Source organism: Planctomycetaceae bacterium (genome assembly GCA_041398825.1).
In the GTDB taxonomy this organism is placed as follows: Bacteria; Planctomycetota; Planctomycetia; order Planctomycetales; family Planctomycetaceae; genus F1-80-MAGs062.
Window position 1 is genome coordinate 115,343 of the sequence record JAWKTX010000008.1, and the last position, 57,671, is coordinate 173,013.

The window sequence follows — 57,671 nt, forward strand, 5'->3', positions numbered from 1 at the left end:
TTTCGAGTGTCGATTCTTCGTTTGTCTGCTATCCTGCCCAGACACAAGTGTTCTTCCCTCAGATGGCACTTGACTTAGAGATTCATTTTTCAACAACGGCCGGAGTTCTTTTTCAATGTTCAAACGAATTCTGAACTTCTCTTCTCTCGTCACAGCAATACTGCTCAATGCCGGGATTACCCGTGCGCATGAAGGTCATGGACCGGTTCCGGATCAGGGCGACTCTGTTATCCACTATGTCGCGAGCCCTTACCACGCCGGAACTGCTGTGCTGATCTGTGTTGTATTGCTGAGCATCGCCGTGTGGATTCGAAAGGGCTTCATTCAGCGACTCCGAAAAGCAGAAGCGAAGAAGTAAGCGACAAGCCTTAACGAACGCTGCGCGCTGATTCCGTCGGGCTTACACTATAGGGGCTTCGTCACAAGAGAAGCCGCCTTCAGAGAGCGGTGCCTGACGACGACTGTGATTGATCGGGATCGTTCAAAGATTTGAGGACGACAAGTGACAAACCACGGAGACCGAATCATGAAGTGCCTCAACCTTTGCGCAATTCAGATTGTTGTCATCGCGGGTGCGTCCTGCCGATTGATCCAGGCCGATCAGCCCGTCGAATTCAATCGCGATATCCGCCCCATTCTGGCGGCCAACTGTTTTGAATGTCATGGCTTTGATGCAAAGCATCGACAGGCCGATCTGCGACTGGATTCTGCTGAAGGCGCCTATTCCACTGTCAGTGGATCCCCGGCAATTACGCCTGGCAATCTGCAGGCAAGCGAACTCTGGCTAAGAGTTACCAGCAGCGACAGTGACCTTCAGATGCCGCCGCCTGATTCGAAGAAACAGCTGAAGCCGGAGGAAACAGAGTTGCTGCGTCGCTGGATTTTAGAAGGGGCGACGTACCAGAAGCACTGGGCGTTCGAAGTCCCTGTCGCCGTCGAACCACCCAAGTCGGATGATCCGCTCTGGAACCAATCACCCATTGATGCCTTCCTCATTCGGAAGATGCGAGACAACGGCCTGAAGCCACAGGCCCTCGCAGACAAGCCAACTCTGATCCGACGCGTTGCGTTCACGCTGACGGGTTTGCCTCCAACGGTCGCCGAAGTGAACACGTTTCTGGCAGACACGTCCGCAGATGCCTACGAACAAATGGTCAACCGTTATCTGGCTTCCTCACGCTACGGGGAAGAGATGGCGAGGCACTGGCTGGATGTTGCCAGATACGCAGATACACACGGGCTCCATCTGGACAATGAACGTGAAATGTGGTCCTACCGTGACTGGGTGATCCGAGCATTCAATCAGAATCTCCCGTTCGATGATTTCACAACATGGCAGATTGCAGGAGACCTGATTCCGGATGCCACTACCGAACAACTGGTCGCGACCGGATTCAACCGATGCAATGTTACGACAAGTGAAGGCGGATCGATTGCAGACGAATGGTTGTATCGGTACGCGGTCGATCGCGCCAGTACGACGATGCAAACATGGATGGGCCTGACAGCTGGATGCGCGGTGTGCCACGATCACAAATATGATCCGATCACAACGCGTGACTTTTATTCGATGTACGCGTTTTACTATTCGTCCAGTGACCCTGCGATGGATGGCAACGTCCGAAACACACGACCTTTCATTAGCGTACCCACGGACGCCCAGTCGGCGGCTCTTGCGGAAGCCCGGAAAAATGAAGCCGGCTTGCGCGAGCAGCTCACGGAAGCCCTGAATGCGATTGAATATACCGACCCGGCAACAGACTCCAGCGGTGCAAACCAGGAACTGTTCAAGACAACCGACATCATCTTCGACGATGTTTTTTGCCCGGGCACGAAGGAACGCAACACCTCTCGGGATGCTGCGAAATGGATTTACGCTCCCTCATTTGGAGCCAAATCCGGAACTCGCATTCTGGAACTGGGCTTCGGCTCGAAATATGACCTCACGCTTGAATTCACAACGACCCCCGTCACCCTGCCGTCAGAAGGTCAGTTGGAATTCTGGCTGCGTGTGGACGGCTATGAACGACCGGAGACGATTTCTGTTCGTATTGATGATGGTGCCGGAAACAAACAGATCGTCTGGGGCAACGCAGAACCTGTGGGTGTTAAGTCCGGGATTCAAAATATGGGTCCGGTCCCAGATGCCAACATCTGGACTCACGTCAGCGTCGCACTGGAAGAGCTTGGATGCCGGCAAGGGGGGAGAATCAAGAGTCTCGTGTTCAGCCACAGCGGCGGAAGAATCTGGATTGACAGCCTGAAGATTTCCGGGATGCGGGCCCCCAAAGACGACCCAATGCGTTCGCTTCTGGCGTGGTGGAAGACCTGTAAAGACGTGACTCCGGATGGAGTCCCCTCGGCTCTTGCGGCGATTCTGAAGGCCGGGCCAAAAGACGATCTCACAAAAGAACAAAGACAGCAATTGCTGGACTATTTTCAACAGAGTATTCAGCGACCGACGGCGGCTGCGGCAGATCTGCAGAAAAAATGGCGAGATGCTGTCGCGCAAATTACCATCATCAGGGATCAGATCCCCGGGACGATGGTGTTCGGTGAACTGGAGAAACCTCGCGATGCGTTTGTGATGCAACGCGGTCAGTACGACAAACCGGGCGAAAAAGTAGAGCCAGCCGTACCCGTGGCGTTTGCTTCGCTGAAACTGCAAAACGGACAGCCGTTGCCGGCGGGTCAGCGTGCGAACCGCCTTGACCTGGCAAGATGGTTTCTGGATGAAGAGAACCCACTCACGTCTCGGGTTACAGTCAATCGCTTCTGGCAGCAGGTCTTTGGTATCGGTCTTGTTCGTACCAGCGATGACTTTGGTTCACGCGGAGACTTGCCCAGCCATCCGGAACTCCTCGACTGGCTGGCCGTTGATTTCCGTCAGAGCAACTGGGATGTGAAGCGTCTCATGAAAAATCTTGTGATGACGGCGGCGTTCCGTCAGCAGTCCGTGATTGCTCCGGACGTCTATGAGGTGGATCCCGGGAATCGACTGCTGGCCCACGGCGCTCGCCTGCGACTGGATGCTGAGCAACTTCGCGATAATGCATTATTTGTCAGTGGACTGATCGATCTGACGATGGGTGGTCAGGGTGTGAAGCCGTATCAGCCACCCGGAATCTGGGAACCCGTCGGCTATCAGAACAGTAACACCCGCTTCTATATTCAGGACCATTCGTCAGCTCTCTATCGACGAAGTGTTTACTGTTTTTTGAAGCGTACTGCTCCGCCACCATTCATGAGCAACTTTGATGGTCCGAATCGAGAACAATTCTGTTCGCGCCGCGAACGTAGCAACACGCCGTTGCAGGCTCTGCAACTCATGAATGATGTTCAGCACTTCGAAGCCGCTCGAGCACTGGCTGAACGCGTGATTGAGGAGGGTGGTCGGACGCCGGAAAGTCGAATGAACTGGCTCTTTCAGACCGTGCTTTCCCGACATCCTGAGCAGGACGAAATGAAACTGTTGACGGAGTCTTACTCGTTACAGTATTCACTGTTCGAGTCCACTCCGGCCGCGGCGGAACAGGCAATTCACGTGGGTGAATCCACTCCAAAAGGCGTAGCCAGTCCGGAGGAAACGGCCGCATGGACGATCATTGCCAACCTGGTACTGAATCTTGACGAAACGATTATGCGAAACTGACGGTGGCATACACGACCGTGTAGTTCACTTGCTCACGTCCGTGGAGAATGTTCGGTCTACGGACAAATCTGAATCCTCATATTGAAATCGTCGAACAGGCGTTCGGCAACACCCTGCAGACGCAGGATCTGTTTTCGAACGAAATCAGTGTGCGAATCCGGCAGAACAAATGATCCGGACGACATCCCGGCCGCGGTAAAAGTTTCTTCCAGACTGCACAGTTCGCTTTCAGGGCGACGCGCTGCTTCACGCGCATATTCCTGAATCTGGCGGTTGCGATCATGTGGCTGCATGCGACGCATTTCCCGATCCAGATCTTCCTTTGTCACTCCGGCCTGAAGCACGCGGATTTTCCAGGAGATCCATTCTTCAACGCGGTCTGTATTATCATCTTCCAGTTGCACGTGTGCACCGCGTGCCTTCAGGGGCACAGCGGGAAAGACATGAAATTCAAGCAGGGTGCTTGCCATTTCTGGATCCGTGGCACGCCCCAGAAGACGTTTTCTGGGCCGGTACGCGCCGGATAATTCGAACCGGAGTCCCCGACCGCCCAGGTCTTTATTGAATCGAGTGAGTTCACACAGAAAAACACCCAACTGCTGTGAAGTTGCCTGAGAAGGTACCACGAGCAAACGCAGTGGTGCGATGCCGCTCTTTCTGACGGTCTCTTCGATCGACGCGCGTTTTCGTGCGACTGAATCTTCCGGCATGGGTGAAGATCCCGCCAGTTTTCGTAGTCGTTCAATTTCATCACGCTGAGTACTGAGTTCAGTGGATTCGCGGCGGTACTGGCGACGCCAGGCTGCCTTTTCGTGCTCGAATTCCTCAATTTCCTTCGCCAGCTGATCCAGCTGCCCGGCCAGAAACTGTTCGGCCTGTTTGCCGATCCGATCAAGACTGTGTGCCAGCTCCAGCAACTGCTGTCGAGTCGATGAACTGGTGACAGAACTCGCTTCGTAGGTTGCACCTGACATTAGGCAACTCCTGTTTCTATGCTAATCACTTCGTGATCCCCGGCTGATTCGACATCATCAACCGCTGCTACGAATGATCCGTCAACCGGATTCGGTGGCGGCGAAAATATCTTCGACCTGCGCAGGTCAACTTCCGTGTAGGGCCGTTCAATGAAAGGCAGACCCGCCAGCGAAGAAGCGATGGGCACAGAACTGCCCGCTGGCCGAATCAGCAGGATGTCAATTCCTGATTCCTTTAGTGATGTAATATCTACGCGAGGAGGGACGTTCAGTTCGTCATCACCCCTTAACGCAATCATTGCAATTTGGGGGGATTTTCTTTTGAGCAGCAGCTGAAAACTCAATTCATCACGAACGACATGTCCGGTCAACATGCCATCGCTTTCCACGATCAACCCTCGGACTACAGCAGCAGATGCCGTATCGGGTTCGAATGCTACCAGCATTCGTGCATCAGCCTGTTCAACACTAACTCGAACACTGTCGACCCATTCCGCAAGCAGTAGTCCTTCGAGGATGCGTCGTGTTTCGCCCAGTTCCAGTCCAAGCTTGTCCGCCAGTTCGGATGTACCGCGTGGTGTTGCGTCCAGAATCGAGAGCAATTGAATCTGCTTCGGTGACAGACCGGTCCGGTCCATGTTCTGTCCTCGCAGATTGCGGCGTGTCCAGTTCTTTTCTCCATTGGTGGCGGTCGCCTTCGAGCCAACGCAACCCTCGACCAGGAGGCCAACCAGACTGTAATCGACGGGTACCTTTGTCATCAGATCCGGCTGTTTTCGTTGCGGCAGAAAACTAAAAGCCTTCTGCGGATTCAGAAAACACCATCGTGTGAGTACTGCAGCCTGGTGCCGCAGCAGTTTTCGCAGAGTCCGCACGTCCAGCATGTTTTTGTCGAGCAATTCAGTAAGCCCGGCTGCCTGTGTCGAATTGCCTGTTGCCATTGTAAACTGCAACAGTGGCGCCAGTTCCCGAAGTGCCTCGGGAAGCTCAGCAGAAATCAAAGCCGCATCAAACGAAGCTGACACCACGCCCTGAATACGACCTTCCTTGATAAAAAAGCAGACTCGATTGCGATCACTTTCAACTTCCAGCATGCCATCCTTCTGACCGTTGGTCAGAAAATCGATGACTTCACGCAGACTAAGAAACTGCAGATCTCCGCTGAACGCTGCTTGTTCAACAGCCTCGACCGTCTCGGGAACCGCAGTCCCGTTCAGTTGAGAGGAAAGGATCAGCGCACCGGTTTCCAGAGCGTTGGCCACGGCCATCTTCAGGAGATCGGGTTTGTACGGCTTTGGTAATGAATCCACAACATTGGGCACGTCCATGTATTCGACATAAGCCTGCTTCCGCAGCGTCGAAGACACAAGGAACGGAATTGCTCGGCATTCCTCGTACGAGAGGATCCGGCGGCAGACTTCGATACCCGTTGTTCCCGGCAGCTGGTGGTCAAGCAGAATGAGGTTGGGAGATGTTTCGCGAGCCAGCTTGACCCCCTCGTCTCCTGTGGAAGCCATAACAACGCGGTAGCCCTCCTGACTCAAATGGCTGTCAACCATTTTTCGTATCGTGGCACTGTCATCAATAACCAGAATTGTTGGGGTTGTCATATGAACTATCCCTTAGCGACTGCGCACATCTTGATGATGGACGAAATTGTTTCATCTGTGACCGGCTTGCTCAGCACGGCCGTTGGATTAAGTTTGCTGATTTCTTCGGGCATGGATTCGTCATCCCGGCTCGACAGGACAAGGGCTGGCAACTGATTCAGTCTGGGATGCCGCCGAATCTCCTGCAGCAGCTCGACGCCGTTCATACCAGGCATATCAATATCTGTGACGATCGCCATAACGCTGTGTGACTTCAGAAGCCTGAGCGCTTCGAGCCCGTTTTCTGCCTCGAGTGTCTTCAATCCCGCGCTGCTGAGTTTCTTTGACAGGGAACGGCGGATGACGACAGAATCGTCAACGAGAAGAACTTTTTTCTGGCCCGAACGGCATGATTCTGCATCAAACTTCTGACGATCGTGCATTGCGACTTTGGCGATGCGCTTCGCCCGTGCGTCCTGGTCTGATTCTCCCGACGAGGCGTTTGACAGTTCAGATACTGTTGCCCGATGCAGCTCGATCAATTGATTCACGTCCAGCAGCAGGACAATCTCCGCACGCCCCGACAGTGTGACACCATCGAAGAGCCCATTCTTTTGCAGCAGCGACGGCAGTGACCGAACCACGACTTCTTCGACACCCACAATCGCGTCAACGCTCACAACAAGTCCGTCAGGAAACTGCGTCGATCTCAGGCGGACAAGACAGCTTCGGCTGGAATCTTCACCAGACAGCTTCAGCAATTCTCCCAGTGCAACCGGAACACACGATTCTTCTGCGACAGGCATCTGTCCCATCGAGTTCCGAGAATCCGAGGTTCCGCTGATTGCATGCATTGGAAGAGCGAACAGCTGTCCGGCAACTCGAACCACCATCGCATGTTCGACAGCAGACCGAAGAGGGATCTGCAATCGGAAGGTCGTTCCATTCCCTGCTGTGGATTCAACATCTATCCGACCTCGTAGCCGCCGGATCCAGTTGTCGACCACATCCATGCCAACGCCGCGACCGGCGATTTCACTGACAGACGATCGGGTCGAAAAGCCCGGATGAAAAATCAACTGGCGAATTTTCGAAATATCGGCGTGTTCGCCGGGTGCGAGTAAGCCCAGTTGTCGCCCGCGAGATTCGATTGCATCATCATTCAGCCCGCATCCATCGTCACGAACTTCGATACAAAGAACGGATGCGTCAGCAGTTGCCGATAACGTAATGCACCCTGTCGGGGACTTTCCTGCCGCCACTCGCTCATCCGGCGTTTGAATGCCATGACTGACGCCGTTGCGAACCAGGTGAAGAAGCGGTTCGAAAAGTCGTTGCTGGATTTCCCGCTCCGCCCGTGCGCCATGCCCCTCAACTCGAACCTCAACCTGCTTTCCTTCTGCCCGGGCGGCATCACGTATGGAACGCTGCAGTCGCTGGAATAAACCACCCACCGGCACTCGACGCAGTTCCATCAGTTGTTGCCGAAACTGTCCGATCAGATGTGAGACGGCAGAGTTATCTCGCGCCAGGGGATCGAAGGCTTCGTGTAAAGAACGGCTGAGTTCAGTCGTATCACGAGAGATTTCGTGCAACGAACGGACCAGTAATCGTGTCTGTGCCGCTTGCTTGCGAGCGGCGATTCCGGACATACCAACGGTGCTGTTGGTAATCCCGGACGGTTCGCCCTCATCAGCAACGCCTGCCTGAGGCAGATCGACGCTGGCGGTCAGGGATCGGGATCGTACGGCACACAAATTGAGTTCATGATGGACCTGTCGCAATGCTTCTATGTGAGAATCCCGGTGGTTGCGCAACATCACCAGTTCGGCCAGCAGATCCATGAGTCGCTCAAGCTGACGAGCTTCGACTCGGACGAATGCTTCACCATCAGTATTCGCAGAACTGGTGGTTATTTCTCGTCGAACGGTTGCAGGCACTTCTGCCCGTTTCTCCACATCCCGCGATGAATTCGGAAGCTCTGACGGACCAGACGCCCTGGGAACATCATTCTTTACGCACGGAGCCGTCGTTTGCGAACCCGCAGCAATATCTCCATCCGAAATGCCAATTCGTCGGAGTTGTTCTCTGACAACATCCACGCATTCCAGCAGGTGATCAACGCTGATTTGCTCACCGCTGCCTGATTCAATCCAGCTCTCGACTTCGTGCAGATAATGCGCGAGGTTCGACAGGCCGACGGTTCCTGAGGCCCCTTTCAGAGTATGAAGCTGACGGCAAAAATGGCGAAGGGCATCATCCAGTGGTTCGTTGGCGTCGATCCGCAGAACGGCACCTTCCATTTCACTTAAGCACAATTGAGCGTCGTCGGCGAATGCCGCCGCCATCTCGGGATCATCGATCGAATCGCCGGTTTCTGGTGCCGCCGGAGGATTCCCTGCGGATGCTTTGTACGTCTGTCTCTGGACAGAAGCTGGAGTCACCGCAGAATCAATCTCGATATCAAGATCATTCAGAGTCGCCAGAATTCTGCTCATATCCAGGACCGGAGTCTCAGGTTCCGATGAATTCATTGGGGTGTCCCCGCATAATGATTCATCTCCCACAGAGTCTGCGGGCTCACTCACTTCATGATCGCTGATCTGCCTTCCCGGTGTGTAGCGTTCATCCGCTTCAAGCAAAGCGAGGCATTCTCCCCAGCGCTCATCTGCTTGTTGAGTGATTCCAAATCCTTCCCTGTCAAAGGTCGCTTCATCTGCGATCACAGGCAACACCGTGTCACGACAGAATTCTGCAATTTCCCGAGCTCTGTTGGCATGACCTTCAGCTGACTCCATAAGCTCAGCGACCGAAAGCAAGTCGGCCATCAATGCAGCTGCAGTGAGACGTTCTGCATTTCCGTGCATGGCAGCAAGATCTGCCATCTGAACGAATTCGCTTCGCAGCTCTGAAATGGTCGTCACGGAGAAGTTGGCTTTATCAGACATCACTGGGCGAACTCCCCGGCTGCGACTGCATCCAGAAGATCTGCTGGGCCTGGCGAGTCATCGGATCGCAAACGTCGAATGCCTCGCCGGAGCGATGACGAACGAAGATTGGCGGCGTCTCCTTCGACGAATTGACTAATTGGCGAAAGACCTTCCTCTAGTCCCTCTGCCGATTCCACCAGATCTGTTGCCTTGTTTCGAATCGAATCACTTCGCTCTCCGACTCGACGAGCAATCGAAGAAACCTGCTGCATCGCTCGGACAAGTTCGTGCGTGCGTTGAAGCTGGTCTGTTGTTGCATCTGTAATATGCTTCGATCGATCAGCGGCAGAGGAGGCGACTTTCCGGATTTCTTCCAGCATGCGTCCGGCGGCGGAGACGCGTTGAATTTCCTGCTGGACCTGCTGCTGCTCTTCGCTCATAGCGGACATCGTGTCCTGGGTTTCGCTTTGAATGGCCGCTACCAGCGCCGCGATCTCGCGCGATGCTGTCGCGGTCCGTTCGGCCAGACGACGAACCTCTTCGGCAACGATTGAAAATCCACGGCCCTCCTGACCGGCTCTTACCGCTTCAATCGAAGCGTTTAAGGCCACCATGTCAGTTCTTGCCGACAAATCGCCCATCGTTTCCACGATACTGCTGATTTGTTCCGACTGCTGACGAAGCCCCGTAACCTTCTTTTCGCTGAATGCCACAGTTGTACGGATCTCTTCCATCCCGTGGATCAACTGCTGTATGACCTCCAGTCCCTGCTGAACGCGAGCCCCGACATCTCTGGACGCCTGCGTGGCAACATCGGCATTGCTCCCGATTTCGTCAATTCGAACGGAGAGATCGGCAACCGCCTGGATGGCAGAATCAATTGTGCGAGTTTGCTCCTGTGAGCCTGCCTGTGTGTCTCTCGCGTTACGTGCAATTTCATTGCAGAGCGCGAGTATGGTTCCGATATCACGTGCAGAGGACCGCGACAGCTTGCTGATTGCCTCAATCAGTTCATGGCGATCCGGTGAATTCATCCCATTCGGTGACTGTGCTGCGGGCGAATGACCAAGACAAGTCAGCAACGAATCGACGTCCTGCAGAATTGTACGCTGATGACGCAGCGAGGTCCGCAGGCGATGGACTGTTGCATCAATTTCATTCAAACCGGTTGAGAGAAAGTCGCTGTGGATATCAGACAACGATTTCTCTGCGTCTTTCAGTCCTCGTAACAGCCACCAGTATGCGGCAGCGGCCGGGCCAAGAATTGCAACGACAAGAAGTGTCATGAATGCAATTCTGCTGACACCATCGACCTGAAATCCACAGGCAGCGCAATAACCGGCAACTACCGCAGTCATCAGGTGTGTCGCACATAGGCGAAGTCGGTAACTCATGTTGCTATTCCGTACGATGGAAATGAAACCATATCTTCTGGACGTCAATCAACCTCTGACCGAGTTCTTCAGCCAGCCTCCGCGTACCCCTCAGCCAGCCTGCGCAAGCGTCGATGATCCAGAATCTGTATGACTGCGTCGTCATGAATGCCCCATCCGACAACCAGGCTGCTGTGATCTTCCTCAAAACTTTCCGGAGCATCAGAAACCTCCAGACGCTGCAGGGCGATGACCTCGTCAACGAGTACACCCCACGGACCATCCGTGTCTTCAAGGATCAGCAAAACTTGTTCGTCCTGCATGTCTGATTCGTTCAGCATGCGTTTCAGATTGACAACGGGCACGAACTCACTGCGAACGTGGCACAATCCGGCAAACGCGAGAGGCGAGTGGGGTACACATACCAGTTGCGGCCGTGGCATGACCTCGCGAACATCAGCTGCAGGAAATGCCTGCCATGTGAGTCCGGTGCGGAAAATGCAGTACGAAATGTTTTCTGCCAGCAGAGCGCTGGAAGAACTATGAAGACCTACGGTCATCGTGCTACCTCCGGGATGCCTTGGCAGACTTCAAACGGTTCTCGAGCTGATCGGCCAGTTCTGACAGGCGATCCGTCCCTTCGTTCTGTTCCTTTGATTGCTTGTCCTTGCCACGACGAGCATGGAAAGCCACTCGGAAATAGTCTTCTGTTGACTCCTCCGAAATCTGCACGCCGATGGAATGCACATCGATAGGTTCAGAGTCATCCAGGAAGTCAGAGTCATTCGCGACTTCCACCAACTCAGAGGCAGCGACGACATTCATGGTCTCGTTGCCCGCCCGAACTTCATCAGTTGATGCGGTTTCGTAGTGCCGCGTCTGTGGCTTCTCCCTCAGTTCCGAAACCACGTCCGCAAAAACTTCGTCGTGCAGTTGGGCTCGTGACGATCGTTCTGTCTTTTCCTGTGCTGCGTCGTTTGACGGCACCACTTCGTCATCTTCATTCCACGACAGCTCTTCCAAACGAAGAATCAGGGTGCGCAGCCGCGACCAATCCTCCTCAAAGAAGGATTCCACCTGTTGTTTCCATTCGACGACACGATTCGTCGCATCAGTCCGAGGAAGATCGTTTTGCTTTGTTGAATTCGTCATAGCCGCGCAGTAACCCTGCCTCTAACCTGTTCTACGGGAAAGAGTTGTGACTCCGGACAACGCTGAATTAATTGGTGCCGCCGGAAACGACAACCGAGACATTTGGCCCGTCTCGCCCAAAGAAATGAGCTGATTCATCAACAAGCATAGGTCGACGAATGCAACTTCGTGGGGGGAAATGGGGGAGGATTCAAAAGACCAACATCCCCGCGTTGCCAAAACGCAACATGCCGGTGTCATGGTTTCGCAACGACAGGCTCACCGACACAGAGAATCCTCACACTCCGACGAACGCTTACAACTACGCGCCGGAGGGAGGGCGAACCAGTGAAAGTAGCTGCGGCACGCTGCCAATGCGGCGAAGCAGGGCCAGTGCAGCGACTCAGGCAGCAGACTATTTCTCGCGAAAGTTCGCAGCGCGAGGTTCGTTCGATACAGGCAGGTCGATACCGGATGGTGGCAGCATCAGTCGGGTCGCGGCGGGAACCTTGACGTTGGGCACAATCCGAAGGCTGGCATCGGCCACAGCATCGGACTGGGGCGACGAATGCAGCGTTGAAAGTTCCTGACGCACTTCAGCCAGCCTCTGCTGGGCCATGATCATGGTTGGATCGTGCGAGAGCGCTTTCATGAAGTCCTTTTCGCACTGGCGGAGCATTGCTTCGTACCGCAGGACGCCCATCGTGTAGTCAGCAGTTGCCGCTCCGGCGGTAGCACGCAGATACTGGTCTGCCGCCAAAATATCACCCGAACGAGCGATCGCTTCTGCAAGTCGCAAATGAAGCTCGCGATTGGATGGGTCTGTCGTTGAGGCGGCGGCGAGAATTGCTGCGGCACTCTTCCATTCGCCCCGATCCGAAAACGTCTCGGAAAGTCGAATTGCAAGATCTGGCTGACGCGACGCCAGTTCCTGCATCAGAAGGAAAGACCGGGAAGAGTCGGTCGATGATTTAGCGAAAAGATCCTCCTTCAATTCCGCATTCTGACCAGCCGTCGGATCGTTCGTACTGAGAGCAACCTGCATCTGCATGGCTTCCGGCAGTCTTCTCGCTCCCGCTCCGTCAACGACCACACAATTTGGAAGGTCCGCTCGTAGCCGTCTTACACCTGCCGCCGTAATTCTGGTATCGATGATGCTAAGGCCCTTCAGAGTCCTGGCACGCGTCAAATACGGTACGCAGTCATCCGAAACAGACGTCGAATTCAATGCCAGGAATTTAAGAGATTCCAGTTTCAGCAGTTGAACGACGCACTCATCGTTGGTTTCGGTCTTTGAAAGATCCAGTAGCTGAAGGTTTGGCAATTCATCCAGCAGAGAAATGCCCCTGGCAGTGATTGATGTGCCTTTTAGTTTCAGCGATTCGATCGTTGCTAATTTGCAGACTTCTCGCAATCCCGCATCAGTGATTCTCGTTCCGGTCAGATCAAGATTCTTCAGCCCGGTAAGCAATCCAATGCCCGACAGCTGACGGTCGTCGACTTCGGACAATGACAGGTCCACAACTTCGGGCGACCCCTGTTTGTTGAGTTGAACAACGGCCTTCAACTCTCGCAGATGCTCGACGTATTCCACCTCGGATCGGAACGTCTGGTTACCTTCGTTTGCCGATTCGAATGGGATCAGGAGCTGAGCATCCGGCGAAGTGTCTGCAGATTCAGCGGAACTGCTGAAAGGAGCCGGTGGGGGATCGACCTCGTACGGCGAAGTGGGCGGCGCGAGCTGGGGTTCTGCTTTTTCGTTCAGCAGGCTTGTTGCACCCAGCTCGGGGAGTTGCGTTTCGGGATTGGATTCCGTAACAGAGACGGCCTGACTCACAGGAACCGCGACGTGTTGGTGTGCCCGAATTCGTGATGAAGAGGTTGACCGACAACCTGCGACGATCGTCAGAAAACAAACCAACAGCACAGTAAACTGAAGCCGGGGGCAGCAAGTCTGTTTTGGAATTGGAATGAGAGATTGATCCATCCGTGAAGACCTTTTTTGCCTTCCACATCCTTCGTGGAAAGAATTCGCCAATCTGGTTTGGGTCCACTCTAGATTCGACGGATTGTTGCGTGGAAATAGAATTAACAGCTGTTGGCGTGAAAGGAATGGCAACAACTGTGCCCAGTCGTTCCGAAAGGTCCGGTCTCGACGTTCGTGGCGTTTGATGGACTTGTTTCGTCGGTATGGCTCGAGACAGAAGACAACATGGGGATTCCGTCCAACCTGACGGGATAAGCCGAACAATCAGAACGATCGTTGGCATCCATGTATTCGATTTGATCCCGATGGAAGCTGAATTGATTCGTCGCTGCGGATCACATCTGCTGTTTTGCAACAGATGATCAAATGACGGCAAATCGGCGGGCTATCTTCTGACGGAGGGGTCTGGTTGAGTTCATGATCCCGCGCATTCCATCCTTCCTCAGAAACCAGGCATGCAGAATGTATTCGCTGCTGCTACTTCTTCAATCCGCTCTCATCGGTGCCTCAGATTCCAACGATCTGCAGGTAACTCTGCACATCCGGGAGAATACCAAAGCCGGCAGCATGATTGGTTTTCCCGCAACGGCCGAGAAACATGGGGAGAAATACGCCGACTATCGGATTATCGAAGGCAACCAACTGGGACTCTTTCAGATTGACGCAGCCTCCGGCGCCATTTCAGTCGCACAGGAAGGACTCGATTTTGAGTCGACGCCACACTGGCGACTTGTTGTGACCGCATCCCCCATTCCGACGTCTGGAACAAAAGAGAACACCCCGCCTTCCCTGGAAGAACAATTCATCGCATCCGTCGGTGAATCAGTTCCGACCGAACGACTGGCTGTTCAGCTTGGACAGCGCATCAGGTCCGTCGTTGACATTCGGGTCGACGACGAAAACGAACGGCCTGAGATCGCCGACCAGTATTTCCGTGTCCCGGAAGGCAGCTTCGCTGGTACTGTGGTCGGGCTGATTCAGGCCAGGGATACAGATACCCGTGACACACTGAATCTTCGACTGCTGAAAACTCCCGTCGTCTGGCCGTTTGAACTCGGTGAATCCGGTAAGCTCTTCATTTCCAATCCTTCCCAGCTGGATTTCGAATCCCAGTCAACTTTTCGATGTCAGGTCGAGGCCCGCGATTCTGCCGGGCTATCGGCGTTGGCATGGCTGACGATCGATGTTACTGACATTAATGAAGCACCTTTGGCTTCATCCAGCAGCACATTACTGGTCGACACTTCGAATGCTGGAGTGCGACCATGGTCGCATCGCCTTTCAGTGATGGATAATGACTGCGACGACACCATTACCTATGAATTGATTCACGATCCAACCGCAGGTGGATTTGAACTCGACTCCGAAACTGGTGAGCTGACATTGATCGATACCAACGCCCTGACGGCATTCAGCAGCACAGCCTGCGAACTGCAGATTCGCGCCATGGACGCCAGTGGCGCGCAGGTTCGTTTTCTTCAGTCGGTTTCATGGAATTCGCCGACAAATTCGACCGTGCCAATCTCAGCCCCGGCAGAATCGTCGCTTTCCATCACACCGACGAGGCTCTTGACCCTGGCTTTGTTCGCAGTATTGACGACCGTTGCATCCTTCATCTTTCTCGTCTTCATGCTCTCCGGCGATCGAAAGGGAGGGCCATCGCCGCTCGTACGCTGGTTCACTGGCAGGAGAAAAGCGTCTGGTATTCCGGATTCATCGAGTGCAGAAGAACTCGTTGCCGTCGTGGCAGGGATGGATTCCTGCGAGGACGAATCGCAGATTCTTTTACAGGTCCAGGCACTTCAAAACGAACTCCGGAACGCAAGAACCGACGCCGCCAAAGAGCGGGAACAAAGGGATCGAGAAATATTTAAGCTGCTGCACCAAATGGACTGCCTGCACCGAGAGAATGAACGTCTTGCAGAAGAACTGCGGCTGTCGCAGATTCGCCTGGATGAGTCCTGGCCCGAGAATGAGGCAATCGGCGAACTCAAGGCGCAGATTCAACAGCGCAATGAACTGATTGCTGCATTGCGGCGAAAGCTGGACGAGATTTCAAATACTGAACTCGGTGAAGAGAGGGCACGATTAGTTAGTGAGTCCTGTGATCTGGCGGAACCATGGGAGCGTGATCCTGACTCCGATCAAATTGTTGTGGAAGAAATCCCGCAGCTTGACCTGTCAGATGAAGATACCGTGATGGCCAGATTCTGTGATCAGATCGCAGCCATCACGTGCGTTGATCTGAATTCAGACACAAATTCGGATGGAGTTGTTCAGGGTCGGCAGAAAATCAGGACCCGGGAACCGGATCTTGACCAGCCAATTTCTTCATTCGTTGCAGAAGAACCGGACGTCCCGGAGGACACCTTCACTTCGATGAATCTCACCGACACCTCCGCAACTGCTGTCGCAACACCGCCCGCCCTGAAGCCTCCACAAAAGAAACCGCGGCCGATAGATAACGACAGTTATGTCGAACGGGTCCTTGCGAAATACCCCCGTCGCCCCGTCGACGCTGTCACGCACAGCGGCAGTGGAGATGCTCTGACGAATGCCAGATCGCATGCCGATGCAGATCTCGCAATTCTGCGGCAGGCTGCTCTGGAGGCTTCAAGGAATGGAAAGTCGCTGCGAGCAATCTGGCTGGGAAAACGTGCGATGTTTATCCGGAACGCGATCATGCTTGTCACCATGACGTGTCTGGTTGGATCGACATTCGCTCGACTTGCTCAGGTAACTTCAGATCTCTGGGCGATTACCGCAAGTGGACTCATTCTCATCGCATCGATCGTGGAATACGCCGTCTCCACTGTCATGAATCGCCGAAGCAGCGCGAACTGAGAATTGGGCTGACAACGGCATCAGCCCGTGAAACCCATGTCGAGGAGCTGTCACCGAACTCCGCCAGAAGGCGAAGTTCAGGATGCCAGCTCACCCGGCCCGCAGGTCCATCGTGACCGCCGCTCAGGTTCCGCTGATGCTGACGGAGATTGGCAATCATTGATCGACGTCGAATGCGCTTGGGGCCGCCGATTTCTGTACCAGTCACTGGCGGCATTTCAGGTATGGGTCTGCCCGCAGGCTTTGGACTGGATGGCAGCGTTTTCGATATCCAATGCGACCGCTGAACTGTATCCATTGAAGTCTGCGTCTTTGATCACGATCATCCGGTGGGAGTTTTGGAACGCATCGAGTCCCGCATGCGCATCGATCGCACATGTCACTTGGGCAGGATATTCAAATTAATTTCAGGTAACGCTATGAAAAGAATTGTACTCTTCCGACTGCGAACCCTCGTCATTACCTCAGTCCTTCTCACCTTAATTGGTGCCACAACTGATTTCGCCCGGGCAGAAGAAGATGGAAAGTTGCGAATCATCTGCTTTGGAGCCCACCCTGATGACGCAGAGTACAAGAGCGGTGGAACGGCAGCTCTGTGGGCTTCGATGGGACACCATGTCAAACTGGTCTCTGTGACAAACGGCGATATCGGACACTGGCAGATGGCAGGTGGGCCACTGGCCAAAAGGCGAACAGCCGAATCAGCTGAGGTTGCAAAACGCCTGGGTGTTACTTCTCAGGTCCTGGACATCCATGACGGCGAACTACTACCAACACTCGAAAACCGGCGGCTGATTACCCGATTAATCCGGGAGTGGAACGCGGACATCGTCATCGCGCATCGCCCATGGGATTATCACCCCGATCATCGATACGTCGGCGTGCTCGTACAGGACGCCGCTTATATGGTGACGGTGCCGTTCTTCTGTCCGGACGTCCCGCCGCTGAAGAAGAATCCCGTATTTCTCTACAGCAGTGACCGCTTTCAAAAGCCCTACTCTTTCGAAGCTGACATCGCCGTTTCACTGGATGAAGTATTCGAAAAGAAGGTCGACGCATTGATGGCACTGGAATCACAGACCTTCGAAGGTGGTGCTTTAGGATCAGAAGAATCGACTGCGAATACACCGCCTGCCTCGCAGCCGGAATTGCGCCGGGCATGGCTGCGAGAGCGATGGGACCGAAGACAGTCAGATGAAGCAAATCGGTTCCGCGAGGCCCTGCTGAAATGGTACGGCGACGAGAAAGGTTCAACGATCAAATACGCGGAAGCATTTGAGATCTGTGAATACGGCCGGCAACCCAGCTCGGCGGAGATCAAGCAGTTGTTTCCATTCCTGCCCCAGTAACCTTGTCACCTCCGGATCGGGACTTCAGGAAGTTTCCGCTTGTGCTGCAAATCAAACAATCCAGGCGTCGCGGCAGATTTGGCTGCGATCACCCGTGAACCGGATGACGGCTGAACGTTAGTTCGATTCACCCAGCGCAGACACTGCCTGTGGTTCGTCCTGGCGTATGTCCAGAGCACGGAATGCATGCTCGACAACCCTGCGGTCGTACTCCTGCGGCTGGACGGATCTGGCCATGTTGTGTTTCGCCTTTTCGACGGTCCACAATTCGCTGTGCTCTCCAACGGTCGAGTGCAACGCCGCTGCAACCTCTTGTGTGACGTACGAGTCACGCTGCCCCGAGATCAGCAGCACAGGGGTTTCAGAGAGTCCGCTCGCTTCATCTTCGAGATGAAGGTAGCGACAGTGACGCCTCTTTTGACTGACCTGTATCCCCTGACGAAGGGCGATTCGGATGTGCCACCAGGGCAACAAAGCGTAAAGCCAGCCGGGGATCACTAACCGCACGAAGCGATTAACAAAGTGGTGCATCATCGGCAGTGTACCGAACGCGCTGTCGGCGATCACTGCACGAATTCTCGGGTAGCGACTACCAGCAATCAACGCGGCAACACCACCTCGGCTCACGCCGAACGCGAGCAGTGGCATCGTGCTGAATTCCGGATCTGATTCGATGAATTCAAGAACTGCTTCCACGTCCTGCATTTCGTAATCAGTGATCCAGTGAATCGGGCTGTAAGCCGGATCACAGTCACTCTCACCCTGATTGCGAAAGTCAAAGCCAAGCACAGCAAAACCATTCTGGAGCAGCCCTTCGCAATAGCGTGAAGCCATCCAGTGATTGCCGTTTAGTTCCGGAAAGAAAATGACCAGACCGTGAGGCGCATGATCCTGAGGCCAGAGCAGGCTACCGGACAGAGTTAAGCCGCTGGCGGAATGAATGCTCAGCCTTCGAGCGTTTGGGTTTTCAGCCGCGGTGGTGACATTGAATGGCGGAACGTTCTCGAACATGTCCGCGATCCGAAACTTTGCGTACTTGCGCAGCAGGAAGTCCAGAAGAATGACAACGGCAGCGGATATCAACAGTATCCAGATCAACGGAACACTCCGCCAGAATCTTACCGAATTTGCTCAGGTCCCCACGTGAGAACCGGTTACCCGGGAACATTCCCCGGAAGGCATGTACCGATTCTTCATCGACACGAAGCCACCCGACCGAGGAACAATCTCAAGGACAGAATAGTCAGGATGGGCAATTCTTGCCGCTAACCTTCAAATCCAGCAATAATCAGTGAGACGTTTTGACCGCCGAAACCAAAACTGTTCGACAGAGCCGCTTTAATCCGCACGTCCCGTGCGAAATTCGGTATGTAGTCGAGATCACAATCCGGATCAGGAGTGGAATAGTTGGTTGTAGGGGGCAAGACACCATCTCGGATAGCCAGCAGGCACGTTATCGCCTCAACGCTGCCTGCCGCCGCAATCAAATGGCCCATCATGCTCTTAATACTCGAAATTGGGGTTTTCCAGGCATGGTCGCCGAGCCCCCCCTTAATTGCCATCGTTTCGACCTGGTCGTTGACTTTTGTGCTTGTCCCGTGAGCATTCACATAACCGATTTCTTCAGGATTAATCTCCGCATCGGCCAGCGCCATCCGAATGCAGCTAATGGCACCGCGACCTTCAGGATGAATGTCGGTAATACGGTACGCATCAGCAGAAGAGCCGTAACCGCGAATTTCGCCGTAGATCCGTGCGCCGCGTTTCTTCGCATGTTCGAGTTCTTCCAGAATCAGCATTCCGGATCCCTCCCCGAGTACAAATCCATCCCTGGTATAGTCAAATGGTCTGGACGCTGTTTCTGGCGAATCATTTCGCTCCGACAGAGCGGTCAGAAGATTGAAACCAGTCAAACCGAATGGGTGAATCATGCTGTGGGCTCCCCCCGACAACATCACATCAGCATCATTCCGCCGGATAATTTCCGTTGCCTCGCCGATGGCCTGACTGGACGCAGCGCATGCCGTCAGACAATTGAGGTTGGGTCCCTGGGCGTTGAACAGGCTGGACAGGTGGGCCGAAGGCATGTTGGGCTCCAGCTCCAGCTCAAACCGAGGGTTCATGGTTCGCATGAAGTCTGCTGTGAATTGTTGAGGATCAACAACTCCATCTTTCTGCGAATCGGCCACGAGACTCAGGAACTGAAGGAAGTCCTGCTGCCCCTCACCAGCGCCAAGATAAATACCGAAACGAGCAGGGTCCAGATTCTGGCAATCCTGAATTCCCGAGTCGTTTACAGCCTGAGTTGCCGCGCCAATGGCAAACCGAATATTCCGACCACAGTCCACAAACCGTCCGGGGTCGTCAACAATTGAGTCAAAGTCGAATCCGCGAACCTCCGCGGCGAATTTTGTGGGGAAGTGCGACGCATCAAAGTGGGTAATCTTGCCAACGCCGTTCTTCGATTCCCGCAACGACCGCCACATCTCGTCCACTGTGTTCCCAACCGGGGTCACACATCCGATACCGGTGACAACAACTCGACGTTTCATTCGAAGTTCTCCGCAGCGGCTTCACGCTGCCTTTGTTTGAAGTTGGCCCCAGGCGATATCCATGAATCCCAACGCGATCAAATCGTCTACAACCTAATCTGCTTTGCCAACAGTCAGGATATCAAGGAGGTTCATACGGAAGACGAAATTCTTCTGATCAATTCGACTCAGCTGCGGATCATCGGACGACAAATGCACGAAGACGATTTCGCCTTCTGCAATCAGGCGATCAGAAACGGTGGCAGTGACGGTAACGCTGCCGCCTTCGACTCTTGCATCCTGCAAATGAGCCTCGTAGATCAACTGATCGCCCGGACTGGCCCAGCTGTGGAACGTCATCCTGGGAACTTTCGCCAGAATAACATTGTGTTCGAACTGAAAATGCTCACCGAGCAGAATTCCGCCTGTTTGCGCCATTCCCTCAATCATCAGCGACGCTGGCATGACAGGGAACCCCGGAAAGTGGTCGTGCATGTGCTCTTCGGAAAGAGAGATATTCTTGACCGATCGCGCACGCTTGCCGGATTCGAATTCGATGAATCGATCTACCCAATACCACCGCATGAAGAACTCCCCGCCGACGGCTTGACACTGGTTTGCCAAGGGACCCTGACGGAACAGCTTCGGATCGAATTGCTCCGTTTGAAAAGAAGAAAGCCGCCAACCCGGAAGCAGGACGGCCCTTCGCAACCCGGGACTCGGGCCGATCGGAAGGATACCGATCGGCCTGCGTCGCGTTCACAGCCTAGGACAAACGTGCCGCGACAAATTTGCACATCATGTCGACGGTAAACAGATCCTGAATCTTTGCAACCTGTGGATCGGCAGCGAATGCGTCCACGTCTGCATGAGGCATTTTTTCTCGCAACGCAGCGATACCTTCCGGAGTGACTTTGCCGTCCAGAATGAAGCCTGAGTCGGCAGATGCCAGATTTTCGGGGAACAATTCACCCCGCGGAATCTTGATATCGAATGTCTTCTCGAGGCGGAAGACGATATCAAGGAAGTCGATCGATTCTGCTCCAAGGTCTCCGATGAGCGTCGCACCAGCGGTGACTTCGTCGTCGTCAACTCCCAGAGCATCGACCAGTGTTTCCCGGACCTTGTCAAAGATTTCGTCAGCAGAAGGCATTGAGTAAATTCTCCATCGACCAATCCGTCTTGGGATTGATTCCGGCGGTCACCAGAAACCCAGCAGTACTGATTCGGACTGGCGACCGTCCCCGATTCAGCGACCCATTTATTTTGTCGGAAGCAACCATTTTCCCCAATGGCTATTCCCGAATCATCCACATTGTTGCCAGAGACCGGGATCAGGTCCAGCGGTCTCGATCCCTCCACACGAATATCTCGTGAAGAGAGACCGATTCAAAAGCCGGCGGGAAATCTGTGCGGACCTGAAAGGCTGGCCCGAAAACGATCAAATTCCCCCCAAAGTCAGCCCGCCATCGACTTTCAGGATTTGCCCCGTCACGTACGATGATTCATCAGCCGCAAAGAAAAGGACGGCATTGGAAATGTCGTCCGGCAATCCCAGTCGGCGTACGGGAATCTTCTTCTTTATTTCCGCACCGGCAGCGTTCACCACCGCTTCGGTCATGTCCGTCTCAATAAACCCGGGCGCGACCGCGTTTGCAGTGACCCCACGTCTGGCAAGCTCAGTTGCAATGCAGCGGGTGAAACCCTCAACACCTCCCTTGCTGGCAGCATAGTTCGCCTGACCCGGGTTTGAGACGTCAGCCGCGACACTGGACATATTAATAATACGGCCGTACCTCTGAGACATCATTTGACGTGTCGCTGCCTGACAGAAGTTAAAAACGCTGGTCAGGTTCGTATCGATCACATCCTGCCATTGCTGCGCATCCATTGTGGCCAACAGTCCATCACGAATGATACCTGCGTTGTTGACAAGAATTTCAAGCTTTCCCCACTTTTCGATGATATCCGCAACGACCTTGTCAGCCGCTTCCTTCGATCGAACGTCCGCCTGAATCGCCCATGCCTCGTGCCCCTTCCCGGCCAGACCCTGAACGACCTCTTCCGCAGCGGCAGAATTGGAATTGTATACGAACGCTACCTTCGCACCGTTCTCAGCCAGCTTTTCGACAATTGCTCGCCCAATTCCGCGGCTTCCACCTGTCACAAGCGCAATTCTGCCCTGAATACTCATCAATAAAAGTCCTTGCAAAAACTACTCTGAAAAACCCTGAAGCTGTGCGTAGAGATCGCGCATTGCGGCCAGCACCCGACGGTCGTTATCAACCAACTGCGGATTACGATCTGCGAGGTTTGCCTTGGAAAGCGTGATTCTCGCACTGACAGCAGAGTTGCCATTGACGGTCCCACTGGCCATGAACTCGGCCTTTTCCCCGTCGTTCTTCCTGAAAGTCGCCGAAACCTCAAGGGTTTGACCGGGCTTCAGAAAATTGTTGAATTTGACTGCTCTCGCCTGTTGAAGCAGAAGAACACTGTGCGAAAAATCGTCCGTGACTCGGGTCAGCCAGGCGCACGACTGAACCAGGGCTTCCACCATCATCACGCCCGGCAGGATAGAGAAACCCGGAAAGTGATCCTGAAGATACTCTTCCGCAAGCGAAACGTTCTTTAGAGTGCTGATCGATTCACCAGCCTTGAGTTCTCGGATTCGGTCGACGAGGCAAAATCGCATGGAGCAGTGGCCAATTCAGGGCTCGGTTGGACGCAGGGAAGACATTCTCGTCGGTGGTTTGCGGCACCAACCTGAGGATTTCGGGGATTTCTCATGGTATTCGTCGCGGCAGATGGTACCGCTGAGCCCCGATTTCCACAAACACCCCAGAATCTCAACTGTTCAGAAGAGTCAAATTGTCGGACAAGAATCGTGATTTCCCATATTCCGAACAACAATCGCCCTGCTGGAATCTCCCACCGGATCGAATAAAATCCCGCAGGTTGCATATTTTCTGCAATCGAGCCTGGTTTTGCATAGCCCCGCTGCGCTCAATTACTAAGAACGCCTTTCTTCGGCAAATTCCAACCAGGCGCACTATCGCCCCCAAACGCATCTTATTATCGGAACTGTTTATTTTTTCCAGTTTATGTTTCCATCCGGCAACGCACCTGGTTAGTTTCTGCGCATAATTGAGGCACCTTGGGTAATGTGCGAGGGATCTATCCTTTGCACGATGGCTGAGAACAACTTGTAAGTGGCTGAGGCGTGTCAGCTGCAGAATCCAGTGTAAGGATCTTGGGTTTACTGGAGGAGTTTAAAGGTATGCGTTTGTTTTTGTCACTCGCAGCAGCTGTTCTGATGACAGCTTCTGCACAGGCTGGTAGCTGTTGCGGCAGCAAAGTCAGCTCATGTTGCTCTGCCCCTTGTGCATCAAGCTGCAGCCCATGTGGCGCCAGCTCGTGTGGTTCAAGCTGCGGATCAGCAAGCGCTTGCGGTGCTGTATCATCATGTGGTGCTGCACCTGCATGCGGCACGTGGGAAACAGTTGAGCGAACTGTCATGGTTCCTCAAACCGTTACCGAAACACGAACTGTCACTGTCAATGTTCCTGTCACGGAAGAGCGACAGGGCACACGAACCGTTTGCAAGACGGTTTACGACGAAGTTGCTCAGAACTACACCGTTAAGGTGCCAGTTCAGGAGCAGAAGACCGGCACTCGAACTGTTTGCAAGACTGTTTGGGAAGACCAGACATCTGAGTACACAGTGATGGTTCCACACACTGAAGAGCGAAGCGGCACACGAACTGTCTGCAAGACCGTTTGTGAAGACGTTGAGCAGTCTTACACAGTGATGGTTCCACACACTGAAGAGCGAAGCGGCACACGAACTGTTTGCAAGACTGTTTGGGAAGACCAGACATCTGAGTACACGGTCATGGTTCCTCACACTGAAGCCCGCACTGGCACACGAACTGTTTGCCACACTGTTCCTGTCACCAAGACTCGAACAGTCTGTCAGGATCAGGGTCACTGGGAAGAGCGAGTTGTTTCTTCAGGCTGCAACAGCTGTGGTTCAGCTCCAGCTTGTGGTTCATGCGGTGGCTGTGCTCCAGCTCACAGCTGTGGTGGATGTGCTTCTGCATGTGCATCAGCTTGTGGTGGCTGTGGCGTAGCAAGTGCTTGCGGTGCTGTTGCTTCCAGCTGCGGTGGATGTGCTCACACCACCCGCGTTTGGGTTCCAAACATGGTTGAGTCTCAGGTTGAGTACACTGCTTACGAAACTCAGCAGGCTCAGGAAGAGTACACCTACAACGTAACTGTCTGCAAGCCAGAAACTCGTACCCGTACAGTGAAGGTTGCTCGTCAGGTTTCTGAGCAGGTTCCTTACACCTACAACGTAACCGTCTGCAAGCCAGAAACTCGTACATGCACAGTGAAGGTTGCTCGCCAGGTTTCTGAGCAGCAGGAATACACCTACACCGTTTGTAACTACGTTGATGAGCAGCGTACACGAACAGTGAAGGTTGCTCGTCAGGTAACTGAAGAAGTTCCTTACACCTACCACGTCACCGTCTGCAAGCAGGAACAACGCGAAGTTCAGGTTCAGGTTTGCCGAATGGTTGAGCAGGTTGTTTCACAGCAGGTTTACCACCCAGCAGCTCCAGCTTGCGGTGGTTGCTCTGCAGCTCCAGCCTGTGGTGGTTGCTCAGCAGCTCCAGCTTGTGGCAGCTGCCACTAGTCACAGAGTGCAGTGACGGGCATTGACCGCCACTGACACACAGGTCGAAAATGTGAAGCCCTCTGGAATTTCAATTCCAGAGGGCTTTCTTCGTTTGAACAATTCCGAATCCGCGGTCAACATGGTGCGTCATGAAACACGACTCCGCCCCTACGAAAGTACTGAAGGTTGCTCTATGCTGAATCTAATCGGAACAGGGACAGCGAGAACATGCAACGGAGCCACGCGGCGCGACTTCCTTCAGGTCGGCACCCTTGGAGCTGCCGGGTTATCTCTCGCCAGCTACCTGCAGGCCAGGGAAAAGGGCCTCGTCGCGTCTGGTAACGATGAAAAATCATGCATCATGATTTTTAATCTGGGCGCCCCCAGCCAGCTGGACACGTTTGACATGAAGCCGGATGCACCCGCCGAGGTTCGTGGTCCCTTCAGACCAATTGCGACCTCCGCCCCGGATATTCAGCTGTCGGAAATACTGCCCCGGCACGCTGAAATTGCCCACCATATTTCGCTGGTCCGAAGCTGCCACCATACCGGCGCGGCTGTGCATGATGCGGGATGGCAGATGATGCAAACCGGACGCCAGTTTACAGGAGGAGTGAATACACCACATGCAGGTGCTGTTGCCAGCTATCTGAAAGGTCGTCGTTCGGACCTGCCGCCGTTTGTTGTGCTTCCGGAAACCATGGGACGTGGCGGTGGAAACCTTCCCAATGGGCAGGCAGGCGGATTTCTGGGGAAAGCCCATGATCCATTCGCACTCATGGCGGATCCATCGCAGCCTGATTTTCAGGTTCCGGATCTTCTGCCACCCCAGACGATCGGAGAAGTACGGACGGCTCGCCGGCGCCGACTGCGCGATGTCGTGGATGAGACAGTGAGAGACTTCGAGGCGACGGAGAACGCGCAACTGCTGGACGGTAATTTTGACGCGGCGTACCGCTTGATGACCAGCACTCAGGCTCGTGAAGCTTTTGATCTGTCTCAGGAGCCCGCCAGCGTGCGAGACCGTTATGGAATGAATCGCTTTGGCCAGTGCTGCCTGCTGGCTCGGCGACTCATTGAATCCGGTGTGCGATTTGTCACCGTCAACACCTTCCTCACGGTCTTCGATGAGATCACCTGGGATATCCATGGTTCAAAGCCGTTCACCTCGATTGAAGGAATGAGAGACATTGTGGCTCCGATGTACGATCAGGGCTACTCAGCGTTGATCGAGGATCTTTACCAGCGAGGAATGCTGGACAATACGATGGTCTGCAACCTTGCCGAATTTGGCCGAACGCCAAAAGTAAATCCTGCTGGCGGTCGAGACCACTGGCCTCAGTGTTTCACAGTTTACTTTGCCGGCGGTGGCGTTAAGGGCGGACAGGTCGTTGGGGCAAGCGATCCGATCGGTGGTGTCCCCGCGGATCGGCCAGTGCTGCCGGGCGATGCGGTTGCAACAATTTTTCACAGTCTCGGCCTGGACCTGAATGCGCATCTACCGGGACCTGCTGGCCGACCATTTCCACTCGTCGACATTGGCCGCCGCGAGATTCACGAACTGTTTTGACGAAGCGCATTCAACCCCGTCCAGTGATTCGCAGACCTTTCAGTGAATGGTGGTCTGCTCTGGATTCAGAACCGGCGACGTCAGGTTTCATTCATGAATATTACCTTCTGCTCCACCATCCCAATCCTTCGCATCTTTGATGTGGAGAAAGCGAAGAGTTTCTACGTTGACTTTCTGGGGTTTCGGGTGGACTGGGAGCATCGGCACAATGAGAGATCACCGGGTTATATTCAGATTTCACGGGATGGACTTCTGCTCCACTTAACTGAGCACCACGGAGACTGCACACCGGGCTCAAAAGTCTTTGTCTGGATGCAGGGGATCGATGCATTCCACGAAAATATCACTTCGCGCGGCTACGAATACATGCGGCCAGCTCTGGAACCAACTTCTTACGGGTCAAGATGCGTCGAAGTGACGGATCCATTTGGAAACCGAATCAGCTTCAATGAAAAGACACCCATTGAGGACTCGTCGTCAGCAGGATGACGGGAAACATTGCCAACTGGTGTGCACGGCACATACGGGGTGCACGGCGCATACCGGGTGCACATGACAGCTGATTGCGCATGAAAAAACCGACGGGGACGTCGGTTCCGTGAATCACATCGCCCTGCACCAGGTGTCTGCAGAAAGAAATGCAGGGACTTTGTAAGTGGTGAAGCGGAGAGAGAGGGATTCGAACCCTCGGACCCCATTTCTGGAGTCACATCATTAGCAATGATGCGCATTCGGCCACTCTGCCATCTCTCCGTCGCGGAACGAGGTCTCGGGACCGTAGTTCGGCAGACACACTATAATCGGTTTACACAATCAGGCAAGTTCAGCTGAGATCCGGATTTCCGTCGAATTGAACATTCTCGCGTTTTCGCATGTCAAAAACAGGACCCGGCTGGAATTAACCGGCTTTCGGCGTATTTTCATGTGCGAACACGACACCTCCTGCGTTGCTCCGAGTTTCTTCAACTGTTGCACGAAACTCAGGCGCCGAAGCCAGGAATCAGGTGCTCCTGACGAACAGGCGATTAAGCGACAAAGCAAACGCCCCCCAAACTTTCCCGAACAAATCGCACGCCTCAGATTGACCATTCCATGACAGCAAACTTTACCCCCCAATCAAACGTTCGCCACCCTGCGTCTATGGCATGTCGCCCCGCATACGGACGGATCTCTCAAGCCTGCTACGCGACAAGCTGGGTAGCCGCTGCAATCTTGTTGTTCGGGCACGTTTGTGCCCCTACTTGTGTGGCAGCGGAACCAGCCGTCGCACAGGATGAAGAAGGCTTTACATTGCTTCAGGAAGGGACCCGCCCACTGGCGACAATCACCTTTGCAAGTGTTGAACGTCTGCTAACCGAAGGGGAGTACATCTTTGATGCCGCGGGGCAACCCGATGCGTTTGCAACAATCGCAAAAGGCGCCAACGAGTTTCTTGATCAACTGCCCGGACTCGACAAATCCAAACCTGCAGGATTGATGATTTACCTGCCTGCCATTATCCCCCCCATTCCCGAGGTCTTCTTGTTCCTGCCGACTGCCGACTTCGAGGACGTGACCCGATTTACAGAAAAAGTCCTTGAGCGTGCTCCTGTGGTGGGGGGAAAGCAGGCTGAAGAAGGACGTTACGAAGTTGTCGGACCACGCCGAACGTGGTATGTCAAGATGCAGGGGAATTATGCCATTATCCCGGTGGGCCCCAATGCAACTCCTGAAATGCTGGACCGCGAAATTCCAGCTCCCGACGCTCTGCTTGCGACTCAGGCCCAGCTTTATGATGTGTCCATCACACTGGACCTCGCTTCCATCCCACCTTTGACCCGCACCCTGCTCACAACTGTACTTACAGCGGGGATTTCCTCGCAAATGCAGCAACGCGATGAAGAACCGGACAGTGCTTATCAAATCCGACGAGCAGAAGGTGATCGAGCACTGGCTGCATTGCAGCAGATACTGGATGAATGCGACCGCATGATCTTCGCATTGAACGTCGATGCTGAAGAACACGCTGTGAACATGGATATGGTCATTGATGCGAAGAAGGGTACGAAGTTCTTTGACGAAATCCTTGAGTCAACCACAAAGCCCAGCTACTTCATTCCGCTGCTGGATGATTCGGCGGCGGCCTCGTTTTCGATGTCGTCGATCATCAACGAACGGGACCGCAACGCCTACATCAGGATGCTGGAGGGTGTTAAAGGTGAGGTAGTCCGAGTGATCTCTGAAAACGATCTCGGACCGGTCCCCGATGAAAATGGTCCGATCGGGCAGGCACTGAGCGGGCTGCAGGCGACGCTTGACGCCGCCCATATCGATGCCTTCGGACAGTTTTATTCCGATTCTGAAGACAAGCTGGCGATTGTCGGAGCGTTGAGGCTTGAGCAGGGTGACGCCATTGCACTCGGATTAACCGACTTGCTCGGACGACTGCAGGATGTTGCTGAAGTCACTGAGAAATTCGAAATCACCTCGGCATACGGTCAGCATCAGGGCATCGTTTTTCACCGACTCGTTCCAAAGCAGATTCCTCCGATGTTATCGGAACTGTTTGGCAGGAACCCAGGATTAACTTTCGGCGCGGGGGACAGAACACTTTGGCTGGCTCTTGGTGGTGAACCATCATACGACACAGTCACGGGGGTCATGGATCAGCTTCAGCACGCCCTTGAAAATCCTCAGGACCGTACTTCCCCGGCAAACTTCCGGGTGATCGTGAACGTCAATCAGTTGATTGAAATGCAGAAACGTGTCGCCGGAGCGATGTCGAGTGACAACGGAACAACAGATGACACACCGGACCAGGTTGTCGAGACGAGCCGCGAAGACAAGCCCGTCCTGACGAACCCGAGTAATACCTCCGGTGAGACACCGGCCCGAAGCAGGAGCAACAGCCGCCGAAGCCAGCGACGGGCAATCGCGGGAAGGATTTTCACAGAAACGATGGCTGAAGGTGACGACCGAATTGAAATTGATTTTCAGCCAACAGATTCCGGCGGCCGGATGCGAATTCGTCTCGAGGAAGGCTTCGTGCGAGTCTTCGGGCGTTTGATCGCGAATGCCGTCAATCCACAGGAATGATCTCCTGCAAATGACTTGCGTTTCCCGGTCCGCTATTGAATGCCCATCAGGACATGACGAGCGGAGATGGCCATTTCCCGAGCGGCTTGCGCTGATTCGGCTGTGACGGTCAAATGGCCCATCTTGCGACCTGTGCGCGTTTCGGCTTTGCCATACATGTGCACATGAACTCCCGGTCGATGAAGAAGAGAGTTCCAGCGATCGGGTGTTGCCGTCATCAGGTGATCGCCCAGCAGATTGATCATCGCCGCAGGTTGGGCCTGAAAGACGTTCCCCGAAGGCATTCCGCAAATTGCGCGTACCTGTTGTTCAAACTGGCATGAACAACAGGCATCAATTGTCAGGTGCCCGCTGTTGTGCGGACGGGGAGCAATTTCATTGACCAGAAGCCGACCTTCTGCCGTCACAAAGAACTCCACACATAAGACGCCCACCGCATCAAAATGTTCCAGTACTGCCCTGGCAATCTCGGCAGCTTCCTTTGTCGTCGATTCATTTAACAGTTCGGATGGACTAACTGAGACATCAAGGATGTGATTGACGTGTTGGTTCACTGACGGCTGAAAACAGGTGACGTCCCCATTGGTGAATCGTGCGGCAACGATTGAAATTTCATGTGAAAAACGAATCTCCTCCTCCAGAATGGCTTCATCCGTCTTCAGCGTCTGCCACGCTTCTGCCGCGTCATCCGGGCACTCAATACGCACCTGGCCCTTGCCATCATATCCCATCCGAGTTGTCTTCAGAATTCCTCGCCCATCGAACGCCGGCAGGACGGAAGCCAGCTCGGTTTCACTGCGAATGGGGGCAAAGTTTGCGGTTGGTATCCCTATTGATCGCAATGCGGTCTTTTCGGAAATGCGATGCTGTGAAGCTTTCAGCAGATCCACCCCCGGACGCACAGGTACCAGGGGCATCAGGAATTCCACCGTTTCGACTGGTATGTTTTCCTGTTCGTAACTGATGACATCTACCAGTTCAGCAAATTCTTTCAGTCGTTCAAAATCTGTAAACGAAGCGTCCCAGGATCGATCGCACACCTGACCTGCAGGAGAGTCCGATGGATCTCCGAACATCAGGACTCGGTAACCCATGCGTCTCGCGGCAATCGCAAACATTCGGCCCAACTGGCCACCACCCAGCATTCCCAGTGTCGCGCCTGGGGCAATGTGTTTAACGGAATGCTTGTTTGAATTTGTCACCATGATCTTAACTGTCTGCCAAATGGATAATTAAAGCGAACCGGGCAACGCTGTCGGCCGTCACGACTTCAGATCATCAAGCGAAAGCACCGAATCATCCATCACTGATGCCGTCTGCTGCTCCTGAAAACTGAGCAGCTGTTGCCGAATACGCTCGTCGTGCAGGCTGAGAATTCGCACGGCCAGCAGTCCTGCGTTCTTAGCCCCGGCTGTTCCGATCGCCATCGTTCCCACCGGAATTCCACCAGGCATCTGCACAATGGAAAGCAACGAATCCATCCCATTCAAAGCCTTGCTTTGAATCGGAACGCCAAGAACCGGCAGGATGGTTTGTGAGGCTATCATCCCTGGCAAGTGTGCGGCGCCGCCAGCCCCTGCAATGATCAGATGCAGTCCTCTTCGCTGAGCGGATTCGGCATACTCCGCCATCCACTGGGGAGTGCGATGTGCCGAAACGACACGAGCTTCGTACCGGATACAAAACTGTTCAAGGATTTCAGCTGCAGCAGCCATCGTCGGCCAGTCGGACCGACTGCCCATGACAACCCCGACTCGAATTACTTCGTTCGACATGATTCGCCCGGATACAGAAACAGAATGCTGTCATTCAACCAGTAACAGCCGCAAGGGACCGTCTGGATCCCATGGAACTTACCAGAAACACCCGGTCCTCGCAGTTGCCAACAATCGCTTTCTCACCAGCAATTCTCTCGTTCAGACCGTTCCGATTGGCATTGAACATCCCGCTGAAAGAAGAACCAGCCGCGCCAGCAGGGGATCGCTGGCAGATGGAAACCTGTGAAGAGGTCCCCTGCAAACGCATTCGGTAACCTGCACACGGTTCTTTCGGAGCTGCTCACAAGACCGAGGAAAGCCGGACCTCTTACCACTGAGGGGCAATTGTCAGCCGGGCAAATCTTCCAGCCATTTCCTTCGTGTCACCGGCGATCAATTCAATAGAGGCTGGACTCCCGGAACGGACAATGATCGGGTTGTTGCGTCCGGTGGAACTCCAAACGCTGTCGTTCGGCTGGCTTGAAAACCAGACAGCCGTCATGACTGTCGAGGTCAGCAGAAGATGTGAAGTCACGGCATTTGCCTGGGCATCCTCACTGTTTCTGGTCACGGTCTCTGAGCCTTGTCGGGAAGGAAGTTCAGCGAAGACTGTGACGCTGATCTTCGCGGGGACCGTCATCCGAAATGACTGCCGGGACTGCTGCTTTTGCTGTGCCGGCAACACCTGATGAAATGTACTGAACGCGATGATCAGGAGAAGCACCAGGCGGGGATACATTGGCAAAGCCATTCACGAAGCTCAAGCTGCATCCGTCGAACCCATCGACGGTCCGGAGCATTCCATGGCAAAGGTCGCGCCAAACTTCGCCAACGGACAGGTCCCCCCAGTCGCCAGGAGCACCGCAACTTCACTGCCTGTTTCGCGAATGGCGAAAAATGCAGGTTCTTCCCCATCAGCAATTTGACCTACTCAATTTCAGGGATAGGTTTCCATTGGCTTCTGCATCAAACCAATGCACGCAAAGAGTTTACGAAAAACAACGGGTGTTGCATCAGCACAACATCTCCTGATCAGAGCGGTCAGGAACAGCAACGTAAAGATTGCGGTTTGTAGCGATTGCGGAAAATGTGCCGGTCTTGACTTATTCGGAGGCGGGGGGTTTTCCGAATACACAACAGGTGGCTTGGCGTGGAAACACGTCAATCCGGGGAGTAACACACATGAAGACGAGCAACTTTGGATTGGTAAAGGTTTTCTCTTTCGCGTTGGTCGCAACTGTTTGCCAGCTGGCAGTCGGTCAAACGACTGATACACAGACATTCACAGTCACGGTTCCATCTGCACTTTCGATTGTGGCTCCCGCGGATCGACAGTTGAATCACGATACAACAAATAACAATCAAGTCTTTGTCCCAGGTGCTGATGTTGCCAATCACTGGGCCGTGATGTGTAACTCTGGTGCGGGAGCGACGGTCAACCTCACAACATCAACGCCATTTACCCATACAACAAACAGCAACTTCAAACGCGATGCCAGACTCGACCTTGCCATCAGTTCTTCCGACAACGATGGCACCGGCTCCGCTGTCTGGACCGTTTCAACAGCGACTGATACGACGGACTACGCCGGTGCTGACGCGGACGCATCCGTTCAGGCCACTTCCGCAGCTCCTGGCAAAGCAACGCTCGGACTCACTGTAACCTTTATTACTGATACCTATTCAACATTGTTGCAGGGTGACTACGAGATTGATGTCGTTGGCACGATCGCTGCCAACTAGTGACATTGCAGCAACAATGAAAAAGACGTGAGGCATGGACGCATTACGATCACACACGAAAACCAGAATGCCGTCCCGACTTTTCGGGACGGCATCTGCCGTTTGGTTGGCATTGCTCCTTTGCACGCGGAGCGAGTCAGCCCACGGACAGGCATTTGGCCTGCGCAGCCGCGACGGCCATCAATCGGCGACACACGATCTGACATCACAGCAATTCCCATTCGATGAAGTTCGCTGGGACGTGATCAACGCTCAGGAACGGGGAGTTGTCGCTGTCTGGGAGTTGACCACATTTGAAGTGACCGCGGGAAGGAAATCGCTGAATTCCGATGCCGCTGTGTCGGTGAGACTTCTGGATTCCAGTTCACGAAAAGGCTGGCAGGTCGTCAAGGCCAGCGACGCCACCCAATTGGACCGCGGTCGACAGAAGGCCACTGTGTCTGTCAGCAGCTCACGGAATGGGCAAGCGTCTTTCGGTTTGACAGTTTCCATGCTCAGCCGGACACCGGCAAGTCTGCCCGCCGGGCAGTATCGAGCCCAGCTTGTCGGAACCATCTCACCACTCTGATCGTGCAGGAGCCAATATCGCCGCCGAAGAATCCCGACGTACTCAAGACTCTGCATCTTTGAATGACACAACTCGAATAGCCATCCTTCCAATGCGACACCGATCGAACAACCAGCGACGCAACCACCGTTTAAAAGACGGCCATGTTGCATGGATTATCGGGCGAGTGTTAACGGCGTTGGTCTGTCTGCTGATCGCATCCGGTTGTCGGATTTATCCCGAGCACAAAAAGAAATCAATCAACGAACTGTATTTCGAAGCGCTCGCAGCCTCACAAAAAACTCCCGAAAACACATTGGGATTGAACCCTGCGGCTGGTCCGGCCCAGGCAGGATTGAAAACATTTCCAGCCAGTCACGAATTGCTTACGCCGACTCCAGGTACGCCCGATACGGTGCCGCCTGTTCCCCGACCGGAGAGTTTTCAGGCAGTACCAGAATTCAGTGAACGACAAAGTCCTGTCACTGTTGATCCACAAGTTCTGAAGTCGCTTCCGGAAATTCCTGCATCGCAGGTGCCAAATGCCGGCTGGCGACGAGCGGGTGCCTCAATTGCGGAGGGGTCCGTACGGACTGTTTCCCATAAGGCCCGTTCGACAACGGTCACAGAAATCTTTGAAGATACAGATGTGCGTCAGGCGCTGCAGTCGCTGGCACAGCAGGCGGATGTTGATCTGATCCTCGATGAGCGGGTCAATGGCGTAGCATCCGCGGTCATCGAGGATGAGCCCTTTGAATCTGCCCTTCGAAAAGTGCTTCTGCCACTGGGACTTGTCTATCGAAGGACCGACAAAGGCGAATACATTGTGGCCTCCCCTGATCCCGATTCTCCTTTGTTCCCACTGATTGCAGAACGATTTGAGTACCGGCCCACTCACCTTGGGCCCGAAGAACTCCTCCGTCTGGTACCGGACCGGGAGAGTCAGTACCTGACTGTCATTGAAAAACGAAACCTGATTGTGGTTGAGGCACCACGAGAAATGGCTTCGCCAATCCTTCAGAGACTGCAGGATTCGGATACACCCATTCCGCAGGTCGAACTCGAAGCAATCGTGTGTGTCATCGCACCAGAACGTGGTTTCCGTTCAGGTCTCGACTGGGGGCACGCTGTAACCTTGAATGGTTCGGATATGTTTCGAATTGGCATGACGGGCCTGGCATTCTCCGGTGTCGGTTCGGGAACAGGACTGGGGGATTCATTTTCCAGCTTTGCCGTGACGTCGACGTTTGTAAAGCTGCTGGCGGAAGAAGGCTATCTTTCCATCCGGGCAGCTCCGCGTGTCACAGCGCGAGATGGTGAACAGGCCAGCATCTCAATTACTCGTCAATCTTTTTTCAGTACGCAACCTGTCAACGCGAATCAGTTCTTTCGTCAGGAGATCGAGCAGGTTGAAGCGGGTATTCAGCTGGAGATTACGCCTGTGATACGAGGCAACAATATCACCGTTCGTATCGAGAAGGCCGAGGTAAGTGAAGATATTCGGACAGCGGATGTGAATTCGCAGATTGCCAACAATCCATTTCCTTTGATCAACCGCCGAACAGTTTCAACAACCGTCCACGTGAAGGATGGCGAAACCATTGTGATCGGCGGCCTTGTGCAACGTCAGGTCGTGGATCGTCTGGCTCGTATTCCTGTGCTTGGAAGCATTCCCGGCATCGGCCGAATGTTTCAGACGGTTGAACAAACTGAACATGATGCTGAGGTCGTGATCTTCATTTCACCGCGCATCGTTGGAGACACACCCGCATGCGGAGTTTGTGAGCCGGGTTTACAGACCAGCATGGCCGTCGATGAGACCGGACTCATGTCACCTGTCCCCACATCACCTGTCCGGGGCGACTCGTTTCAGTTGCAGTAAAGATGTGCATCATGATGAATTCAACCATAAGCTCCATCCGCGCGAGCATTCAATTTTTCACCCGATGCGCGATTCTGTTCACGGCGACGCTCACCATAGCACAAGACAACGTTGAGCTGCGACCAAATCTGCGTGATGGCAAGCCAACCCCGGAGCTGCGTGCTGTTCGAGTTCAGGAAGATGTAAAGCCCGCCTTCCTGATCTCGCCTCTTGTACACCGTCTGCAGGCCCGGCGCGGGCAGCTGATTCGTTTCGAATTCGAAGTGGAATCAAACAAGCGCGCGTCAAGGCTGGAAATCAGACCCGTGTCCATGACGCAGCAGGATAATGGCGTCATCATGCCGGATGACGCCGCTCCGGCGCCGCAAATGATTCAACTGCTCAGTCCATCCAGTATTGACTTAACCGAATCGGAAAAACACGTCATCACTGCCCAGATGCGAGTACCTGTCACCAATGCGCCATTTTTGTCGTACGGAATCCTTGCGAAAGAGATTCCGCTGGACGGACCCGCTTCTGGCACTGAGGATGAGAAGGCTCGTGTTGGCATCCGATTCGTAACACAGTATCTGCTTCGCGTAGATGTGGACGTTCTTGGAGTCAGAGGAGACTCGGTTGCCGCACTGGAACTGTATGACGGCCAGTTGATAGCGGAGAAGGGTCTATCTCTCACCCGGATCTTTGCTCATAATCCGACCGAAACAGCTATGGAGTTTGGCGTTGAATGTCAGCTGTTAACGAGAGGCGAGCAATCTGTTGGCAAACCATTTGGCCTGGTTGTGCCTGTTCGAGCCGGGCAGGATCCCCCCGAACGCTTCAACTGCCGCATCCTTCCGGGGGCTCGATTGCGACTCGAAGAATTTCTGCCACATCCCGTCTTCTCCGGCGACTACAGTCTGAGCGCCAGACTGACACACCAGGGCAGGACCATTCGGACAGTGCAGTTTCCTGTCACAATTCATGATGGGCAATTTCCCGCTCAGGACGCGGCCATTGTTCGCGTTGCCCGGGACATTTCCGTAGAACCGGCCAGCGTCGAACTCTCACTGCAGAGAGGTGGTAACCGGATATCGTCTTTGAGCATCACCAATCAAAGTCTGCAACGAGTCATTGTTGAATCTCAGGCCATCCCGATGCAGGGCTTCCTGCATGAATCATTGCGAATCAAGCCCTCAACTTTTCAACTGGAACCAAATCGCACGCGTAAAGTGCTGGTCATGCTCGAAGGTGGCTCGTCTTTCGATGAACACAGCTACGCTTTTGCTGAGATTACGGTTCGTCCCGAAATCGGTGAAGCGATCGGATCGCACCGAGTGCCCGTTTGCGTCCTGACCGACAGCAAATCACAGCCACAAATTTCTCCCGGTGAGCTAGTCTGGAAAGCCACGCCAGCCTCCGCAGGTTTCGCCATCCCCGTCACGAACCGTGGCCTGCGGCATGTGCCGCTTGAAGGGCGACTTTCGCTGGTTGATGGATTTGGCCGTGGATTGGTGACCGAAGCGGGCTACGGAAAATGGCTGCTGCCGGGAGAATCGAGTGAACTCTTCTTTGGATTCAGGCAGCCCCCGCCTCCCGGGACGTACACGGTTCGGGCCGAAATCAGTCAGGGAGAATCACTGCCTCCGCTACAGATGCAGCAGACTCTCCAGCTTTCCACCATGCTTCAGGAAAGCATGTCAACCAGCAAAGCCACTCCGAAGACCAACGTGGAATAGACCGCATTCCGTCCGATCTGTTCGTTTTCAGTGATGAGACACACAGGCAACGGTCGAACTACTCGACGCAGTTCAGCGATTTTCCCGAACCTCTTGGTTGCCCACAGCAAGGATCTTTTCTAGACTGCGTGGCGACCTTGTCGGCGTCGGTTCATGGCCTGACAGGTTGATAAAGTGCTGTTCGCGCAAGTGGCGAAATCGGCAGACGCGCTAGCTTCAGGAGCTAGTGGGGTAACACCCGTGGAGGTTCAAGTCCTCTCTTGCGCACTTTAGGGTTCTGAAAAAGAACAAGAGAACACTGAGGCCCGGCTTTTAAAAGCCGGGCCTTTTCTTTTGCTTCATGGTTCATTCTCCGGGGTTCTAACGGGGATAATCGTCTTTCAGCGATCGGAGAAGGCATGTTGGAGATCGGACGGTTTTCATTTGGTGTCGGTGATCGATTTGCCCATCAGGCCGGCGCCCAATTGCGGGCTTTTCAAATGCTGGCCGATAAGGGCATCGAAGTCGTACCTGTCTGGAATAAATCCAATCGTGAACATACGTTCGTTGGATCTGAACCACAGTGTGTGTTCGATGCTGCTCAGGCTGCGGTCAACGCTCTGGGATGGAATCGCCCATGGCACGTTGACGCCGACCACATTAATCTGAAAACAGTCGATCGCTTTCTTCCGTGTTCAGACTTCTTCACGCTGGATGTTGCCGATTCCATTGGTCACCCCGCTTCAGAATCAGACGTCTGTGCATTCGTCGATCGGCACCCGGAACTGGTTGGAACCGTCACGATTCAGGGAATTGAACAACCTTTCACCACATCAAGACAGGACGTTGAAAGTACGGCAGCGAAGTACCTGAAGGCGGTTCATGATGCCGGTGCCATCTACCGACACATTGCTGCGGCAAAAGGCGAAGAAAACTTTATAGCCGAAGTTTCAATGGACGAAACAGACGCTCCTCAATCTCCATCGGAGCTGCTGGTGATTCTGGCGGCACTGGCGGACCAAAAAGTGCGTGTGCAGACGATCGCTCCCAAGTTCACGGGCAGATTCAACAAAGGGGTCGACTATGTCGGAAATCTTGTGCAGTTCGAAAAGGAATTCAGCGAGGATCTCGCTGTTATCGCTCACGCTGTCGCTCAGTATGGATTGCCGTCGAATCTGAAGCTCAGCGTTCACAGCGGAAGCGATAAGTTCAGCATCTACCCGATCATTCGACGATGCCTTGCTGCCACAGGTGCAGGCTTACATTTGAAGACCGCTGGAACGACATGGCTTGAAGAACTCATCGGACTTGCCGAAGCCGGTGGAGACGGGCTTGAACTGGCAAAAGAAATCTACGCATACGCGCTCGAACACGTGGATGAGCTCTGCTCGCCTTATGCCAGTGTGATCGACATTGATAAGTCTAAACTCCCCACAGCAGAAACAGTGAATCGTTGGGGTGGCAGCCAGATGGCGAGCGTTCTTCGTCACATCCCTGGACATCCGGAATTCAATGCTCATGTGCGGCAGTTGCTGCATGTCTCGTTCAAGATTGCGGCCAGGGCAGGCAGTCAATACACCGATCTACTGAAATTCAACGAAGAAATCGTCGGGCAACAAGTGACAGAAAACATCTTCGATCGCCACATGAAGCCGCTGTTTCTGGAGTAATTCACCAGCAATTGACAGAAAACTCCAGTGGATTGCGACCTGAGTTCTGACTCCGATTTCGCAGATCGCTTTGACTTTCCGCAGAACAAGGGATCGCAGCCCGTTGCAACTGAAAACCTGACGCTTCAGCGAAGAATCGATGGCAAGTCGTCGTTCGTGAAGAGTTGCTTTGATGACAACCGGTTGAAGACAGAACCCGATACGCCTGCGAGGGATCGTCATCCCGCCAACGCTTCGGGTTCCCTTTCCTGTGGTTCTTCAACTGCCTGCTGAGCTGACGCTTCAGGCTGCTTTTCGCATGTTCTTTTTCCACGGACAGCGAAGCGAACGACTGATGCTCAATTCGTCACTGCGGTTTCGTACTTGACCCCATCCGGAACGTTCACGGGCACGGCAACCGTTGTACCAAAGTCACCTTCCGTGACTGTAAGCGAATCGACCGCAACAAATGCCGTGAAACTGCTCATCAGGTTGTAATTAAGCGCTGTCTGGATAACCTCCTGCCTGAATTCAACGGCTTCATGTGGACGTTGCGATGCCGCCATCATCAGGTCGGCAATCTTCATCCGCGCCCAGACCGCAGCAATTCCTGGATGTTCATCGGAACGGTCTTCACCAGCAAGATCGACTGAAAATGTCTGGGGCGCCAAGTCGATTCGGCCACCGACGGTCACTGTCGATGGCTCTCCGTTGAAGCGTCCTGTGACAACAATGGGGCGACCGACAATCAGGTCCGGAATTCGTTTTGGAAAGACTTCTATCACATCCATGTCGCCAAAATCGATGGTCAGATCCGTCATGGCCGGATGGCTGATCCTCTGCTGAAAACGATCCATAATATCGACAGCATTGTCATTGAGACTCAAATAGGTCACGGCGCCCTGCCCCAGAAGGGCCATGCGATCCATCAGATAACGATTGGGGGACGAGCCCACACCAAAGCTGAAGATACGCGAAGCTCCCAGCTTTGCGGACAGCGTCTGCAGAATTTGCTGTTCGTTTCCAATGAACCCATCGGTCATAAACGACACCAGTCGAAAACGACCTTCGTCATGCGGAAAATCCAGCGCGGCTTTGATGCCTTCGATCATTTGGGTCCCTCCGCTTCCGCTCAGAGTCTGCAGGTACTGAAGCCCCCTGTGAACGTTCTCCGGCGTTGCCCGAAGCGGTTCTTTGCCAAGTTTCGAGCTGTTGTTACTGAACTGAATGATCTGGAAGGTATCTCTGGGTGTCAGTTGCTGCAGCGAATATTCGATAGCGGCCTTTGACTGTTCAATCGGTTTGCCGTTCATGCTGCCAGAGCAATCCAGCACGTATACCATCTCCATAGCACTCCGCTGAACGCTGGACAGTTCCGCGGGTGGATAAATCATCATCGTAAAATACTGACCGTGCTCGTCCTTGTGCGTCAGCATGGCGGTTTTAATTTGATCGCCCGCAACTCGATAACGCAGAATGAAGTCCTTATTGGGCAGGGAATCTTTCGCTGACAGACGGATCCGGCGTTCGCAGGGGGAGGTTGATTGTTCTTCGATGGCGTGGTTAACACAGCGTACATTTTCGATTTCTACGCCTGTATTGATATTCACGGTGACTGCGACATCGTGACCACTTCTTTCGCCGGGAGCCAGATACTGAACTTCGGTTTTCTGGCCGCTCGCACCATGGTTTCCGCGGGAAACCGCGCCAATTCCATCGTTCGTTGCGGCGGGATTGAATCGTGGACCAACAACCATCGGAAAGACGAATTCATAATCCCCGTCATCATAACGCAGCGTATTGAAGTAACGGATATTGATATCGATTTGTTTTCCGGGTTCGATATTGGCAACCTTCTGCGTGAAGATATTCGGGCGTTCCTGAGTCAACAATGAGGCAACGTGCCCCTGAGCTCTGGCTTGAGCGTAAATCTGTTCGGCCTTTTCACGTTCGCGAATGATGCCCCGAATTTTTCGATCGCCGACCGTCATAACAAATTCATTCACCGCTGCATTCTGTGGAAGCGGAAACAAATAGACCGCTTCAATCTTGCTGTTATACGGATTGTGAAACTGCTGAGTAACATCGACGGTTGCGATATATCCATCAATATTGCCAACGACGTTCGTATGCCTGAGCGGCACAGGGACCTGCCGGGTTTCATTTGGCAGTGTTGCCATCAAAGCGCCGCAACCAGGCGTCTCTGTATCCGGCAGAGCTGTTGTATTGATATCAGCCTTCGCAATCACCCAGAGCTCTTCGCCGGGTCCCGGCTCGCCGATACGGCCCCCGGACTTCGCGTCAGGATCAGGAAATCGTCCCAGGATGGTTTCCGTACGCATTCTGCGCTCGGGAGACTGACGGCCCGGCTGCTGACCACTCCGTTGCTGACCACTCCGTTGCTGACCACTCTGTTGCTGACCACTGATAATTTCTTCTTCTGTTGGCTTGTTCGTTTCTGTCCGGCCGGCTGCGCCAAAGCCTCCGGAAAGGGATTCCGTCAATCCTCTCTGCGCTAAAGGCATCTCTTTTGAGAGACTGGAATCCAGAGACAGACCGGCAGCGGCGGGGTCTGAAGCGGGCACCGGGGCACCGGACGGAGCTGCACTCCGATATCCGTCTTTTGGTGAGTCGAAGAGGACTTTTCGATCAAGCCCTTCTGCAGAAGCTGCTTCTCCGGCCGCTGGTTGTCCCGACGCGGTCACCACACTGTCAGCAGCGACATCGCTGGCGGTCTGCGCTGAGGATGACATTTCCAGTGGTGCATCATCACCGAAACGGTCAACTGACCCCGCGGATTCATCCCGGGACGCTGCCGGAGTATTGGAAAGGGCTTCCGGGCTGGTCGTTGATTCATCGCCACCGCACCCAGCGGCAGACAGAAGTGCCACGAACGAAAGTCCGAGCACCATCCAGGCTTTGAATCGGCTGTTCGTATTCATGATTTCGTAACCTTTCGGAAGAGTTCATGTCTCCGAGGCCTGCGGCCAGGAGGAGCTATGCGGGTGAGATTTGTTTCACTGTGGAAACGATTCTGTACGGACATTCCCCGCAGGCAGATGATGCCAGCAGGAGTGACAATGAATGAGCTACTGAACTAGCATTGCTTTTGCGATGCTGAGCGACGCAGGGATACGCTGACCGTCGGTCGTCGCCGAAGCAATCAACGAAGTTTGCCAGGTGCGATCCTCGGGCCCTTCGACCTGAACGTGGACGCGAGCAACACGACTCTTTCCCTTTGGCAATTCTTTTCCTGTGTTGAACGCAGCAAGGATCACACGATTGCCATTCATCGCCTTCGAGTCGTAATAGGGTGGCTCAGCGAATGCAGCATGCTCACCGCCTTCGATACCAACGATCTCGACTCCGGCAGTCAGACTATTCAATTCAAACTGATAGGCAGCCAGGGGCAATTCGCCGGAGTCGACGAACACATCAATGGCTTCGAACCGGGTCCCGCCAATACGAGTGTTCTGGTCGCCTTCGAGCTGTACCTGAATTACCTCTTTTTGCACCGGAGTTGTCTGGTCGGCGTCAACAACCGTATGCGTTGTCAGACTCTGTGCATACGTAAAGGCTGCGGCACACACATCGAAGGCGATCAGCAACAGCCACACCAGCGGCACTGATCGCCGACCTGCGGATCGAATTGTCGGTCGATTTTCGATCATTGTTCTTCTCCTCATTCAGCCCACAGAGGGGCGGCAGGTCAGTTTGCGTGTGAGATTCTCTCCGGAGAAACCGGCCACTGCTCACACCTTCTGAAAGATCCCTTGTGTTCATCGAACGGCAACCAGCACTGGGTGGCTGCCACCCTGTGATGCCCGGCTAAAAGCCAGACGATCGTTCCGGGTTTCTGTCCGGCACTAAAGCGAAACGATGAATCGGGCCAGTTGATCCACATCTTCCTGATCGACGACTCCATCGTGGTTTCGATCGAACTCCGGCCTTGTACTGATCAGATCCGTTTCCACAGGATTTGTGCTGTTCGTCCTGATCTGTCGTGCAAGTGCAAACGCATCCAGAATATCTATGTGCCCATCCTGGTCGATGTCATCAAAACGCACAGACTGAACGGAATCCATATCCGCGACCGCGGCGCTGGCTTCTATGCCGAACGAGCGGCTGACTTCTGCAGATGGCTCTGCTGACTTCGGGGTGAATTCATTCATGGCGATCAGGTCCCGGGATGGGTCTGTTTGTCGCAGGGTGACGATGACAAAACACAAAGCGGCAGCGGTAGTGACGAGCGAAGCAGCCATCCATCGACGTCGGCTGGACTTTGGTTGTCTGACACGCTGCGATTTCAGTTGAGCAGCAGTGGCCGAGAGGATGACGGCGTCTGTCTCGGGCGAAACATCAGGCACAGCTCCGTACCGACGTTTCAGTACCGTACGCAAGTCATCCGGTATTTCCTCATCCGGCTTGTTGTGGTTGTCGCCGGTTGTCATAACGTGTCCTTTCTTTCCGGAGGTATGTTTGCAGCAACCAGGCAACCAGGCCGATCAACATCAAAACAGGCCAGATCGATGCGAGGGCTATGATGAATTCTGTGGCAGCAAACCAGCCTCTTGCCAGACTGGCTGAAAATCGTCGCATAAAGTGCTGACTCGTCACAATGGGCTCGTAAAACGTGACCGTCAGCGAACTGAATTGAATTTGATTCTGCAAAAAGCGGAACCGGGATTCACTGGATTCGATTTCACCCCGAATTGTATCCAGATGGGCTTCTATCTTCAGAATTTCGTCGATGGAATTCGCCTGCTTCAGCAGGTCACGATATCGCTGTTCTGTGTCCTTTCGGGTCGTTAGTCTCGCTTCCAGGTCGATGAATTCCTGACTTACGTCAGTGGCATCAATTTCTCGTACATCGAATTGTTCGATGCCCTGACTGATGGCAGCAACGAGATCATCAAAACGAGACGCTTCTATTCTGATGGTCAGTGTTTCTGAAAGCGAAGTGTGATTTCGCTGCTGATGTTCATCCGCCAGAAACCCCCGATGCTGCTGAATGGCAGACGTGATCCGATGACGTGACTGGACACGGTCATTCGTTGGGAACACAAGGGTCCCGCGTCTGATCAGATAAGGATTCGTAGTGGATGAGGTCTCTTCCGAAATGTGAGTGTCATCAAGATTGGCCACATGATGGGCATCAGCATGAGCTTCCGGCTGTTGCGAAGTTCTGTGTGTTGATTCATCTATTTTGCCGCATCCGACAATCAAACATCCCAACAGGAGAATGTTTCGGAATCCATAAACCGGCATTTGACTGCTCCCGCTGACGCAGAGTTCAGGGCTGACCATTCACGACTCATTGAGCACAGGCGACTTCGAAAAGGTTCAAAGATTCCGGAAACTTTTTCGGTCGTTCGTCGTCCAAGCCAATCGCAAGCCTATGGGAGTGTTTTGGGGAGCTGTTTCGATGATGTCCGAGTCACAGGAAGGCCTGACCGACCAGCAGCTGGTCGAGGCTCTGAATTCGGGCGATTTGACGGCTTTCGAAGCAATCTACTTCCGCTATCGCGACTGGGTCATGCGGCTGGCATTTCGGTTGACCGGCAACCATGATGACGCTTTGGATGTGCTGCAGGAAACCTTCACTTATCTCGCGGGCAAGTTCCCCGGATTTGTCCTCACGGCCGCCATGACCACATTCCTGTACCCAGCCGTCCGGAATCTTGCCATCGCGGCGAACAGGAAACGTCGACGTTCCAGCGGCGGCGATGAAGTGCTGGAGTTCTTTGAATCGCCCACCTCTGCCCCGACTTCACCCGCCGATGATATTGAACCCATACTGACATCACTCTCGAGCGACCACCGGGAAATTCTGCTGATGCGGTTTGTCGACGATCTCACCCAGCCCGAAATTGCCGCCGCACTGAATATTCCGCTTGGCACGGTCAAATCGCGTCTGCATCATGCCATTCAAACCCTGAAGTCCTCGCCGGCCGGTCAGCGGTTGCTGGGCCGATCGGATTCAGGTTAGCTTAGCTTGGCTTAGCTTAGCAGCCTGTTGAAGAACGGGACTGGCTCGAGCAGGAGATCTGAAAACACGATGGTTTCCAGTGGTCCTGCGTACCTGCCCCGAGTTTTAACGGATAGCGAGGCTGGAGAGACGATGGAATGTCAGTCTGTCCTCTCAGTGGCAGCCGGATCAGTGACAGCCAGACGTTAAGCGATTGCACTCGGATTCCCCAGAAGCCATATGGCCGTGATTGAGATACCCGCGGGGCCGGCGTGGTCCCTTCTGGACGCGTATGCTGGCGTTTAGACGGGCGCCAGGATGGCCGCGATCCTTGGGGGATGCCTTTCAATGGGCTGGCAGTTGCGAATGGAATTTGGCCGTCAGTCGGCCGTTCGGCAGATTCAGACGGCATCTTGTCCGCAAATCCGACACCTTCGTTCCATTCGGACTCGCCTGAACCGCGTAGCAAAGTTGCTGAATCATTGGAATCTGGTCGTGTAATCGGGTCTAATCGCCTTAGAGATTCGGGGGATGCCTCAGGATGCCGGTTTGCACGCAAATCCGGCTATTTTCCTGACCAACACCCCGCAGGCGCGGGTAAAGTTCCACACGGAAGACTGATTGCAGAAGGTCGCTGGGGCGAGGAATAGACACCGATGAAAGTTGTGCTTGAACTGCTGGGCAATTCTGGCAGTGTTAAGAAAGTCACCATTCGTCACGATATCGTCATTGGACGTGGTTCTGAGTGCAATCTCAAGCTTGTGGCGCCGTTGATCAGCCGTCGGCACTGCACCCTGCGCTTCAAGGAAACATCTGCGTCAGTGACGGACCTGGGCAGCAGCAACGGAACCTATCTGAACGGACACAAACTTGAGCCCAATCAAAAATACAAGCTGAAGGAAGGGATGGAGCTTTCGATCGGTGGTGTCAAGTTTCTGGTGAAAGTGCGTCTCGACGCTGACGAAGCCAAAGCAATTCTGAAAGCGCGCAAAAAAGCAAAGGCCGCCCCCGAAACTCCTGTCCCCGGCAAGTCGCCTAAAACCACGAAGACTCCTTCCTCCGGAAGCAAAGCGTCCTCGAGCAGGAAAGCGGCGGCCACTCAGGCAGAAATCTCTCCCGAATCGGCAAAGGCAAAAGCCCGGGCAGCTGCAAAGTTAAAGGCAGAACAGGAACTCAAGGCCAAAACTGCGGCTGAAGGCAAAGCAGAAAAGCCAACGGCAAAACCATCCGGGAAGCAATCAGCGGCTGACAGGAAGCCTGCGTCAGAAAAGCCAGCCGACTCAAAAGCAACCGACTCTTCACGCATTCGCACTGAGGACGACGACGCGCTGGACTTTCTGAACGATGATGTGAAGACCAGCGCTGGAAAACAATCACCGACGAAAGACAAACCTGTTGCCAAAGAAACGGCAAAAGGTAAATCAGATGAAAACCGAATTACGGTCGATGACGACGAACAGTTGTTCTCGGATTCTCCGTCAACCGGGGCTGCCGGAATCGCTGTTGCGGGCGCAGCCGCTGCCAGCGAACTAGCAGACGCGGCAGCCGAAACGGTTGCTAAACCACGCAAGAAATCCATTCCTGTTCCGGATCCCGGCGACGACGACTGGGAATTCGATTTGCCCAGCCTTGATGCACTGGATTCACGCCCGGATGTCTTCGGAGCCACTGCAGAATCGCCATCGCAAGCAGACGAACCATTGGCTGATTTGTCGGAGCCTGCGGCAGAAGAATCACCTTCTGAAATCAGTTCTGCCATCTCTGAAGACCAGATTTCGCCTGCAACGGAATCGGATGGAAACGATGCGATCAGTGAAAACACAGCCATTGGCGAAGAGGCTGCTGAAGACCTGGTAGCCGACTCGGACTTCGAGTCGCAGGAATTCGATGAAGACTCTGCCGCTGCAGAAAACGATGCCGTTGAATACGCGGTGGTTGCTCCCGAATCAGACGAACCATTCGATGGCGAAGCAGAATGGGACCTCGGCCAGGGGAAAGTCGATCCCGCCGCCGAAACTTTGCAGGCCGCCGATTTTGCGGCCATTGAACCGGAAGCATTCAGCATCCCGGAGTCCCCGTCCGAAGTCGGCAAAGCCTTCGACGAACCATCCACCGGTGAACCAGAAGTATTGGATTCCGTCGCGGACCAAACTTCGGATGTTGCTCAGGAAGCAGAACCCATTGCTGACGTGCAACAGCAGGATGAAACATTTGAGAACATTGTAGCGGAAGAAGTTGAAGAGGTTATCAAGGAGGTTACGCCGGAAACTGTTGCGGAAGCTGAAGTCTCTGAAGACGCCGAGGACAGCGCATGGGCGTTCCTCAATGACGACGATGACGAGGTCGCAGAACCCGTTGCTGTAATCGAAGAGGATGACGCTGTCGATCACATCGTTGCCGAGGAAGTTGAAGACGTCATCGAAGAGGTCGAACTGGAACCTCTGCCTGAGATCGAAGAGGTTGTCGCCGAAGAGGTCGATGAATTTGAAGGTCTGGACGATGAACCAGTCGCCATCGTCGATGAAGTCAACGAAACAGCCACTTCCGCAGGCGATGAATTCAACTGGGACGGTGTTGATGATTTCGGCTCACTCGTCAGTGATGTCCCCCTGCCTTCTGCAAAACCCAAAATGACGCGACCGGGTAATGCAAATCCGGCCCGTATCGCAGCAGCAGGAATCCCCGATGCAATGGATTTCCTCGAAGAGGATGAGGAAGAAGCAGACGCCGAAGAAATTGCAGTTGCCGAAGTGCAGGAAGTGGACGAGGAAGTTGAGCTCTTCGAAGCCACGGATGCGGAGGCAATCTCGGACGAAGACGACGCATTGAACTGGCTATCGGACGACGAGGAAGCACCGATGGAGGTTGTCGATGCGTTTGAAGAACAAACTGCTGACGCAGTGGATGCCTTGGATGACAACGCCTCAGATGACGACGATGCCATGAGCTGGTTGTCAGATGAAGATGAGGAGGAGCACGACACAGGGAGCACTCCATCAACAAGCGTTGCTTCCGAAAGCGATGATGATGACGCCCTGAACTGGCTCAACGATGATGACAATGACAGCGATGGAGACGACGACGAGTTGCAGAAATTCCTGAGTGGTTTTTAGTCATCCCAGAATCGTTCAACGGACTTTACTCATTCATCGCGTCAGCGTCGTCTGTTGCTTCTGCTGCGGGCGCGGACACTGCCGGTGCCGTTAACCAGATCAGATTTCTGTTTGCCGTCGCAGGTATGCTGGTCGCTGCCGCCTCTCTGCGACGTCCGGACTCACTCGTAGCCACGATTCTTATGTGTCCGTTGAAGGCTTCTTTGGCAGCACCGCTAACAGACAGCTTGACGCTCTTCGACGATTCACCTTCACTTGACGATGTCATGCTTTCGCAGGATAGACCTTCCGGTAATCCCTCCAGTTGAATGGTGATCGCTTCGGAATAGTTCTCCATGCGTTTGACGGACACGTCAATTTCAAGTGGCTTTTCGGATGACATCGCAAACCGGTCATTCCCAACAGTCACTTCAAAGTCGGCGTCCGCGGGCTCGACGTGCAGGCGGTAGAAGTATCGAGTTCCGCCGTGCCCAAACCGGTCCTGTAACGCCACAGAATAGAGTCCATCCGCTGGCAGCGTCACCGTCAGGTCCGCGTCCAGATCATCCTTGCTGACATCGTCCGCCTGTTTGATTTCTTTCCCGCCTGAATCACGCAGAATCAGCAGCGGGTCGAGCGGAGAATACACGGCTCTTGAAACCGTTCGAAATCGTAGTTTCTGTGATTTGCTTCCTGTAAATCTGTACGTATCAACCTGGTTCACTTCTGCGATCACTCCGGAAACGCAAAACGGAGGATCAAGCTCACCACCGCTGTCAGCCTCAATCAACGATGGTATCAAAACGGCGTCGACATTTGTTGACTCTGCAAACGGTCCCTGTATTCGCGTGTCCACGGTCGCATCGATCGACTGAGTTTTCAAATTGAACTCCGGATCACTTCCAGTCAGATTCCAGCCAACAACATTCACGACCTGCGGCATCGAAGTGCTGACAGCAGTCGGCAGACAGTAATCCACAAACGGACCGGTTGTCAGTGTGAGTCGGTAAACGTAGTTTGCACCGCCTGCAAACTGAATGGTGCTGTTTGGTGCAGACGGGAACGCGAATATTCGGACAGTCAGTGTGTCATCGCTGAGTGCTGTATAGACAAGTTGTGGGTCGAGCCCGTGATCATCATCATTTTGCAAAAGGACCGTACCGCGAGAATTGAGTAGCTGTATGACAGCATCCATCGGGGAATTCAGCTGCCGATGAGCGAGAACTGAAATCACCAGCGTCTCGTCCGTCCTGATGGGTATCGAATAACAATCGACGTCGCCGGATTTCTCCAGAACCCCATTGACAACGACCCTGGAGGAATCGATTGATTGAATTTCATTCAGCCTGTTGTTGGGTTCTTTTTCAATCACTTCGTCCAGGATCCCAACGACGAACGGAAGGAAGCTTGTCGCACCGTCCGCATTAAAAAAACGAATCCAGTGGATACCAGGGGTCGCCGATTCCGGGACGGTCACCGTCGCAGTATCCTTCTTGTCGGAAAACTGAAACTCTAACTCGTTGAGTTCCGACCAAACGTTGAGTTCACCGTCACCCGGCTTTCCCGAGACTTTAACATCAATCTTCGACCCAACCTTCGCGCCAGGAGGATACAGTCGTTCGATTGCCGGAGGCTGCCCTGCCAGCGAAGAAGCTGGTACCACCGCGCAAAGAACGAAGACGAAACCGAAAATGACATATCGGCAACTGCCCCTGACGGTCACATGATTCTCAACGGTTTGCGGGAGCATCGTTTGGGGGGGACTCGCTGCAGAATGCATGAGGATTTCCAGGCGGGAGGTGTGATGTAGGGGCAGAAGTATTCGGTCAACAACCATCGAAAGTGACGGGGTCCGTTCCGGGGCATTCTTCGACGATCACTTGTAGACCGGGGGATGGAATGGCATCTTAATCACTTCCTGATTGAATCGTGAACCGTTTCTGATGAAAGCCCGATTTCTAAATGAGCAGTTTTTCTGATGATGATCACGGAAACCGCGCGTCTGGTCCCACTCAACGGCATGCCTACCGCAACGGACCTCGCATAACATCAATTGAGACTGCTGTGCCGCACGATGTGATGCCGGGGCTGCTTGCACTGCGAATTCATACCGACGCCGGAGAGATGAATGCCGGCCCCGTGATTGGCCATGGTGAAACCTACTATATTCCAACCGCGGCAGCCGCTGTGATTCACGACTTCATGGCTCCAAGGCTCCTTGGGGCCGATGTGCTCGCCATTGAAAGTCACTGGCGGTTTCTTTACGAACGTATGACGGCATTTGGCGGAACCGGTGCTGAACTGCGTGCGTTGTCTGCCGTCGACCTGGCACTGTGGGATGTCGCTGGTCAGCTGATGCAACAACCGGTCTGGCGTCTGCTGGGAGGACCGGTTCGCGATTCGATTCCTGTGTACAACAGCTGTGGAGGTCCGTTTTATGGCCGGACCAATCGACGAATTCCTTCCGCTTCTGGCTGGCCCGGTCACGGCGACCCGGGTCAGCCAGGTCCCCTGGAAGACAACTGGGCCAGCATGAATACTCCAGGAGATTTAGCGGAAGAGCTGATTGCACTGGGATATCGCGGAATGAAATTGTGGTCGTTCGATGCGGTCTATCGTCGAGGCGGCGGACACTATCTTTCACCACGTGACCTTGAAGAGGGTCTTGCGCCATTTCGGCAAATCCGAGAACGAGTTGGAGACAGAATCGAATTGATGCTTGATGGTCACGGATTCTTTTCCCTGGCCGCGGCTCGCCAAATTGCGGAGGCCATAAAAGAATTTCACCCTCTCTGGCTGGAGGACATCCTGCGTCCGGATTCCGTCCGGACAATGGCTGAATTCCGTCGCCATTCTCAGGTGCCCCTTGCCGTCAGTGAAATGCTTGTTCAGGTTGATCAGTACAGACAAGTCCTGGACCAGGGGGCTGCCGATTACATCATGATTGACCCAACGTGGGTCGGCGGGATTTCACAGACACGTCGGATCGCGGAACTGGCCCAGATTTATAACACTCCAACTCTGATGCACGACTGCACAGGGCCATTCACCCTGCTGGCAGGCGTCCACGTAGCATCCGCAAACTCAGGGGTTGCGTTTCAGGAAACTGTCCGTGCCCACCTGCAGACGTTGTATCCACTGCTGATTGATCAGCCCATCGAGATTCAGAACGGGATGCTGGCTCTTCCGACTGCACACGGTATCGGTGCACGGTGGCTGCCGGAGCTGTTTGACCCGTCGCATCCGGGCTATCGACAAACCGGAATCTGATGAAGTTTGCAGTTGACACCCCTGCAGAAATGAGCCATCAGAATTCTCCCGAGACATCGCATCATCTTTGGACACAGCCTAATGCAGCTTGCCACAGTCCTAACACCCATCACTGACCAGGCACTGGAGTGGTCAGCCCAGTGCGGCGTCACAGATCTTGTCCATCGGTACCCGGGAAAAGATATTCACCCACTTCGTGCAGCCATCGACCACGCTGGCCAGTATGGACTTCGGATTTCTGTCATCGAGGGCTACCTGCCAATCGAAAACATCAAACTGGGTGTCGACGACGGGCGAGAACTGGAGGCCATGAAAACACTTATCCGACAGATGGGAGATCTGGGTATCGGGATTCTGTGCTACAACTTCATGGCGGGTACGGACTGGACGCGCACCCGGCTTGACGTTCCTGCACGCGGCAACGCGCGGGTCACCGAGTTTCGAAAAGCAGATGCTGAGCAGGCCGTTTTGCTGGGTTATCATCCGACAAATCCGAACCACGAAACAATCGCCCGAAAACTATCGCCTGACGCACTTTGGCAGCACCTGCAGCGAACACTCGACGAATTGCTTCCAATCGCCGAAGCATGCAGTGTCACGCTGGCGATGCATCCGGATGATCCACCGCTGCCACAAATGTTAGGCAAGCCTCGCATCATGTGCGACCTGGATGCGTTTGAAAAGCTCATGCAACTCGCTCCCAGTCGCGCCAACAGCATCTGTTTTTGTCAGGGCACATTCGCCACAATGGGCGTGGATATTCCTGCAGCAATTCGTCAACTGGGATCGCACATTCGTTACGTCCATTTCCGCGACGTAAAAGGAGATGCATCCGCGTTCACCGAGACATTTCACGACGACGGCCCCACAGATATGGCCGAAGCAATGCGGGCATATTACGACATCGGATTGAACGGACCGATTCGTCCGGATCACGTCCCGCAACTATCCGGTGAAGAAGACGGAGAACCCGGTTACACGATGCTGGGCAGGTTTTTTGCGTTTGGTTACATCCGGGGGTTGATGCATGCGGCGGGCTACCGGAAATAGAACATCCCGGTTTACATTTGCAAAAGCCCGCTTCCAGATCAGGCAAACTGTCCATTGAGAAACCGGGACAGGCGCTGGCAGACCGGGGCCAAAACTCAATCAACAAAGCAAACTTCATTCAGACCCAGCAACGCCTGCAGATACTCGGTCCATTGCTGCCGCAATTGATCCGAACTCGCATCGGCATCGGCGGCTAAGAATTCGAGCCCAAAGGCCAGTTCATCCGGATCCGGGCTGCGGTTGAAAGTCCATAAGTACGCTTTTCGAATTCTCTGTTCCTCCGTCGCACTGTGGGTCACTTCCGACAGCCGTTTCCAGAGCGACGCTGCTTTTGCCTCCATCCATGCAGAATTCAGCACGAAAAGCTGCTGCAAAGGGGTAGTGGTTGGAATTCTGGAGGGACTATGAGCGCTGGCTTCCGGGAAATCGTGCATGCGAAGTACAGGATGAAGTTCCTCACGGGCAACAGTGCAGTAAATCGTTCGACGGACGTTGCCGACATCATCGACCTGTTGCGAAGGACCACCAATGGAAAGATCGAGTTCACCAGTGGCCGTCAGAATAGCGTCACGCCACTCCTCAAAGTCAAGACGCCGTCGATTCATCCGCCACAATGTCCTGTTGTCCGGGTCAGTATGAAACTCGATGTCACGAAATCCAGAAGATTGCCTCCATGTCGCCGAAAGCAGGATCTGTCGGTGCAGCCACTTGATATCCCATCCCTGCTTCACAAAATGAGACGCCAGGTATTCCAGAAGTTGCGGATGGCTCGGCGGATCGCCCTGTGATCCAAAATCACTTTCAGTCGAAACTAAACCCCTGCCAAAGTGGCGTGCCCAGATTCGATTCACCATCACTCGTGCCACCAGTCCCTCGGAACGGCTCAGCATTGCGTTTGCCAGATCGATTCGGCCGCTTCCATGTTCAAATCCGTTTGCCGAACCTGACGGATTAAAGATGCTCAGGTAGCGACGTGGGACAATTTCGCCGGTGTTGGCGGGATTTCCACGATGAAACACCGGCAGATCCCTGGCCTGGCTCTCCGCATACGTCAGTTTTGTTGCATCCGGCCCATCCGCAACGACAAATACACTGGCATCCTTAACGGTATGTGCGAAAGGCATTTCGACATGTGGATTCGCCGCCTTGAATTCAGCAATCTGTTTTGCCAGCGCTTCTGCCTGTGAGCTGTCCTTCTCTTTGACACTCTTCAACTGATCCTGCAACTGGATCAGTTTCTTCCTCGCGGAGATGACACCACGAGACTCCACTGCGGGCAACAGAGGCTGTTCGTGTAATTGAGTACTGGCGAAAACGCCTGCCAGAGCGTAATAGTCCTGAGTCGAAACAGGGTCAAATTTATGGTCGTGGCATCTGGCACACGCAACCGTCAGCCCCAGAAACGTCCGACTGACAGCGTCGATTCGTTCATCCCATTCGTCAGCCACAATCTGTTCGATCACTGTGGGAGCCAATCGCAACTCCTTCCAGTATGTTGGGCTGAGCCCCAGAAATCCCAGTGCAGCTAAATCGTCGGGCGGGGTATCCGGGAGTTGATCCGCCGCAAGCTGAAGCTTCACAAACCGGTCGTAGCGCATATTGGTGTTGAACGCGTTGATGACCCAGTCACGATACAACCAGCCGCGATCGGTCGGATTCTGCCAGTCCGGTGTGAAATCTGTATACCGCGCCAGATCAAGCCACATTCGAGCCCAGCGTTCACCGTAATGAGGCGACGCTAGTAGCTCCTCTACGAGTGTTTCGAAGGCGTTCTGGTCATCCGATTCCAGAAAGGCCTGAAGTGCGATGGGATCTGGCGGAAGCCCGATCAAATCAAAGCTCAACCGGCGCATCAGCGTACGGCGATCTGCCTCTTCACCGGGGTTCAGTTCTTTCTGGCGCAGACCCTCCAGAATAAACGCGTCGACAGGCTGCCGAATCCAGTGAATGGCAGCACGATCCTCAAACTGTGGAACAGGGACATCCTGGAGTGTCCGGAACGACCAGAAATCATCTGCCCGCCTGTCGACATTGCGGACGTTTCCCCGGGCATCAGGAGCTGGTTTCTGCGGACGATACTTTGGCAGTACTGCTCCGTCTTTCAGCCATTTGGTGATTATCTCGATTTCAGCTGCCGGCATCTTGCCGGACGGTGGCATTTGAAGATCATCTTCATCAAATGTCACTGCCTGAAGCAGCAGACTGGATTCAGGGTCAGAGGAATCAATGACCGGCCCCCGACTTCCGCCGGTGACGATACCTTCGATCGTTTCCAGAACCAGGCCGCCATTGTCGTGCCCCGTCACTTCGTCATGGCATTCGTAGCAGCGCTTCGCCAGAAGAGGCCGGACTTTTTTCTCAAAGAATTCCGCCTGCTTCGAAGAATCCTCCGCTGCAACGAGACGACCATCGATGCGGAAAGTCATCGTCAGCAGCAGAGTCAGTACAAGCAAAGAGGAATGTGTTAATTTAATTGCCATCGAAATCCCTCCGCTTCAAAACTGTCCCTCGATGCAGCCGTACTCAGGAATCGAAACATCCGCTCCGTTAACCGGGGATACCTGGTTTCGTGACTGACCGCAAACGGCTGCGTTGCGATCGAACATTCGATGTCCATAATCCGGATCGCATCCAGCTTGTCGGCAGCCCCGGCAGCATTACTGAGATAAACAACTGCCGCATCCAGCGAACCGGTCAGCAATTGATTGACCAGCATATCGCCCGTGGGAGTCTGCACAGTCACGTTATCCATGACTTCCTTCTGTACACCACCTTCTTTGAGTGTGTTCTGGGTGAGCCATCCCATGGCGCACTGTTTTTCGTGTCCGATACCAACCCGCAGGCCTTTTCGGCCAAGGTCACGAAGACTGGCAATTTGATGGGGATTTCCTTTTTGTACGAGTATGACAAGTTCGTTCTGCGACACGTCGACAGGAGCAGGAAACAGGGTCGGGACCTGATTCATAAATTCACGATCACAAGCAAAGTATGCATCGGGATGCTGTCCACCTTTCATTTGCGCAACCAGAATGCCACACCCGTTGTAGACTCGATTGACGCGCACACCTTCTCGCTGTTCAAAGGCAGTGATTGTTTCATCAATTGCCGGACGAAGCATCGAACCAGCAAACAGGGACAACTCAGGGACATCCGCCCACTCGTCCGTGGTTGCAGAACTGCTTCCGGATGCCACGCGAAAGCCATGGTTCTGGTAATGCATCAATCCGCGATCTCCCGCGCTCACATATCTGGCAAAGTGCAACGCGGCTGCAGGCTGACTGGTCGATGCCACAACGCCAATTCCTATATTTGACGCGGCGGGCAGCAGTTCAGGTAGCTCGACGAATTCAAGATCGGGATACGTGTGCAAAACGGCGTCATAGACGATACCGGCGTCAGCAGCGTCCACCAGTAAATCGTTTGCCACATCCGTAACGGTTGTTCGATATGCCACCGTGGCTGTATCCAGTTTGTCCCACAGCCCGGATTCTCCCAGGATCCTGCGAGTCACTTTCCCAATCGCGGCAGCATCAGGACTGGCCTGAATAACACGATTGCCTTCTTTCAGCAGATCGTCAAACGTGGTGATCTGTTTGGGATTACCCTTCCTGACGGCTACGACTGCCTGCATCCGAGCCAATGGCAATTGCTCGGCGACCAGAGATTTCTCACTGGCAATTCTGAGATAGCTGTCGTCCGCCGGAAGATACAAATCACCCGTTCCACTCACTTCAATCGACGACAAGAGTGTCTGGGAAGGACCATATTGAATTTCGACTCTGCGGCCCGTCTCAGCTTCATACTCCTTTCGAATCGACTCCATCACCGCACGATTGCTTGCAGCACAAAACAGCGTGACCGGGGATACCATTGATGCCTCACCATCGCCCCCGGACACCTTCGGCTCACCGGGACCAGGCGGACTCACATTGGACAACATCCACGCCAGTCCACCCAGCGCAAGCAGAGATGCCAGCATGGCAGCAGCAGTACGGTTCATGACAGACATCTTCTCTCTTGTGTTCAGACACGCAGCGTATCGCTGACGGACAGCTTACGCTGGCAGAATGTTTTGGGGTGATGAGGTGCCAGGTCAGGCTGCAATATGGCGTCTGACCGTCCTGAAACCGGGCAGGACTTGCCACATTTCAGATCGCCAGCCGAAACCGCGAATCCGGGACATGGGCAGGAAGGAAAACTCAGGAACACCACGTTACCACGCAGCAGCAACAAAGTCGACTTTCGAATGTGCCGGACAGATTTCCAGGGCAGGCTGTGTTATCAGAATTCTCGATCTGAAATCATGCATCGAATGGTTATACTTGAGCAACCCTCCGATAAATCCTCCGGTTTTCAGTTGAGACAGCTCATGCCCGCCCGGTCCCTAAAACGCCACCCCAGGCGACTGACGACGTTGATCGTATCGATTGCTCAGGTGGTTCTTTTTGCATTCTTTACCGCTGCCCCGGGGCTTACAGCCGATGGGTTTGCAGCGGACGAATTGCCAGCAGAGCAATTGCAGACCCAACCAGGAAAAACAGAACGGTCACCGGATTCTGAAACGGCTGAAACGGCTGCAATGGCTGAACAGATCGAGTTCTTCGAAACCAACATCCGGCCGGTGCTTGTCGAACACTGCTATCAGTGCCACGCCGTCGAATCGAAGTCAATCAAAGGCGGGCTTCGGCTGGATACAGCAGCCGCAATCCGGGAAGGCGGCGATTCCGGAGCGACTATTGATCCGGATTCACCCGGTGACAGCCTACTTCTGTCTGCCATCAGATATGAAGGTCTGGAGATGCCTCCGAGCGGTCGTCTTCCCGACAAGATCATTCAGGATTTTGAACGATGGATCGCCAATGGCGCTGTAGATCCACGTAAATCACTGGACGGTGAACACGGTCATCCGACAGGCCATTCTGCACTCGACGCGGATCTGGACATTGAAGAGGGTCGCAGCCGATGGGCATTCCAGATTCCCCGGATGGCATCCGACCTTCAGATTGACGGCAAACCCGTCACAGATTCTGCCCGCATTGATGCGTTGATCGACCGCCGCCTGCATGACGCTGGCATTCAACGAAATCCTCCGGCAGAAAAGCGCGTTCAGATCCGGCGACTTTCGTTCGATCTGACAGGCCTGCCACCCACGGTACAGGACGTTGAAGCTTTTGTCGCAGATGAATCTCCTGATGCGGTTGCCAGAGTCGTCGATCGGCTCCTGAATTCATCTGCCTATGGAGAACGATGGGCTCGCGTCTGGCTGGACGTCGCGCGGTATGCAGAAGATCAGGCACACATTGTCGGCAATAACAAGGAACTGTTCTATCCGAATG

Annotated in this window: 41 protein-coding genes and 2 tRNA genes (1 of these 43 cut by a window edge); 19 read left to right on the forward strand and 24 right to left on the reverse strand. The window is 54.0% G+C overall.

Annotated elements, in window-relative coordinates; all coding sequences use genetic code 11:
• Positions 1 to 115: 115 nt before the first annotated feature.
• Both R3C20_15465 and R3C20_15470 read left to right on the forward strand, forming a co-directional pair.
• Positions 116 to 358 carry a hypothetical protein gene (locus R3C20_15465; protein MEZ6041901.1) on the forward strand — a complete coding sequence of 81 codons (243 nt, stop codon included), beginning with the start codon at positions 116 to 118 and terminating at the stop codon, positions 356 to 358.
• A gap of 168 nt (positions 359 to 526) precedes the next feature.
• The gene (locus R3C20_15470; protein ID MEZ6041902.1) at positions 527 to 3,652 is read left to right on the forward strand and encodes a PSD1 and planctomycete cytochrome C domain-containing protein; all 3,126 of its coding nucleotides are present in this window, start codon (positions 527 to 529) and stop codon (positions 3,650 to 3,652) included.
• Between the two features lie 56 nt (positions 3,653 to 3,708).
• Here the strand turns inward: R3C20_15470 and R3C20_15475 are convergent, their stop codons facing one another.
• The 7 genes from R3C20_15475 to R3C20_15505 form a co-directional block, all read right to left on the reverse strand.
• On the reverse strand, positions 3,709 to 4,626 hold the full coding sequence (locus R3C20_15475) for a hypothetical protein (protein ID MEZ6041903.1): 918 nt from the start codon (positions 4,624 to 4,626) through the stop codon (positions 3,709 to 3,711).
• Positions 4,626 to 6,236, reverse strand: coding sequence for a response regulator (locus R3C20_15480; GenBank protein ID MEZ6041904.1), 1,611 nt, complete (start codon positions 6,234 to 6,236; stop codon positions 4,626 to 4,628). The genes R3C20_15475 and R3C20_15480 overlap by 1 nt, the downstream gene beginning before the upstream one ends.
• Positions 6,237 to 6,241: 5 nt before the next feature.
• Positions 6,242 to 9,163 (reverse strand): response regulator, encoded by a 2,922-nt coding sequence (locus R3C20_15485; GenBank protein ID MEZ6041905.1) that lies wholly within the window; start codon positions 9,161 to 9,163, stop codon positions 6,242 to 6,244.
• A complete protein-coding gene (locus R3C20_15490) occupies positions 9,163 to 10,539 on the reverse strand; it encodes a methyl-accepting chemotaxis protein (protein ID MEZ6041906.1) in 1,377 nt (458 codons plus the stop codon). The genes R3C20_15485 and R3C20_15490 overlap by 1 nt, the downstream gene beginning before the upstream one ends.
• A gap of 68 nt (positions 10,540 to 10,607) precedes the next feature.
• Positions 10,608 to 11,078: a chemotaxis protein CheW gene (locus tag R3C20_15495; protein ID MEZ6041907.1), complete on the reverse strand. Its 471-nt coding sequence runs from the start codon at positions 11,076 to 11,078 to the stop codon at positions 10,608 to 10,610.
• A gap of 4 nt (positions 11,079 to 11,082) precedes the next feature.
• Positions 11,083 to 11,670: a hypothetical protein gene (locus R3C20_15500; protein MEZ6041908.1), complete on the reverse strand. Its 588-nt coding sequence runs from the start codon at positions 11,668 to 11,670 to the stop codon at positions 11,083 to 11,085.
• Positions 11,671 to 12,064: 394 nt separating this feature from the next.
• Positions 12,065 to 13,636, reverse strand: a complete 1,572-nt coding sequence (locus tag R3C20_15505) for a hypothetical protein (GenBank protein MEZ6041909.1) — start codon at positions 13,634 to 13,636, stop codon at positions 12,065 to 12,067.
• Between the two features lie 462 nt (positions 13,637 to 14,098).
• Here R3C20_15505 and R3C20_15510 point away from each other — a divergent pair, with 462 nt between their 5' ends.
• Both R3C20_15510 and R3C20_15515 read left to right on the forward strand, forming a co-directional pair.
• A complete protein-coding gene (locus tag R3C20_15510) occupies positions 14,099 to 16,480 on the forward strand; it encodes a hypothetical protein (GenBank protein MEZ6041910.1) in 2,382 nt (793 codons plus the stop codon).
• A gap of 419 nt (positions 16,481 to 16,899) precedes the next feature.
• A complete protein-coding gene (locus tag R3C20_15515) occupies positions 16,900 to 17,829 on the forward strand; it encodes a PIG-L family deacetylase (protein MEZ6041911.1) in 930 nt (309 codons plus the stop codon).
• A 117-nt stretch (positions 17,830 to 17,946) separates the two neighbouring features.
• On the opposite strand, the gene R3C20_15520 is transcribed toward R3C20_15515, so the two are convergent.
• The 6 genes from R3C20_15520 to R3C20_15545 all read right to left on the reverse strand — a co-directional run bounded on the left by R3C20_15520 (position 17,947) and on the right by R3C20_15545 (position 23,052).
• A complete protein-coding gene (locus tag R3C20_15520) occupies positions 17,947 to 18,927 on the reverse strand; it encodes an alpha/beta fold hydrolase (protein MEZ6041912.1) in 981 nt (326 codons plus the stop codon).
• Between the two features lie 167 nt (positions 18,928 to 19,094).
• On the reverse strand, positions 19,095 to 20,381 hold the full coding sequence (gene fabF / locus R3C20_15525; GenBank protein MEZ6041913.1) for a beta-ketoacyl-ACP synthase II: 1,287 nt from the start codon (positions 20,379 to 20,381) through the stop codon (positions 19,095 to 19,097).
• 93 nt (positions 20,382 to 20,474) lie between these two features.
• The gene (locus R3C20_15530) at positions 20,475 to 20,945 is read right to left on the reverse strand and encodes a 3-hydroxyacyl-ACP dehydratase FabZ family protein (GenBank protein MEZ6041914.1); all 471 of its coding nucleotides are present in this window, start codon (positions 20,943 to 20,945) and stop codon (positions 20,475 to 20,477) included.
• A gap of 181 nt (positions 20,946 to 21,126) precedes the next feature.
• Entirely contained in the window at positions 21,127 to 21,513 is a 387-nt protein-coding gene (locus tag R3C20_15535) for an acyl carrier protein (protein ID MEZ6041915.1), read from the reverse strand.
• A gap of 288 nt (positions 21,514 to 21,801) precedes the next feature.
• Positions 21,802 to 22,554: a 3-oxoacyl-[acyl-carrier-protein] reductase gene (gene fabG / locus R3C20_15540; protein MEZ6041916.1), complete on the reverse strand. Its 753-nt coding sequence runs from the start codon at positions 22,552 to 22,554 to the stop codon at positions 21,802 to 21,804.
• A 21-nt stretch (positions 22,555 to 22,575) separates the two neighbouring features.
• A complete protein-coding gene (locus tag R3C20_15545; protein ID MEZ6041917.1) occupies positions 22,576 to 23,052 on the reverse strand; it encodes a 3-hydroxyacyl-ACP dehydratase FabZ family protein in 477 nt (158 codons plus the stop codon).
• 822 nt (positions 23,053 to 23,874) lie between these two features.
• On the opposite strand from R3C20_15545, the gene R3C20_15550 reads away from it, so the two are divergent.
• The 3 genes from R3C20_15550 to R3C20_15560 all read left to right on the forward strand — a co-directional run bounded on the left by R3C20_15550 (position 23,875) and on the right by R3C20_15560 (position 27,097).
• A complete protein-coding gene (locus tag R3C20_15550) occupies positions 23,875 to 25,056 on the forward strand; it encodes a heterocycloanthracin/sonorensin family bacteriocin (GenBank protein MEZ6041918.1) in 1,182 nt (393 codons plus the stop codon).
• Between the two features lie 175 nt (positions 25,057 to 25,231).
• Entirely contained in the window at positions 25,232 to 26,608 is a 1,377-nt protein-coding gene (locus R3C20_15555; protein ID MEZ6041919.1) for a DUF1501 domain-containing protein, read from the forward strand.
• A gap of 93 nt (positions 26,609 to 26,701) precedes the next feature.
• The gene (locus tag R3C20_15560; protein ID MEZ6041920.1) at positions 26,702 to 27,097 is read left to right on the forward strand and encodes a glyoxalase superfamily protein; all 396 of its coding nucleotides are present in this window, start codon (positions 26,702 to 26,704) and stop codon (positions 27,095 to 27,097) included.
• Between the two features lie 175 nt (positions 27,098 to 27,272).
• Here R3C20_15560 and R3C20_15565 read toward each other — a convergent pair.
• A tRNA-Ser gene (locus R3C20_15565) sits at positions 27,273 to 27,361 on the reverse strand.
• A 339-nt stretch (positions 27,362 to 27,700) separates the two neighbouring features.
• On the opposite strand from R3C20_15565, the gene R3C20_15570 reads away from it, so the two are divergent.
• Positions 27,701 to 29,683 (forward strand): hypothetical protein, encoded by a 1,983-nt coding sequence (locus R3C20_15570; GenBank protein MEZ6041921.1) that lies wholly within the window; start codon positions 27,701 to 27,703, stop codon positions 29,681 to 29,683.
• Positions 29,684 to 29,715: 32 nt separating this feature from the next.
• Here the strand turns inward: R3C20_15570 and R3C20_15575 are convergent, their stop codons facing one another.
• The 3 genes from R3C20_15575 to R3C20_15585 all read right to left on the reverse strand — a co-directional run bounded on the left by R3C20_15575 (position 29,716) and on the right by R3C20_15585 (position 32,179).
• Positions 29,716 to 30,888 carry a 5-(carboxyamino)imidazole ribonucleotide synthase gene (locus R3C20_15575; protein ID MEZ6041922.1) on the reverse strand — a complete coding sequence of 391 codons (1,173 nt, stop codon included), beginning with the start codon at positions 30,886 to 30,888 and terminating at the stop codon, positions 29,716 to 29,718.
• Between the two features lie 57 nt (positions 30,889 to 30,945).
• Positions 30,946 to 31,458 carry a 5-(carboxyamino)imidazole ribonucleotide mutase gene (gene purE / locus R3C20_15580; protein MEZ6041923.1) on the reverse strand — a complete coding sequence of 171 codons (513 nt, stop codon included), beginning with the start codon at positions 31,456 to 31,458 and terminating at the stop codon, positions 30,946 to 30,948.
• A 310-nt stretch (positions 31,459 to 31,768) separates the two neighbouring features.
• Positions 31,769 to 32,179, reverse strand: a complete 411-nt coding sequence (locus R3C20_15585; protein MEZ6041924.1) for a hypothetical protein — start codon at positions 32,177 to 32,179, stop codon at positions 31,769 to 31,771.
• A gap of 443 nt (positions 32,180 to 32,622) precedes the next feature.
• On the opposite strand from R3C20_15585, the gene R3C20_15590 reads away from it, so the two are divergent.
• From R3C20_15590 to R3C20_15615, 6 genes are all read left to right on the forward strand, one after another.
• Positions 32,623 to 33,183, forward strand: coding sequence for a hypothetical protein (locus R3C20_15590; GenBank protein ID MEZ6041925.1), 561 nt, complete (start codon positions 32,623 to 32,625; stop codon positions 33,181 to 33,183).
• 67 nt (positions 33,184 to 33,250) lie between these two features.
• A complete protein-coding gene (locus tag R3C20_15595) occupies positions 33,251 to 33,751 on the forward strand; it encodes a hypothetical protein (protein ID MEZ6041926.1) in 501 nt (166 codons plus the stop codon).
• 91 nt (positions 33,752 to 33,842) lie between these two features.
• Positions 33,843 to 35,612, forward strand: coding sequence for a hypothetical protein (locus R3C20_15600; protein ID MEZ6041927.1), 1,770 nt, complete (start codon positions 33,843 to 33,845; stop codon positions 35,610 to 35,612).
• A 14-nt stretch (positions 35,613 to 35,626) separates the two neighbouring features.
• Positions 35,627 to 37,327 carry a hypothetical protein gene (locus R3C20_15605; GenBank protein MEZ6041928.1) on the forward strand — a complete coding sequence of 567 codons (1,701 nt, stop codon included), beginning with the start codon at positions 35,627 to 35,629 and terminating at the stop codon, positions 37,325 to 37,327.
• Between the two features lie 183 nt (positions 37,328 to 37,510).
• A tRNA-Leu gene (locus R3C20_15610) sits at positions 37,511 to 37,594 on the forward strand.
• Between the two features lie 131 nt (positions 37,595 to 37,725).
• Complete coding sequence (locus R3C20_15615) at positions 37,726 to 38,976, forward strand: tagaturonate epimerase family protein (GenBank protein ID MEZ6041929.1); 1,251 nt, start codon at positions 37,726 to 37,728, stop codon at positions 38,974 to 38,976.
• A gap of 338 nt (positions 38,977 to 39,314) precedes the next feature.
• On the opposite strand, the gene R3C20_15620 is transcribed toward R3C20_15615, so the two are convergent.
• From R3C20_15620 to R3C20_15635, 4 genes are all read right to left on the reverse strand, one after another.
• Complete coding sequence (locus tag R3C20_15620) at positions 39,315 to 41,897, reverse strand: VIT and VWA domain-containing protein (protein MEZ6041930.1); 2,583 nt, start codon at positions 41,895 to 41,897, stop codon at positions 39,315 to 39,317.
• 147 nt (positions 41,898 to 42,044) lie between these two features.
• Positions 42,045 to 42,626, reverse strand: a complete 582-nt coding sequence (locus R3C20_15625) for a hypothetical protein (GenBank protein ID MEZ6041931.1) — start codon at positions 42,624 to 42,626, stop codon at positions 42,045 to 42,047.
• A gap of 195 nt (positions 42,627 to 42,821) precedes the next feature.
• On the reverse strand, positions 42,822 to 43,406 hold the full coding sequence (locus tag R3C20_15630) for a hypothetical protein (protein ID MEZ6041932.1): 585 nt from the start codon (positions 43,404 to 43,406) through the stop codon (positions 42,822 to 42,824).
• Positions 43,372 to 44,223 (reverse strand): DUF4349 domain-containing protein, encoded by an 852-nt coding sequence (locus R3C20_15635; GenBank protein ID MEZ6041933.1) that lies wholly within the window; start codon positions 44,221 to 44,223, stop codon positions 43,372 to 43,374. The genes R3C20_15630 and R3C20_15635 overlap by 35 nt, the downstream gene beginning before the upstream one ends.
• 157 nt (positions 44,224 to 44,380) lie before the next feature.
• Between R3C20_15635 and R3C20_15640 the strand changes: the two genes are divergently transcribed.
• Positions 44,381 to 44,944 (forward strand): RNA polymerase sigma factor, encoded by a 564-nt coding sequence (locus tag R3C20_15640; GenBank protein MEZ6041934.1) that lies wholly within the window; start codon positions 44,381 to 44,383, stop codon positions 44,942 to 44,944.
• Between the two features lie 635 nt (positions 44,945 to 45,579).
• Entirely contained in the window at positions 45,580 to 48,036 is a 2,457-nt protein-coding gene (locus R3C20_15645; protein ID MEZ6041935.1) for an FHA domain-containing protein, read from the forward strand.
• Positions 48,037 to 48,061: 25 nt separating this feature from the next.
• Here the strand turns inward: R3C20_15645 and R3C20_15650 are convergent, their stop codons facing one another.
• Positions 48,062 to 49,795, reverse strand: a complete 1,734-nt coding sequence (locus tag R3C20_15650; GenBank protein ID MEZ6041936.1) for a PPC domain-containing protein — start codon at positions 49,793 to 49,795, stop codon at positions 48,062 to 48,064.
• A 182-nt stretch (positions 49,796 to 49,977) separates the two neighbouring features.
• Between R3C20_15650 and R3C20_15655 the strand changes: the two genes are divergently transcribed.
• Positions 49,978 to 51,285 (forward strand): mandelate racemase/muconate lactonizing enzyme family protein, encoded by a 1,308-nt coding sequence (locus R3C20_15655; protein MEZ6041937.1) that lies wholly within the window; start codon positions 49,978 to 49,980, stop codon positions 51,283 to 51,285.
• Positions 51,286 to 51,366: 81 nt separating this feature from the next.
• On the forward strand, positions 51,367 to 52,335 hold the full coding sequence (locus R3C20_15660) for a mannonate dehydratase (GenBank protein ID MEZ6041938.1): 969 nt from the start codon (positions 51,367 to 51,369) through the stop codon (positions 52,333 to 52,335).
• Positions 52,336 to 52,430: 95 nt separating this feature from the next.
• On the opposite strand, the gene R3C20_15665 is transcribed toward R3C20_15660, so the two are convergent.
• Both R3C20_15665 and modA read right to left on the reverse strand, forming a co-directional pair.
• The gene (locus R3C20_15665; GenBank protein MEZ6041939.1) at positions 52,431 to 54,815 is read right to left on the reverse strand and encodes a PSD1 and planctomycete cytochrome C domain-containing protein; all 2,385 of its coding nucleotides are present in this window, start codon (positions 54,813 to 54,815) and stop codon (positions 52,431 to 52,433) included.
• A complete protein-coding gene (gene modA / locus R3C20_15670) occupies positions 54,800 to 56,335 on the reverse strand; it encodes a molybdate ABC transporter substrate-binding protein (GenBank protein ID MEZ6041940.1) in 1,536 nt (511 codons plus the stop codon). The genes R3C20_15665 and modA overlap by 16 nt, the downstream gene beginning before the upstream one ends.
• A gap of 369 nt (positions 56,336 to 56,704) precedes the next feature.
• Between modA and R3C20_15675 the strand changes: the two genes are divergently transcribed.
• Positions 56,705 to 57,671 carry the 5' end (the start) of a PSD1 and planctomycete cytochrome C domain-containing protein gene (locus R3C20_15675; GenBank protein MEZ6041941.1) on the forward strand. It continues 1,370 nt past the right edge of the window, so 967 of the gene's 2,337 nt are visible here — the first part of the coding sequence; its start codon is at positions 56,705 to 56,707; the stop codon falls past the right edge of the window.

Coding starts and splice junctions, on each gene's coding strand:
- R3C20_15465 (MEZ6041901.1), top strand. CDS start 116: ATGTTCAAACGAATTCTGAACTTCTCTTCTCTCGTCACAGCAATACTG.
- R3C20_15470 (MEZ6041902.1), top strand. CDS start 527: ATGAAGTGCCTCAACCTTTGCGCAATTCAGATTGTTGTCATCGCGGGT.
- R3C20_15475 (MEZ6041903.1), bottom strand. CDS start 4,626: ATGTCAGGTGCAACCTACGAAGCGAGTTCTGTCACCAGTTCATCGACT.
- R3C20_15480 (MEZ6041904.1), bottom strand. CDS start 6,236: ATGACAACCCCAACAATTCTGGTTATTGATGACAGTGCCACGATACGA.
- R3C20_15485 (MEZ6041905.1), bottom strand. CDS start 9,163: ATGTCTGATAAAGCCAACTTCTCCGTGACGACCATTTCAGAGCTGCGA.
- R3C20_15490 (MEZ6041906.1), bottom strand. CDS start 10,539: ATGAGTTACCGACTTCGCCTATGTGCGACACACCTGATGACTGCGGTA.
- R3C20_15495 (MEZ6041907.1), bottom strand. CDS start 11,078: ATGACCGTAGGTCTTCATAGTTCTTCCAGCGCTCTGCTGGCAGAAAAC.
- R3C20_15500 (MEZ6041908.1), bottom strand. CDS start 11,670: ATGACGAATTCAACAAAGCAAAACGATCTTCCTCGGACTGATGCGACG.
- R3C20_15505 (MEZ6041909.1), bottom strand. CDS start 13,636: ATGGATCAATCTCTCATTCCAATTCCAAAACAGACTTGCTGCCCCCGG.
- R3C20_15510 (MEZ6041910.1), top strand. CDS start 14,099: ATGTATTCGCTGCTGCTACTTCTTCAATCCGCTCTCATCGGTGCCTCA.
- R3C20_15515 (MEZ6041911.1), top strand. CDS start 16,900: ATGAAAAGAATTGTACTCTTCCGACTGCGAACCCTCGTCATTACCTCA.
- fabF (MEZ6041913.1), bottom strand. CDS start 20,381: ATGAAACGTCGAGTTGTTGTCACCGGTATCGGATGTGTGACCCCGGTT.
- R3C20_15530 (MEZ6041914.1), bottom strand. CDS start 20,945: ATGCGGTGGTATTGGGTAGATCGATTCATCGAATTCGAATCCGGCAAG.
- R3C20_15535 (MEZ6041915.1), bottom strand. CDS start 21,513: ATGCCTTCTGCTGACGAAATCTTTGACAAGGTCCGGGAAACACTGGTC.
- fabG (MEZ6041916.1), bottom strand. CDS start 22,554: ATGAGTATTCAGGGCAGAATTGCGCTTGTGACAGGTGGAAGCCGCGGA.
- R3C20_15545 (MEZ6041917.1), bottom strand. CDS start 23,052: ATGCGATTTTGCCTCGTCGACCGAATCCGAGAACTCAAGGCTGGTGAA.
- R3C20_15550 (MEZ6041918.1), top strand. CDS start 23,875: ATGGTTCCTCAAACCGTTACCGAAACACGAACTGTCACTGTCAATGTT.
- R3C20_15555 (MEZ6041919.1), top strand. CDS start 25,232: ATGCTGAATCTAATCGGAACAGGGACAGCGAGAACATGCAACGGAGCC.
- R3C20_15560 (MEZ6041920.1), top strand. CDS start 26,702: ATGAATATTACCTTCTGCTCCACCATCCCAATCCTTCGCATCTTTGAT.
- R3C20_15570 (MEZ6041921.1), top strand. CDS start 27,701: ATGACAGCAAACTTTACCCCCCAATCAAACGTTCGCCACCCTGCGTCT.
- R3C20_15575 (MEZ6041922.1), bottom strand. CDS start 30,888: ATGGTGACAAATTCAAACAAGCATTCCGTTAAACACATTGCCCCAGGC.
- purE (MEZ6041923.1), bottom strand. CDS start 31,458: ATGTCGAACGAAGTAATTCGAGTCGGGGTTGTCATGGGCAGTCGGTCC.
- R3C20_15585 (MEZ6041924.1), bottom strand. CDS start 32,179: ATGTATCCCCGCCTGGTGCTTCTCCTGATCATCGCGTTCAGTACATTT.
- R3C20_15590 (MEZ6041925.1), top strand. CDS start 32,623: ATGAAGACGAGCAACTTTGGATTGGTAAAGGTTTTCTCTTTCGCGTTG.
- R3C20_15595 (MEZ6041926.1), top strand. CDS start 33,251: ATGCCGTCCCGACTTTTCGGGACGGCATCTGCCGTTTGGTTGGCATTG.
- R3C20_15600 (MEZ6041927.1), top strand. CDS start 33,843: ATGCGACACCGATCGAACAACCAGCGACGCAACCACCGTTTAAAAGAC.
- R3C20_15605 (MEZ6041928.1), top strand. CDS start 35,627: ATGAATTCAACCATAAGCTCCATCCGCGCGAGCATTCAATTTTTCACC.
- R3C20_15615 (MEZ6041929.1), top strand. CDS start 37,726: ATGTTGGAGATCGGACGGTTTTCATTTGGTGTCGGTGATCGATTTGCC.
- R3C20_15620 (MEZ6041930.1), bottom strand. CDS start 41,897: ATGAATACGAACAGCCGATTCAAAGCCTGGATGGTGCTCGGACTTTCG.
- R3C20_15625 (MEZ6041931.1), bottom strand. CDS start 42,626: ATGATCGAAAATCGACCGACAATTCGATCCGCAGGTCGGCGATCAGTG.
- R3C20_15630 (MEZ6041932.1), bottom strand. CDS start 43,406: ATGACAACCGGCGACAACCACAACAAGCCGGATGAGGAAATACCGGAT.
- R3C20_15635 (MEZ6041933.1), bottom strand. CDS start 44,223: ATGCCGGTTTATGGATTCCGAAACATTCTCCTGTTGGGATGTTTGATT.
- R3C20_15640 (MEZ6041934.1), top strand. CDS start 44,381: ATGATGTCCGAGTCACAGGAAGGCCTGACCGACCAGCAGCTGGTCGAG.
- R3C20_15645 (MEZ6041935.1), top strand. CDS start 45,580: ATGAAAGTTGTGCTTGAACTGCTGGGCAATTCTGGCAGTGTTAAGAAA.
- R3C20_15650 (MEZ6041936.1), bottom strand. CDS start 49,795: ATGCATTCTGCAGCGAGTCCCCCCCAAACGATGCTCCCGCAAACCGTT.
- R3C20_15655 (MEZ6041937.1), top strand. CDS start 49,978: ATGAGCAGTTTTTCTGATGATGATCACGGAAACCGCGCGTCTGGTCCC.
- R3C20_15660 (MEZ6041938.1), top strand. CDS start 51,367: ATGCAGCTTGCCACAGTCCTAACACCCATCACTGACCAGGCACTGGAG.
- R3C20_15665 (MEZ6041939.1), bottom strand. CDS start 54,815: ATGGCAATTAAATTAACACATTCCTCTTTGCTTGTACTGACTCTGCTG.
- modA (MEZ6041940.1), bottom strand. CDS start 56,335: ATGAACCGTACTGCTGCTGCCATGCTGGCATCTCTGCTTGCGCTGGGT.